We start from the raw sequence: 55,588 nt of genomic DNA on the forward strand, positions 1-55,588 counted from the left end.
GGAACCCCAGGAAATCGCGATCCTGCCGCGCGGGTTGGTGTACCGGGTGGAGGTGCTCGACGGCCCCGCGCGCGGGTTTGTCTGCGAGAACTATGGCCAGAAGTTTGAACTGCCCGGGCGCGGGCCTATTGGCGCCAACTGCATGGCCAACCCGCGTGATTTCAAAGCGCCCGTGGCGGCCTATGAGGACCGCGAGGTGCCCTCGACCATCACCATCAAATGGTGCGGGCAGTTCCATACCAGCCAGATCGCCCAAAGCCCGCTCGACGTGGTGGCCTGGCACGGCAACTACGCGCCCTACAAGTATGATCTGAAGACCTATTGCCCCGTGGGCGCGATCCTGTTCGACCACCCCGACCCGTCGATCTTCACCGTGCTGACCGCGCCGTCGGGCCAGCCGGGCACGGCGAACATCGACTTCGTGCTGTTCCGCGAGCGCTGGATGGTGGCCGAAGATACCTTCCGCCCGCCGTGGTATCACAAGAACATCATGTCCGAGCTGATGGGCAACATCTATGGCCAGTACGACGCGAAACCCAAGGGCTTCATCCCCGGCGGCATCTCGCTGCACAACATGATGATCCCCCACGGGCCGGATCAGCAGGCCTTTGAAGGCGCCTCCAATGCGGACCTCGGGCCCGAGAAGCTGGACAACACGATGTCGTTCATGTTCGAGACCCGGTTCCCCCAACACCTGACGCCCTTCGCGGCGAACGAAGCCCCGCTGCAGGACGACTACATCGACTGCTGGGAGACGCTGGAGAAGAAGTTCGACGGAACGCCGGGGAAGAAATGATGGGCCTGGGGCTTGGTGGCGTCGCGATCGTTGCGGGGGGGCTCGCCATTGCGCGCGCGGGGATGGCGCACAGGTCCATGACGGCGGACGGGACCGACCCATGACGCTGTTTGCCTGGATCCTGACAGGTCTCGTGATCACGGCCTCCATCGCCTTTCCGGTGGCGCTCGTCGCGATTGCACGACACATGGGCACGCGCCCGGTGGACCGGGCCCCGGCCCCGGTTCCCCCAACATCAGACCGATGAAACCGATCGCTTGGGAGGGCGAGACATGGCTTATGTAGATGGATTTGTGATACCGGTGAAAGCCGACCAAAAGGACGCCTATGTGGACGCCGCGCGCCAGATCATCGCGCTTTACCGCGAACACGGGGCGCAACGCTGCGTCGAGACCTGGGCCGAGGGCATGGATCCCGGCGCGCAGACGTCGTTTCCCCGCGCCGTTCAGGCCGGTGAAGGCGACGCGGTGGTCTTCTCCTGGATGGAGTTTCCCGACAAAGCCGCCAGCGACGCGGCACACCAGGCCGTCTGGTCCGATCCCCGGGCCGAAGCGGTGATGGCCAGCGGCCTCGTCGATGGAAAGCGGATGATCATGGGTGGGTTTGACGTGCTGCTCGATATCTCATGATCCTCTATTCCTACTGGCGCTCCACCACCTCGTACCGCGTGCGCGCGGCCCTGAACCTCAAGGGCCTCGCCTATGAGACGCGCGCCGTTGACCTTGTGGCGGGCGATCAGCGTGCCGCTAGCTACACCGCGCTGAACCCCGGACGGGGCGTGCCGACGCTGGTGCTGGACCCCGATGACAATGGCGACGCGGTGCTAACCCAAAGCCTCGCGATCATCGACTACCTCGATACCGTCTATCCCGAACCGGCCCTTCTGCCGTCTCAGCCCCTCCTCCGCTCCCGCGTCCTCGCAGCTGCCCATTGTGTGGCGATGGACATCCACCCGGTGAACAACCTGCGCGTGATAGGCCACCTGAAGGCCCGCCACGCCGCCTCGCCCGAGGATGCCACCGAGTGGATGTGCCACTGGATGGCAGAGGGGTTCACCGCCCTGGAAGCCCTGCTGCCCGAGCGCGAGACCTTCGCCTTCACCGATACGCCGAGCCTCGCCGATCTCTGCATCGTGGCACAGGTCTATAACGCCCGCCGCTGGGGCCTGTCGCTGGACCCCTTCCCCAAGATCGCCCGTGTCGAGGCCGCCTGCCGTGCCACCCCTGAAATTGCCGCCGCCGCCCCCGAAAACCAACCCGACGCGCCATAGCGCCCTCCCTTTCATCTTGCCCAAAAAACTCCCCCCGGAGGGCCGATCCCCCTCCAGAACCACGAAAGCCCTTCATGTCCGACCTGATCCAAAGCTGGCTCACCTCCGCCAATTCAGCCACCACCGACTTCCCCCTGAACAACCTGCCCTACGGCGTCTTTTCCGTGGATGACGGCGACCTGCGCTGTGGCGTGGCGATCGGCGACCGCATCGTGGACGCCACGGGGCTGGAGGCCGCGGGTATCCTGCGCGCCGATCCCGAGGCAGAGGTCCTCGACGCCCCGTTCTGGAACGATTTCATGGAGTTGGGCCCCAAAGCCTGGTCCAGCTACCGCGCCGCCCTGACCGCCATGCTGGCCGCAGACGCCTCGGACGACGCCCAGGATGCGATCACCACCTACTCCGTCCCGATGGCCGAGGCGACGCTGCACATGCCGTTCCGCGTCGCGGAATACACCGACTTCTACGCCGGCCGCCACCACGCCACCAACGTCGGCACCATGTTTCGCGGCGCCGAAAACGCCCTGCCGCCCAACTGGCTGCACATGCCCATCGGCTACAATGGCCGCGCCTCATCCGTCGTGGTATCCGGCACCGACATCCGCCGCCCCTGGGGCCAGCTGAAAGCCCCCGATGCCGACGCGCCGATCTTCGCGCCGTCCAAACGCTTCGACATCGAGCTGGAATTGGGCGCCGTGGTCGGCACGCCCTCGGATGGTCCGCTCACCGTCGATCAGGCCAACGCCAATATCTTCGGCTATGTGCTGCTGAACGATTGGTCCGCGCGGGACATCCAGGCCTGGGAATACCAGCCCCTTGGACCGTTCCAAGCCAAGGCCACCGCCACGACCATCAGCCCCTGGATCGTTCCAGCCGAGGCGCTGGCCCCTTTCCGCACCGCCACGCCGCCGCGCGAACGCGCCCTCCTGCCCCACCTCACGGACACCACGCCGATGAACCACGACATCGCCCTGTCCGTGACCCTGAACGGCGAAGAGATCGCCCACACCAACGCCAACGAGCTCTATTATTCCGCCGCCCAGCAACTGGCCCACCACGCCACCGCGGGCTCACCCATGCGCGCCGGTGACCTTCTGGGCTCCGGCACGATCTCAGGCCCTGAAAAGGAAAACCGCGGCTCGCTCCTGGAGCTTTCCTGGGGCGGCAAGGAACCGATTGAAACCACCTCCGGCCCCCGCACCTTCATCGAAGACGGCGACACCCTGGCCCTCCACGGCGCCTCAAAAGGCAACGGCTACCAAATCGGCTTCGGCCCCTGCGTCGGCACAATCCTGCCCGCCGCCAAAGACCCTTTCGCAACCTGACCCTTTCCCCGTTCTTCAAATATCACTGCCGGAGGCTCCCGAAATCAGCCACGGCCCCCACCGTAGGATACCTGCCCCATGGCCAAAGCTTTTGCCTCCCAAGGCGACATGACCGAGAAAACCATCACCTTCGACGAGATCGGCGAAGGCCTCTATGCCTTCACCGCGGAAGGCGACCCAAATTCCGGCGTCATCATCGGCGACGATTCCGTGATGATCGTGGAGGCTCAGGCCACGCCGCGTCTTGCGCAAAAGGTCATCGACTGCGTGCGCACCGTGACCGACAAGCCGATCTCCCACCTCGTGCTGACCCATTATCACGCCGTCCGCGTCCTTGGCGCCTCGGCCTACAACGCGGATCAAATCATCATGTCCGACACCGCCCGCGGCATGGTGATGGAGCGGGGGCAAGAGGATTGGGACAGCGAATTTCAACGCTTCCCGCGCCTTTTTGAGGGGCATGAAAGCATCCCCGGCCTGACCTACCCCACCACCACCTTTTCCGACGCGATGACCGTCTACCTTGGCTCGCGCCGCGTCGATATCTCTCACATCGGCCGTGCCCATACGGCGGGCGACGCCGTCATCCATGTGCCCGACGCCAACGTGCTTTTTACCGGTGATATCGTCGAAGACCACTCCGCCTGCTACTGCGGCGACGGCCACTTCGCCGACTGGGGCAGCACGCTCGACAACATCGCCGCGTTTCAGCCCGACGCGATCGCACCGGGCCGGGGCGCGGCCCTGATCGGCGAGGGCCCCGTCGCCCGCGCCATCGCCTCCACCCGCGATTTCGTGAATTCCACCTATGCCCCCGCCGCCCGCGTTGCGGCCAAAAACGGCACCCTGAAAGACGCCTGGGACGCCGTCCGCGCGGCCTGCGACCCGAAATTTTCCGACTACGCGATCTATGAACACTGCCTGCCCTTCAACGTCGCCCGCGCCTATGACGAAGCGCGCGGCATCGCCCACCCCCGCATCTGGACTGACAAGCGCGACATCGAAATGTGGGAAGAACTCCAAGGCTAATCCCTCTAAGCTGCGAGGACGGGCGGCGCTCCGGCAGGAGCGTCCGCCTGGAGGAGCGGCAGGACCGTCTGCCCGCAGGAGCGCCCCCCGAAGCCCCAAAACAACCGCCAAAGGCCCCCATGACCCTTTCCCTTTTCTCCCGCATGGCCCGCAACAACGCCTATGCCAACGACGCGCTCCTCTCGGCGACCGCCACCCTGTCGGATGCCGAGTTCAACGCGCCGCGAACCGGCTTCTTCCCCTCCCTGCGCCTGACGCTCGGTCATATCTACCTCGTGGACCTGTTCTACCTCGATGCCCTGACCCTCGGCGGACGCGGTCGCGCGATTTTTTCGGAAGAGGCCGAACCCGCCACGGCGACAGAGCTCAAATCGCTGCAGGCCGCGGCCGACGCCCGCCTCATCGCCTTTTGCGACGCCGGTATTTTGCCCACGGCCATGACCACCGTCGATTGGACAGGCGGGCCCGCCACAGAGCCCACCGAGTCGATCCTCCTGCACCTGTTCCAGCACCAGATCCACCACCGGGGCCAGGCCCACGGGATGCTGTCGGGCACCGATGTGGCGCCGCCCCAACTCGACGAATTCTTCCCGGTCTTCGACCGCGCCCCGTCCGCACAACGTTTTTGGGAGGTCTAACCATGGTCGGCGCCACCTACGCCCTTGCCCACGAGCTCTACCCCTATGCGCCGGTCCCCGACCAGGACCGCGTCGCGCATCATCCCGTCATCATCATCGGGGGCGGTCCCATCGGTGTGGCGACTGGCATTGACCTCGCCCAGAAAGGCACGCCCGCCCTGATCCTGGATGACCACGACGGTATCGGCCAGGGCTCCCGCGCGATCTGCTTTGCCAAACGCACCCTGGAGATCGCCGACCGCCTCGGCGCGGGCGCGCCCATGCGCGACAAGGGCGTGGTGTGGAACGTGGGCCGGGTGTTTCACGGCGACGATGAGGTCTTCAACTTCAATCTTCTACCAGAAGATGGCCACCGCAACCCCGCTTTCATCAACCTGCAACAGCCCTACTTCGAGAAGTTCCTCGTCGACCAGCTTCGCACCCTGGAGGCGACGGGCAAGCCGATCGAAATCCGGGGCCGCAACGTTGTCACGGCGCTGGAACAGGACGCCGAGAAGGTCACGCTCACCGTGGATACGCCGGACGGTCCCTACCAGATGACGGCGGATTACGTCGTGGCCTGCGACGGCGCGCGCTCGCCCACGCGCGACATGATGGGCCTCAGCTTCGATGGCCGCGTGTTCGAGGATAACTTCCTGATCGCAGACGTTAAAATGACCGCCCCCTTCCCGACCGAGCGGTGGTTCTGGTTCGAGCCGCCGCTGTCAAACGCGCCACAATCGGCGCTGCTTCACAAGCAGCCCGATGACGTCTGGCGCATCGACTTCCAGCTGGGGTGGGACATCGACCGGGCCGCCGAGCTGTCGGAAGGTAAAATCCGGAACCGCATCGATGAATTCCTGCCCGAAGGCACGGAGTATGAGCTGGTCTGGACCTCGATCTACACCTTCCAATGCCGCCGGATGACGCGTTTCCGCCACGACCGGGTGATCTTTGCGGGCGACGCGGCGCATCAGGTCTCGCCCTTCGGGGCGCGCGGCGCGAACTCCGGCATGCAGGATGCCGATAACCTGGCCTGGAAACTGGATCTCGTCCTCAAAGGCCACGCGCCCGATAGCCTGCTGGAAACCTACCACGACGAGCGCGCCCATGGCGCCGATGAGAACATCCTCAACTCCACCCGCGCCACGGATTTCCTGACGCCGAAATCGGACATCTCCAAGATCTTCCGAAACGCGGTTCTTACCCTGGCCAAGGACCAGGCCTTCGCGCGGCCCCTGGTCAACTCGGGCCGCCTGTCGGTGCCCTGCACCTACGACGGCCTGCCGCTCAACACCGAAGACGGTTTGCCAGATGGCCCCGCGCGCACGCGCCCCGGGTCCCCCTGCCCCGACGCGCCGGTGGGCGACGGCTTTCTGCTCGATCATCTGCCGGGCCAGTTCACCGTTTTGGCCCTCAACACCGAGGCGTCCGAGGTGCTCCACGCGCTGCCCGTCAACGCCGTGACCCTGTCCGATCCCTCGCCCGCGCTGCGCGCGCGCTACCTTGGTGACGCGGCAAGCGCGCTCTACCTGATCCGGCCCGACCAACACGTCGCCGCGCGGTGGGACAAAGCCACGCCCGCCCAGATCCTCGACGCCCTCAACACTGCCACAGGCCAGCCATGACCCTGAATTCCGAGCCCAACATCCCCGACCCGGACGGTTTTTATGATGAGCTTCTTGCCGCCCATGCGGGCCTCAGCAAGGAACAATCCGATGCGCTGAACGCACGCCTGATCCTGATCCTCGCCAACCACATCGGAGACCGCGCAACCCTGCGCGAGGCCCTCATGGCCGCAAAAACACCGTGACTTGAACCGCCCCGCTTCATCTTGCCAGAAAAACTCTCCCCGAAGGGTCGGACAGCCCCAAGCGCCTACAAATCGCAGAAGAAATGCAACTGGTGGCCCGCCAGATCGGTCACCGTGAACTGGCGCAAACCCCAGGGCGTGTCCGCCAGGGGCCCGGTGATCTCGGCACCGCGTTCGGCCAAATCGCCATGAACGGCGTCCACATCCCTGCAGAAGATCCACAGCACGTTGGACTGAATATCCCCATCCACCTCCCGCAGGAAAATAGCCGCCTCACCGTGGGCCACGCCGCCAATGCGCCCGCCCTCGTGGTGCCACTTCACCTCGAACCCCAAGGTATCGCGGTAATACGCCTGTGCCTCCTGCACAGAGCGGACGGGCAGCGCGACTGTCGGTTGAGCAATTTGCACCATGGGGGCATCCTAGCACGGTCGCCCAAATTCCTTGCAAGGAATTTGCCAGAGCCTTGCAAGGCTCTGGGCGCCTACATCAGATGTTGGAAATCAGGATGGGCCGCGAAGCGCCATTTGCGCAGCGGGCCTGCCATGACGTTGAGGTAATACATCTCCACCCCGTAGGGCGCGCCGCAGGGATGGTGCCCGCGCGGCACCAGCACTACGTCTCCGTCGCCCACCGCCATCGTCTCGTCCAGGGACCCGTCCTCGGTGAATACCCGCTGGATGCCGAACCCGGAAGCCGGGTTAAGCCTATGATAATACGTCTCTTCGAGGTGGGTGATCCTTGGGAAATCATCCTCGTCATGGCGGTGCGGCGGGTAGCTGGACCAATGGCCTGCGGGGGTGAAAACCTCTGTCACCAGCAGGCTGTCGGCCACGTCGCGGCCCTCCATGGCGATGTTGTGGATGTGGCGCAGGTTGGTGCCTTCGCCCCGGTCCTCCATCGCGATCCCCTCGGGCCCCAGCACCTGCGCCGGGCGCGCGCCATCTCCGGGGGCAGAGCAGACGGCGACGGTGCAATCCGTCACCGCCTCCACGCGCCAGGGGGCGCCGCCGGGCACGTAAACGCAGGCCGGGGGCGTCTTCTCGAACACGGACATCCGGTCGCCGATCTCTCCGAAATCCACACCGCCGCCCGAGGCCGCCACGCGCCCCTCCACCACCACCAGGATGACCTCGCGGCCATCGACGCCGCCCTCGGCCACGCCCCCGGGGGCGAGGTGCCAGAGGTCGAAGCCCACATAGCGCCAGCCCGCGGATTTGGGCGTGATCGCATGGACCTGGCCGCTGGTGCCGGTGGGTTTGCGCAACAGATCGCTCATGATTTGCCCCTTTGACGCGCCGCCTGCGCATCGAGCGCGGCGTTGAAATCCTCCGCCGTCATACCCTCTTGCAGCGCGCGGTGGAACAGCTGCGCCATGGTTTCGGGCGCCAGACCGCCCACGGGCGGGTCTGTGTCCAGGCTGGTCGGAAACGCATAACCCTCTGCCGTGCAGGCAATCGCCGCCGTGGTGCGCGCGTCGGGCCCGCGCCCGCGCAGGACCGGGAACAGCGCCTTGCACATGGCGCGCCGGTCCACGGTTTCCATCGCGCGCCCGAAGGCGGAGGAGACCTGCAACAGGTTCGCCATCCGGTGAATATCGCCCGAGGTATTGGCCCCCGCGCCGTGGAACAGCGCCGGGTTGAAGAACAGCGCGTCGCCTTTGTGCAGCGGCACCTGCACGTAATGCGCCTCGAAAAACGCGGCCACCTCGGGCCTGCGGTAGGCCATGTAGCCGGCCCCGAAAAGCTGTGAGAATGGCAAAAGCTTCGTCGGCCCGCTTTCCACCGGCATATCGCAATGGGCGATGCCGCCCTGCAGGGTCATCGCCTGGCTGAGGTGATGGACATGGGCGGGGAACGCCGCCGCCCCCGCTGCGGTCTCGAAGCCCAGATGGTAGTCACGGTGGGCGGTCTGCGCCTGCCCGCCGGGGCGGACCACGTTGACCTGCGCGGTCATCTGGAAGGCGGGGCCCAGCCAGGCCTCGGACGCGGCCTCGATCCCGGGCGCGCCATAGTAGCGGGCGTAGTTTTCGGGATCGATCAGGCAGTGCTTTTCCAACACGTTCCAGATCCGCGAATTGGCGCCCGCCGTGGCGAAGTGATCCGCCTTGGTGCCGGTGTCGGCCTCTGCGGCGATGATCTGATTGAAGATCTCCGTCGCGCGGTCGATGGCGTCGTGGTCGGCCTGCGCCTGACGCAGGACAATGGCGCCGGAGGCCTGGCCCAACACCCAGGCCCACTCGGCCATCAGTGCATTGCGATGGCGCGGGTCGTCCAACATGTCCGCCAGGGCGGGCATGTCGTAGATCGGGACATTGCCTTCGGGCGCGGTGGCGTTGGGCACCTCGGCGGGCGCCAAGGCGCGCCCGCAGATCTCCGCCAACTCCTCCAGCGTGCCGCTGTCCTCGTCGTAATAGCCCGCAGCGCTCATACGGTGCCGCCGAGCGAGCCCTCCAGCTGCGCCATCTCCTGGCCACCGGCCATGAGGTCTTGCAGCTCTTCCGGCGTGATCTCTCCGCGTGCCGCGGTGCCGAGCGTCTTGCCCCGGTTCAGCACCGTGAACCGGTCCCCCACGGCCAGCGCGTGGCGCACGTTGTGAGTGATGAACACCACCCCGATGCCCGCCTTGCGGACCCGGTCGACCGTGGCCAGCACGTTGGAGGTCTGGCGCACGCCGAGCGCCGAGGTCGGCTCGTCCAGGATCAGCACCTTGGCCCCGAAATAGACCGCACGCGCAATGGCGACGGTCTGGCGTTCCCCGCCCGAAAGCGTGCCGACCGCCTGATCGGGGGAGCGCAGGTTGATCCCCATCTTCTTCATCTCGGCCATGGTGGTGGAATTGGCCTTCTCGAAATCGATCATCCCGAAGCGCTTCACGGGCTCGCGCCCCATCCAGAAGTTGCGGGTGACGGACATCAGCGGGATCATCGCAAGGTCTTGATACACCGTGGCAATCCCCGCCTCCATGCTGTCGCGGGGGGAGGCGAAGTTCATCTCCTTCCCCTCGAACAGGATCGTCCCGTCGGTGGGCTTGTGGACGCCCGACATGGTCTTGATGAAGGTCGATTTGCCCGCGCCGTTGTCGCCCAGAAGGCAGTGGCACTCGCCCGCCTTCACGTCGAAGGACACGCCGTTGAGCGCAATCACCGGGCCGAAGTGCTTCTTGATATCGACCATCTGAACGATGGGCTCTGCGCCCATCTCGGCGTCGTGGTGGAAGGTAGACATCAGCGCTCTCCCGTGATGATGCGGCGGACGTAGGTGTTCAGGATCACCGCGAAGAGAAGGATCATGCCGAGAAACACGCGGAACAGAGAGTTCTCGACCCCGGCGAAGAAAAGGCCCTGCTGCACGACCCCGAAGATCACCGCCCCCAGCGCCGCGCCCACGACGGAACCATATCCCCCCGTCAACAACGCGCCGCCGATGACCACCGCGATGATCGCCTCAAACTCCTTCAGGATGCCCCGGTCGGCGGCGGCGGTGCCGAACTCGAACACCTGGCAGCAGGCAAAAACGGTGGAGCAGAACGCCGTCGTCATGAACATCATGATCTTCACCCGGTCCACGGGCACACCCACATAGCGTGCGGCCTGGGCGTCGCCGCCGGCGGCAAAGATCCAGTTGCCAAAGCGCGTGCGGGTCAGGATCGTGTGGCCGATGATCACCAGAACGATGGCCCAGACGATCAGCATCGGGATGCCGGTCACCACGGGCTCTCCGGCACGGGTCCCGCGTTGGAAGGTGTCGACGAGGCCGATGTCAGCCAGCCAGACAAACAGCCACTGCATGATGTCGACGTAGAAAATCGACGCCAGCCAATCGCCCTGGGCTGCATCCTCGATGCCGCCAATAATCGTCCGGCTCTCGACCGTTTGCGGGATGAAGATCGTGAAGCCCCGCAGGATGAACAGGAAGGCCAGCGTCACGATGAACGACGGCAGGCCGGTGCGCACCACGATCAACCCGTTGATCGCGCCGATGCCGATGCAGATCGCGAAGGTGATCAGGATCGCCATCCACATTGGCAGGCCCCAGACCACGCCGAACATGGCAATCGAGATGCCCGCAAAGCCGATCATCGAGCCGACGGACAGGTCGAACTCTCCGGCGACCATCAACATGCAGGCGCCCACAGCGATGATCATGAACTGCGCCGAGACCTGGCTCCAGTTCAGGATGCCTTGCGCGTTGAACATGCCGCTGTCGCCCGCCAACAGGCCAAAGAAGACGAACACCACGATGACGCCGACGATCCCGCCCAGCTCGGGCCGGATCAGCCATTTCCGCAGGCCCCCCTGGCTTTTGATGCGTTCGTCCGGCCCACCGGCCGGCCCATTCGGCGTGTCGGGCCCGCCCGCCGCGACTGGTTCCGTGTCACTCATTGCCCCGTCTCCCCGGTCATGTCGTGTTTGATTGCGTGTCTTTGGATGGAAAAAGGGCAGGCAACGTTGCCGCCGCCTGCCCCTAAAGATCGCTATAGGATCAAGCGTTCAGCGGAATTCACCGGCCAGCGCTTCCACCAGCTCCAGGCCGTCTGCGGTGATGAAACCGGGGCCGGAGTTGATGTTGTTGCCCGGCAGCACGCCGTACCGGTGATAGTTGGTCAGCACGACAACCGGCAGGTAGGCCTGCAGGAAGGGCTGCTGGTCGATGCCCCACTCGATCACGCCGTCGCGGATGCCCGCCACGATGTTCTCGCCCAAGTCAAACGTGCCGAAGTAGATGTCGCCCGCAAGGCCCATCTCTTCCAGCGCCAGGATCGTCGGGTCAGCCGAGGTCGGGCCGAGGGTCAGGATGCCGTCGGTCTCGGGGTTGGCCGTCAGATAGGCGATCACCCGGTTCTGGATCTCGGCCGGGTCCTGGCCCGCGTCGATCATGCTGTCGCCCAGATCCACACCCAGACCGTCGGCAAAGCCCGAGCACCGCTCGGCCACGACGGGGTTGGAGATCACGTGGTTCACGCAGAGGAAGCTGGTCACACCGTCGCCTGCCGCGCGCTGACCGGCGGCGAAGCCCGCATCATACTCGGGCTGACCCACGTACATCAAAGCGCCCACTTCGCGGGCCTGCTCGGGCGTGCCGGAGTTCATGATGATCACGTCGATGCCTGCGTCCACGGCAGCCTGGATGCTGTCGGACAGAACGGCAGGGTCGGCCAGCGTGGTGATGATGCCGTTGGGGCCGGAGGCCGCCGCCTGCTCGATCAGACGCGCCATGTCGGCGATGTCACCGGTGGGCGGGTTGCGATACTCGACTTCCACATCCATCTGCTCACCGGCCAGCGCCAGAGCGTTGCGGATCGTGTTCCACCAGCTGTCACTGTCGGGCGCGTGGCTGACCAGCACATAGCGCTCGCCACCGATGTGGCCGTCGGCGTTCACCGCCGTGGCGCCCATCAGAGCGACGGCGGAGACGGCCAATGTTTTGAAAAATGCGTTCATAGTTTCCTCCCAAAAGGTCTTGGGCGAGTCGTATGGCACGAAACCACGCTCGCCTTGGCCAAAACCGTAGCCGCGATTCGACTCTTTTGCAACCGGTTGCAAAAATTGCAACGGGACCTCAGGATGGCCCTTGGCTTACAAGCGATGTATCACCCGGGCAGCAAGGAAAGACGGTTGAAATGGCAGTTACCCTGAAGGATGTGGCGACGCGCGCGGGCGTCTCGACCTCTGCGGTATCGCGGACATTTACCGAAGGCGCCTCTGTCTCGCCGAAGACCCGCGCCAAGGTGGAACGGGCCGCCGACGACCTGGGCTATTCGCCCAACGCGCTGGCCTCGTCCCTGACGACCGGGCGCACGAAACTGATCGGCCTCGTCTCCAACAACTTCCATAACCCCTTGTTTCTAGAGGTGTTTGACCGTTTCACCCGCGGCCTTCAGGACCGCGGCCTGCGCCCCCTTCTGGTCAACCTCAGCGACGAAACAGATCCGATCGGCTCGGTCCGGATGATGCGCCAATACTCCGTCGATGGCGCCATTGTCGCCTCCTCCACCCTGCCCCCCAGCTTCGCCGAGGCCTACCGCGCGGCGGGCATTCCCGTCGTCCATTCCTTTGGCCGCTACACCACCGCCCCGCAGGTCCACGTCGTGGGCATCGACAACGTCGCCTGTGGCCGAATGGCCGGAGAGGCCCTGATATCAAGGGGTTACAAGCGCGTCGCCTTCCTGGGCGGGCCGGAAAACGCCACCTCCACCCAGGACCGCGCCCTTGGCTTCCTCGGCGCGTTGCACGAACACCCCGAGGTCGAGGTCTCCGTCAGCTACGCCTCCGCCTATTCCTTCGATGCAGGCCGGGTCGAGATGACCAAACGCCTGATGGAGGACCCAGCAGAGGCGTATTTCTGCGGCGATGACGTCCTGTCCGTCGGCGCCCTATCCGCCGTGCAAGAGGCCGGGCTGTCGGTGCCGGGCGACATCGGGATCATCGGGCTGAACGACATGCAGATGTCGGCGTGGCAGAACATCAACCTGACCACAATCCGCCAGCCCGTCGCCGAGATCATCGGCGCCTCCATCGACCTGGTGATTGGCACGGTCGAAGACCCGGCCCGCCACCCCGAGACGCGGCTTTTCCCGTGCCGGGTGATCGAGCGGGGCACGCTGCGCGCGCTGCCCGAGTAAACGCACAGAACGAACGGCTTCGCCTGCGTTCTGTGCGCACATTGCGTATGTACAGGTTGTGTACACCCCAGTGTACGGGTTGTGTACAGCCCCTATCGGAACATTGGGGGCCGCGCGTCGACCCATTTTCCGCGCTCTTTCGCCGAGGCGACAGCCGCATAAACCGCCGCCATCGACCGCACCCCATCCGCCGCTTTCGGCAGGTTGTCCGAGGACCCGCCCCGGATCGCAGCGGCCAGATCCACGTAGATATTGGCAACCGCCAGCGGGAAGCCCTCAGGGTGTGCAATCGCGACCCGCGACAGGCGCGTGGCCTCATCGGAAAGGCCCGCTTCGCCCTTCTCCATGATCTGCGTGCGCCCGCCCACGGGCGTGTAGAAAACCTGGTTCGGCTGCTCGCTCGCCCAGCGGAATCCGCCAGTCTCTCCAAACACTTGGATGTCAAACCCGTGCTGACGGCCGATCGCCACAGAGGACGTCCAAAGCCGCCCCACGGTGCCGTTTTCCATGCGGAAATTAACCATGGCGTCGTCTTCAAGCACGCGGCTGTCGATAGCGCTGGCGAAGTCAGCGGAGAGTTCCCGCACCTCGTCGCCCGCAATGAAACTCGCCATATGCAGCGCGTGGATCCCGCAATCCGCGAACTGCCCGGAAACCCCAGCCATTTCAGGGTCATAGCGCCAGCGGACCCGCGGATTATCCGCATCAGCCGCGTCCCCGTGGTGCCCATGAGAGAAGTTCGTGACCACCAACCGCACCTTCCCAATGTCACCCGCCGCCACCATATGGCGCATCTCTCGCACCATCGGATAGGCCGAGTAGCAATAGTTAACGGCGCAGATTTTCCCTGCCTTTTCCGCGACTTGGACGATCTCTTCCCCCTGCTCTACGGTCATCGTCATGGGCTTTTCGCAGAGCACATGGAAGCCCGCCTCAAGGAAGGCTTTGGTGATCTCAAAGTGCGTGGAATTCGGCGTCGCCACCGTCACCAGATCCACGCGGTCCTCCCGCGCGCTTTCCGCCGCCAGCATCTCGCGCCAGTCGCCATAGGCGCGATCCGGCGAAACACCCAACGATTCCGCATACTTACGGCCCCGCTCCGCATCGTGATCCAAGGCCCCAGCCGCCAGCACGAAGTTCCCATCCGCCTGCGCCCCCAACCGGTGCGCCGGCCCGATCTGAGAGCCCTCGCCGCCCCCAATCATGCCCCATTTCAGCTTCGTCATCGCGTCACGCCTTCAATTAAAGCCAATAGATTCAAGGTATTCACGGTTCGCTCTCGCGTCGTCGAGCGGGCGAACATCCAAAAGCGGATCACAATCCTGCTCCACCGTGCACCAGCCTTCAAATCCGGCGTCCAAAAGGACCTGCCGCACGGCGGTGAAATCAACGTTGCCCTGCCCCAGGTTACAGAAAATCCCTTGCCCGCAGGCTGTGTAGAAGTCTGTGGATTTCTCGATCACATCAGCTTTAACGACCGGGTCGATGTCTTTGAAATGCATGTAGGAAATGCGATCCATGTGCCGCTTCATGAAGGCTACGGGGTCGAAGCCAGCATAGGAATGATGGCCCGTGTCGAAGCAGATTTTAAGAATATCTTCAGACACTTCCTCTAGAAGACGTTCTAACTCAGGCTCAAAGTCCATGAACCCCGCCGCATGGGCGTGAATCCCGACGGTCAGGCCATATTCCTCTGCGCCCATCTTTGCGATGGCCGCGATCCGGTCGCGGTAGGCGGACCACTCCGCTTGACCCATTTGCTCCGCTGCGGCAGCGCGTCCCGCCGTAGGCGCCCGACGAGGGGAAATAGAGTCAATTAAAACAAGATGTTGCGCCCCATGCGATGTCAGCGCTTTGCACGTCCGCACCGCCCCATCCATGACGTCATCCCACGCGTCCCGGTCATGGAATGGGCGAAACACGACACCGCCGATCAGCTCCAGATCATGGGCGCTTAACGCATCACCCAGAAGCGCTGGATCTTCTGGCATGAAACCCACGGGTCCAAGCTCGATGCCCTTATAACCCGCAGCCGCGCAGTCGGCCAAAACCGATTGCCACGTCGGATTTCGCGGATCGTCCGCGAATTCCACTCCCCAGGAGCAGGGCGCGTTGCCGATACGAATTGTCATGAAATTCCCTTTCAATCCAGAGGGATAGAAGTCCAGCCGCCGGTGTCGGCGGCAGTGAAGGCGGTATCGATGATGCAGCTTACCTCAAGCCCCTCACGGAACGTCGGCCAGACGGGCTTTCCGTTTTCAATGGCGCGCAGAAAGTCGCGCGCCTCGATGATGATCTGGTCCTGGTAACCCGTGCCGTGACCCGGTCCCTGGCAGAACGGCAGGTAATCCGGATGCTCGGGCCCAGTCAGAATCCTGGTAAACCCACGTGTGGCCTCCGGCCCTTCAGCGCGGTAGAGGTGGACGGCGTTCTGATCCTCTTGATCGAACCGGATCGCGCCTTTTGTGCCATGTATTTCATAGGCATAGCCCATTTTCCGCCCGGTCGCCGTGCGGCTGAAATAGAGGTGTCCCAAGGCGCCATTCGCGAAGCGCACCATCATTTGGGCGTGGTCATCGTTGTCCACGGCCACGCCGCCGCGGGTTTTATGAACCGTCTCGATCGACGCTGAAATCTCTGCCATGGGGCCCATCAAAGCCAACGCGCAGTTGATCATATGCGGCGCGAGATCGCCCATGCAGCCATTCGCCCGACCCGTCGTCCGCCAATTGGCAGGTTCATCCGGGTCGGCCAGAAAGTCTTCTGTGTGCTCGCCGCGGAACCACGTCACATCGCCAATCGCGCCTTCCGCCAGCAGCTGTCGAACGAACTGAGTCGCCGGCGTGCGCACGTAATTAAACCCGATCATATTGGCCAGGCCCGAGGCCTCGGCCGCCGCAACCATTGCCTGCGCGTCTTCCAGAGACGCCCCAAGGGGTTTCTCGCAAAACACTGGCTTTCCGGCAGAAAATGCGGCTTCCGCAATGGCGCGGTGGGTCGTTTGTGGTGAAGCGATCACCACAGCCTCCACCCTCGGGTCCGCGACCAAAGCGCGCCAATCGCCGGTGGCTCGCGCGAATCCGTAGGCGGCGCGATAGCGTTCTGCCGAGGCGTCGCTGGACGCCGCCACCATCTCAAGCCGAGGGCGCAGGGCGGTGTCGAACACCGCGCCGACGGCCGCCATGGCGACCGCGTGGGCCTTGCCCATATAGCCGCCGCCGACCAGACCAATGCCGATCTCTGTCATGGCAAACCCTCCCTTGCTCAATCATGTTGCAACCGGTTGCAAAACACGTATCCTGAGGGCGACTGCTTCGCAATATCCAATCTGAGCGGCGCCAGATCTGCGCCGCACCGGGGAATGACCATGACCGAACCGAATGCCACCCTCCGGCTGACCGTGGCCCAGGCCATTGTGCGCTACCTGATGAACCAGTTCATCGAGATTGACGGCATCGAGACGCGCATTTGCGGCGGGGGTTTCGGGATTTTCGGGCACGGGAACGTGCCGTGCCTGGGCGAGGCACTCTATCCAGTGCAGGATGATTTGCCACTTTATCGCGGACAAAATGAGCAAAGCATGGGGTTCGCCGCCGCGGCCTATGCCAAGTATCACCTGCGCCGCCGCTTCATGTTTTGCACCGCCTCTGCCGGGCCAGGCACGGCGAACCTGCTGACCGCTTCGGCCCTCGCCCATGCCAACCGGTTACCGATGTTGATGCTCTGCGGCGACACCTTTCTAACCCGCCTGCCCGACCCGGTTCTGCAACAGCTGGAGCATTTCGGAAACCCGACCCTGGGCGTTAACGATGCGTTCAAATCGGTCACGCGCTATTGGGATCGGATCACGCATCCCGCTCAAATCATTCAGTCTTTACCCGCCGCCTTGGCTACCATGCTGGACCCCGCCGACTGCGGTCCTACCTTCCTTGGGTTGCCGCAGGACGTGCAAGGGTGGGCCTACGATTACCCCGAAAGCTTCTTTACCCGCCGTGTCCATCGCATCAGGCGGCAGGCGCCGGACCTCGCCGAAATCACCGAGGCCGCGGCTCTTTTGTCGTCGGCGAAGCGCCCGATAATCATTGCGGGCGGTGGCGTACAGTACGCGGGCGCCGTGGCGGAGCTGACCCAACTCGCGCAGGCACACAATATACCTGTCGTCGAAACCATCGCCGGGCGCGCGAACATGCTGGCCGATGAGGCGCTCAACATCGGGCCACTCGGGGTCACGGGGTCGGACTCGGCCAACACCATTGCCGCGGAAGCTGACGTCATTCTAGCAGTGGGAACACGTCTGCAGGATTTCACTACCGGGTCTTGGACTGCTTTCGCCAAAGACGCGCGGATCATCGGGATGAACGTGGGCCGCCACGACGCGGCCAAGCACCATTCAATGCCCGTCGTCGGTTGCGCGAAACTGAGCCTCCCGGCGCTTTCAGAGGCAATGGAAGGGTACAAAGCGCCCGCAGTCTGGACAGCAAAGGCGCAAGAAGAGCGCTCCAAGTGGGACGCCTATGTCGCCGGTAACGTGGCCGTCGGGAATCGGCCAAATTCCTACGCTCAGGCAATTGGCGTCGTGAACGCCTTGTGTGGCAAACGCGACCGGATTGTGACCGCCGCCGGTGGCCTTCCCGCCGAGGTGACGGCCAACTGGCGGACGTTGGACGTGGGCACCGTGGACGTGGAGTTCGGCTTCTCCTGCATGGGCTATGAGATCGCCGGGGGATGGGGCGCGCGGATTGCACAATCCGAACGTGAGCCCACAGAGGATACCATCGTTTTTGTGGGAGACGGCAGTTACCTCTTGATGAATTCCGATATCTATTCAAGCGTGCTGACGCAGAAGAAACTGATCGTTCTGGTCCTGGACAACGGCGGTTTCGCGGTCATCAACAAGCTGCAAAACAACACCGGAAACGAGAGTTTCAACAACCTGATCGCCGATTGCCCCACGGTGCCCGAGCCGTTCACCGTAGATTTTGAGGCCCATGCCCGCGCCATGGGCGCGGCGGTGGAAACAGTTTCTAACGCCACCGATCTCGCCGACGCATTCAAGCGCGCCAAGGCCGCGGCCAAAACCTCGGTGATCGTGATGAAAGTCGACCCCTATGAGGGATGGACGACCGAGGGACATACCTGGTGGGAGGTCGGCACGGCAGAGGTGTCGGACAACGCGAATGTCCGCGAAAAACATGCGGAGTGGGAAGCGGACCGGGTCAAGCAGCGGCAGGGCGTGTGATGCACTTCAGCGGCAAGAACTTCCTGATCATCGGGCGCGCCGGGATGGACATGTATCCCGATCCGCCGGGCACGAAAACCGAGGACGCGGCGCAGTTTTTCACCTGCCTCGGCGGGTCGTCCGCCAATATCGGCGTTGCGATCACCAAGCTGGGGGGGCAGGCGGCGTTGGTGACCCGAGTCGCCGACGATGCGATTGGGCGGTTTTGTTGTAACCAGCTCGACCACTATGGCATCGACCGGACCCATGTTCACGCCGAGGGCGGCGAGGCGCGGAACTCGCTCGCCGTTGTTGAGACCCGGATCGAAGACCACCAATCGGTCATCTACCGCAACGGCGCCGCCGATTTCGAGATGACTATCGCGGACGTCGAGGCCGTGGACTATTCAGCGTTCGACGCCTTGATCACCACCGGCACGGTCTTCGCGGCGGAGCCGTCACGCAGCGCGGCGTTTCGGGCCTTCGAGCTGGCCAAAGCCGCAGGATTGCCGTTGATCTTCGACGTGGATTATCGCCCCTACTCCTGGCCCTCTGCCGAGGTTGCGGCCGACGTCTATTCGCGCGCGGGCGGGTTGTGTGACGTCATCGTCGGCAACGATGTGGAGTTCGGGTTTATGGCGGGCGACTATGATCAAGGCCTTGAAAAAGCGCGCGATTTGATTGCCAACGGTGCAACGATTGCGGTCTATAAAATGGGCGAAGAGGGCGCCGTCACGATCACCGCCGATGCAGAAGTGCGCACCGGGATCTACCGGACGGATGCCCTGAAACCGACGGGCGCAGGCGATAGCTTCATGGGCGGATTCGTCTCTGGCCTGGCCGATGGGTTGTCTGTCTCGGACGCTGTGCTGCAGGGCTCGGCCGCTGCCGCGATGGTCGTGGCGCGCGTTGGCTGCGCCCCCGCGATGCCAACCCGGACCGAGCTTGACACCTTCATGAACGACCACCCCGGGCCGACCGCCCCCAGCGCGCTGGCCTGAAAGGACGACACCACCATGCATATCCCCCCCTTTGACAACCAGAACAAAGCCATTGTGGACGTGGGGGATGCGCATGTCCCCCTCACGTACTTCAATATCGTAAAACTGAAAGCGGGCGAGAGTTTTGACTATCGCTTGCGGGGCTATGAAACCTGCATCGTGCCTGCGACTGGCACCGTCACGGTTGAGGTCGGAGGAGAGACCTTTGCCGACATCGGCAACCGGGGGGCAGACGTCTGGGACGGCGACCCGGAAGGGGTTTACGTGCCGACAAATACAGGCGCGCGCATGACGGCGCGGACAGATGCCGAGGTCTTCGTCGCGGGGGCGCAGTTCGCCGAAACGCTGACCCCTTTCGCGGTCCGTTCGGCCGACCTGGACCTGGTACAATACGGGTCTGACGATACGAAAACCCATCGCAAGATCAAACACATCCTGGGTGCCGGCCACCACGACCGCGTAGGCCGCCTGCTGGTAAGCGAGTTGTTTACCGTCGGTGCCGGCGGCTGGTCTGGCTTCCCCTCACACAAGCATGACACGGACCGTTTGCCGGATGAGACCCGCCACGATGAATGCTACAACTTCCGGTTCAAGCCGGACTATGGATCCGGCCTGCAGATGCTGCAGCGCGTGGATAATGAGCCCGGGGATGCCTACCATATCGTGAATGGTTCTACAGTGCTGATCGACAAGGGATACCACCCCTGCTGTGCTCTGCCGGGGTACGAAATGTACTACTTTACGATCCTCGGGGGGCTGTCACAGCGCAGTCTGAAACAATACTTCCAACCCACCCATGCTGAGCAGTTGCACACGATCCCGGGCATCATGGACATGGTGGCGAAGTTCAAATGACGCTCGCCACACTTGCGGACGTGCTGCGCCCGGCGATGGCGGGCGGATATGCCGTACCAGGCCTCGTTTGTCTGGGATGGGAAGACATGCGGGCCTTCGCCATGGCGGCGGAGGCCGAAGGCGCGCCGGTTATTCTGCAGGCAGGGCCTTCGTGCCGCGAACATACGCCGCTGCCGATTTTGGGTAAGATGTTCAGACACTTGGCCGATAGCGTCTCGGTTCCCGTCGTGGCCCATCTGGACCATGGCTACACAATGGACGAGTGCAAGGCCGCGCTCGATTCGGGGTTCACGTCCTTGATGTTCGACGGCTCCCGGCTGCCGCTGGACGACAATATTGCGCAGACCCGCGCGGTCGTGGAATTGGCCCATGGCGCCGGGATCTCGGCGGAGGGCGAGATCGGCTTTGTCGGATACTCCGGCGGCGAAGATAGTGCGGGCACGGACCCAGCAGATGCCGCGCGCTTCGCGCAAGAAACCGGCGTCGATGCCATGGCGATCAGCGTCGGCAATGTGCATCTGCAACAGGATCACGAGGGCGGTCTGGACGAGGCGCGCATTCGCGCGATCGAGGCCGTTACCGATGTGCCGCTGGTCATCCACGGCGGGTCAGGCGTGCCGCTGGCACAGCGCATGGCCCTGGCGACGGGCTCGAATATCTGCAAGTTCAACATCGGGACGGAGCTGCGCATGGCATTTGGAACGGCGCTACGCGAGGCGGTGAACGCTGATGCGGCGCGGTTTGACCGGGTGCAGATATTGCGGGACACACATGAGCCGGTGCTCAAGGCCGCCCGCACGGTGTTTCGCGGGATGAATGCGCAAGGCAAAGGGGTGAGTGATGCTTAGGATTGGGCTTCTGGGGTGCGGGCGGATCGGACAAGTCCACGCCCGCACCGTCAAAGGGTTGGACAACGCCAAGATCGTTGCCGTTTCCGATGCGATGCCCGCCGCCGCAGAGGCCTTGGCAGCCCGCCTGGGCGCGGAGTTGCGGGACACGGACGCGATCCTTTCAGCGCCCGACATCGATGCCGTTGTCATTGGCACGCCGACCTCAACGCATTTCGACCAAATCCAAGCGGCGGCAAAGGGTTCCAAGGCGATCTTCTGTGAAAAACCTGTGGATATGTCTGTGGATAACATCCGGGCGTTGATGGACGTGACGGCGAAGGCAGAGGTTCCTTTTTTCACCGCCTTCAACCGCCGGTTTGATCCCAACTTCGCCGCCCTTCAGGCACGTCTTCGCGCAGGCGAAATCGGCGCGGTGGAACTGATCCAGATCACATCGCGAGACCCCTCTCCACCGCCGATTGGCTATATCAAGACCTCGGGCGGGTTGTTCCGGGACATGATGATCCACGACTTTGACATGGCGCGGTTTCTGATGGGGGAGGAATTCACCACTTTGAGCGCGGTCGGGTCGTGCCTTGTCGACCCAGAGATCGGCGCGGCGGGCGATGTGGATACTGCTGCCGTCACACTGACGACCGCCTCGGGGCGCATTTGCCAGATCTCCAATTCGCGCCGATCAACCTACGGCTATGACCAGCGGATCGAGGTTCACGGGTCCCAAGGCATGCTGCGCGCGGAGAACATCTTGGAGACTTCCGTTGAGGTGGCCACTGCCGATGGCTTCCGCCGGGCGCCCACGCTGAACTTCTTTCTGGAGCGCTATGAAGCTGCTTATGCCGCTGAAATGAAGGCGTTTATCGACTTCGTGTCATCGGGCATGCCGCCAAACCCATCAATCGAAGATGGGCTTCAAGCGCAAATCATGGCGGATGCCGCGGCATTGTCGCAAGAGACAGGCCAGCCGGTGAGCCTTTAGTCCTTCTTGGGCCATTTGATGATCAGGTTCCACGCCAGGAAGCCGCCGATGCCCGCCGAAAGGTAGGCCCAGATGGTGTTGTCGTAAGACATCTCCACAAACGCCCAGGCAAAGGGCACCGCGACCAGAAGCACGCGCCGCCAGAGCGGTTGGAAAAACGGGTGGTCCGGATCGATCAGTTGCATGACCTCTCCCTGCCTCAAGCCGCGGGCGGTCGCAAGCGGTAGAGGCGCGCCATGATCAAGGGGGTCAGGTACATCGGCAGTTGGTAGCAGCCGATGAAGGGCAGCAGCCGGTCGGTGAGGTCCGGCGGCAGGGCGAGCAGGAACAGGGCGACGTTGCGATTGCCCGCAATCAGGCTGAAGGGCGCGGCGCGCGGGCCATTTGGGACCAGCGCATAGGCGAGGATTTGAAGGCCAAAATTCGCCGCGAAAACAAGGACCAACCAGCCGGCCAAGACCAGCGGGGATTGCGTGAAGACCGGGCCGATGCCTGCCATCAAGCCCACGACGATGACGGCCAAAGCGATGACCCCTGCCCCGTCGAGGCTCTGGATTTGGGCGGGTGTCGCCTTTGGCAACAGCCACGCGCGGGCCAGGAACCCCAGGCCCGTGGCCGCGAAGATGATCACGATGAGGCGCAGGCTTGTGGCCAGGACGCCGCTGGTGTCGCCAAACGAGGGGCCAAGCAGGAACAGAACCGGCAGGATGGTGAGCGGGAACAACGCCATGCCCAGGACCATGATCTGCATCGCGGGCGCCGGATCGTGGCCCACGAGGACCGAGAAGTTGGGCGAGCCGCTGATTGAGGGGGCCGAAAGCATCAGCACAATCGCCAAGGCGGCGGTGGTGGCAGAGAGGCCGAAGGCGAAGACCACGGCAAGGCCTACTAACGGCAGGACCAATTGCAGCACCAGCACCTCGGCCAGCACGCGCGGCGCGGCGCTGAGCTGCCCAACCGATCCGCGATATCCGACACGGAAGGCGGTGATGAACAGGAGCCCCGCCACCATATGCGGCAGCCAGGGGCGCATCGCTTGGGCAAGCCCCGGTAGGGCGAGCCCCGCGATCAACCCAACCACCAGCCCCCAACGCCCGTGACGGGCGCAGAAGGCAAGCACGCTCATCCGATCCCCCTATTATCCACCGGGACTGGCGCGCATCGTCTCGGGCAGCCACATGGCGAGGTCGGGGATCCAGATAAGCACAAAGCACATCAGAACCATGATCATGAACATCGGCAGGGCGGCTTTGGCGATGTAGCCCATCTCGTGCCCCGTCATGCCTTGTAGCACGAAGAGGTTGAAGCCGATGGGTGGTGTGATCTGGGCCATTTCGACGACGACGATGACGAAAATGCCGAACCAGATCAGGTCGATACCGGCCTCAACGACCATCGGTTCGACCACCGCCATGGTGAGGACAACCGAGGAAATCCCGTCGAGGAACATGCCAAGGATGATGTAGAAGACCAGGAGCATCATCAGCAATTCGAACCGCGACAGCTCCAGCGCGCCAATGCCATCGGCCAAAGCGCGCGGCAGGCCGGTGAAGCCCATGGACAGCTTCAGGAAGGCGGCACCTGCGAGGATCAGCATGATCATCGCCGACGTCCGTGTGGCACCCATGAGGCTTTCGCGGAAGCTCGTCCAGTTCAGCGAACCTTGCGAGGCCGCCAAGAGAAGCGAGCCGATGACGCCGATGGCCGCGGCTTCGGTGGCGGTCGCCGTGCCGGTGTACATGGAACCGATGACGACCATGATCAGCAGGATCACGGGGATCAGGAAGCGGGAGTTTGTCAGCTTTTCACCGAAGCTCATCGCCGTCTCCAGCGTCGGTTGCCAGCCCTTGGAGATCACGGAGTAAGCCGCGACATAGCCCATGAACATGAGCGCCAAGACGAGGCCGGGGAAGACGCCTGCAAAGAAGAGTTCCGTGATGGATTGGTTCACCGCCACGCCGTAGACGATCAGCGCCAGCGAGGGCGGGATCATCAGGCCGAGGGTGGCGGCGCCTGCCAGGGTGCCGATGACGATATGCTCGGGGTATTTGCGGGCGCGCAGTTCGGGGATGGACATCTTGCCAACGGTCGTCAGCGTGGCGGCGGAGGAGCCTGAGACAGCGGCAAAGACGGTACAACCGACGATATTGGTGTGGACGAGGCCGCCGGGCAGGCGGGCCAGCCAGGGTGAGAGGCCCCGGAACATGTCTTCGGACAGGCGGGTGCGGTAGAGGATCTCTCCCATCCAGATAAACAGTGGCAGCGCTGTGAGGGTCCAGGAGGATGACGTGGCCCAGATCGTGGTGATCATCGTGTCGCCGACGGGGCGCGTGGTGAACAACTCCATCCCCACCCAAGCCACGCCCATCAGCGCCACGCCGACCCAGACGCCGGTGCCCAGAAGGAAGAAGAGAACGAACAAAAACAAGATGATGGCATAGACTTCGGTCATCAGATCATTCCCCGAAGCTTTGATCGACGGTGTTATCGCCGATGCGGTGGTTGCCCTTGAGAAGGACGGAAATCAGGTTGTCGAGGAAGGCGATGAACAAGACGCCGCCGCCGATGACCATGACCGATTGCGGGATCCATAGGGGCGTTGCGTCTTGCGCCTGGGAGACCTCGTTGAAGCGCCAGGACCAGTAGACGAACCAGTAGGCGTAGTAGACGAAGTAGGCGATGGTGGCCGAGGCGATGGCGAAGCACCAGACTTCCAGCGCCCATTTGATGCGCGGCGGCACCGCGTTCAGCAGGATCGACACGCGGATATGGGCGCCGCCGTTCAGGGCCGCCGCGAAGGCGAGGAAGCTGGCGGCGGCCATCATGTAGCCCGCGTAGTTGGGGGCACCCGGGAAGATATCACCGGTCCAGCGGGCCACCATTTGGGCGACGATCAGCAAGAGGATCGCGATCAGGCACAGGGCGGCGGCCACACCGCAAGCGGTGTAGAGCGCGTCGAGACACTTGCGCAGGAAACCTCGGGGCTCGGATGGGGAGGACATGATGGGGCACCACCTTGCATCGCAGGGAAAGGCCGGGGCGCGGTTTGCGCGCGCGCCCCGGAGAGATCGCTTATTCAGCAGCTGCCGCCGCTTCGCGGAAGGCGTCGATGATGGCCTGGCCTTCTTCGCCTGCGGCTTCCAGCCATTCGGCCGTCATCGTCTCGCCAATGGCGCGCAGCTCGTCCATCAGCGCGTCGCCTGCGGGCTGCACGGTCATGCCACCGGCGGCGAGGCCCGCCAGCGTGAAGCCCGTGTATTCCCGCGCGCGCCAGGTGCCAGCGTATTCGGCCAGCTCAGCACAGGCGTTGATGACGTTCTGGTTGGCCTCGGACGTGGCGGCCCAGGTGTCGCCATTCACCATGATGTAGTTGCGGGGCAGCCAGGCATCGACCTCGTAGAAATGGCTGAGGCTTTCCCAGACGCGGCGGTCGTAGCCGGTGGCGCCCGAGGAGACCATGGAGGACGCCACGCCCGTGGCGAAGGCTTGGGAGATTTCCGCCGCTTCAATCGTCACCGGCAACATGCCCGTCAGCTCGGCCAGACGGTTCGTCGCGTTGTTGTAGGAGCGGAAGCGGATGCCTTCCATGTCGGCGACCGAGTTCACTTCCTGGTTGAAGTAGAGGCCTTGGGGCGGCCACGGCACGGAATAGAGAAGGTGCAGGTTCTGGCCTTCCAGAAGCTCCCGGATCGGGCCTTCTGCGGCCTGCCAGAGCATGTCGTGCTCATCGAAGGAGCCGACGAGGAAGGGGATCGAGTCAAAGCCAAACAGCGCGTCTTCGTTCTGGTGACCAGACAGCAGACGCTCCCCGATCTGGACCTGACCGGTCTGGATCGCACGCTTGATGTCTGCGCCCGCGAAGAGGGACCCGCCCGGGTGGGTCGTGATCTCAATCTCGCCGCCGGTGCCGGTGGTCACGCATTGGGCGAACTCCGCGCCCGTGACGGAATGGAAGTTGGAGCCGGAGTATGCCATCGGCATGTCCCAGGTTTCAGCAGCGGCTGGGAAGGCGACCGTTGCGGCGGCCACGCAGACCGCGATGTGAGTAAATTTCATTTGTCTTTCTCCTTGTTTCATTGGGTTTTTATTGTTCTTGCCAGCAGGTTTCATGATGCAAACCTTGCCGGATCATAAGGGGACATGTCCATGTTGGGACGCTGCCCCGTCATCAGCTGAGCGATCAGGCGGCCCGTTTTGGGGCCGCCCGTCAGGCCGATGTGATGGTGGCCGAAGCCCACGTAGACGCCCGTATTGCGGACCTGTCCGATCAGCGGCAGGCTATCGGAAGGCGCCGGACGATGGCCCTGCCATTCGACTTCTTCGCTGGCCTGCAAGTTGGGAAAAGCCTGTTTGACCTGTCGGCGCAGCAGGGCAAGGGGTGCCTTCGACGGACCGGCCTCCAGCCCGCCGAATTCGACCACGCCGGCGCACCGCAGACCCTCGGCCATCGGCGTGGCGACGAATTTGCCGGACGCGACCATGATTGGCATCTTGGGGGCGTTCTCGGCGTTCTTGTAGACGATGTGATAGCCGCGCTCTGTCTCAAGCGGGATGGTCAAGCCGAGCCGCTTCATCAGCGGCTTGGACCAAACGCCGGTTGCCAGAACGACGTCGTCGCAGGCGATCGAATCGCCTGATGTCTCGATCGCCGTGACCTTGTCGCCGGAGTAGGTGAAATCCTTCACATCCGCCTGGTGCCAATGCCCGCCGAGGGCCAGGAATTCTTCGGCGAGGGCCGCCACATAGCCGCCGGGATCGCGGATGAACCCGTGGTCTTTCATCACGGCAAGGCAACGGATGTCTGGCCCGAGGTTCGGCTCATAGTCGGCAACATCCGCGCCGTCGATCAGTTCCGGTGCGAACCCGGCCTCGCGGCGCAGGTCCCAGACGTAGCTGTCGCCCTCAAAGGCGGCGCGGTCCGAATAGCCAAAGGTGTAATCGCTTTGAGCAATCCAATCCTTCGCCCTGGTATTCGTTGCCAACGCGACGTGCTGTTCCACGCCGTCGCCCACGATATCCGTGAGCCCGCGCGCGATGCGGCGGGTGTCCGTGTCGTTTGCATGGCCGAGGTATTTCACCAACCACGGCAGCAGCTTGGGCATGTAGGACCACCGGACGAACAGCGGGAAGTTGGGGTCGAGCGACAGTTTCGGCCCCTTGCGGATCAGCCCCGGCGTCGTTACCGGCACCACCGAGCAATTCGCGATCACGCCCGCGTTGCCATAGGACGTCCCCTGCCCCGGCGCGCCGCGATCAATCAACGTCACTGCGCGCCCGGCGCGTTTGAGCCAGATCGCCGTCGAGACGCCGACAATCCCCGCGCCGATCACCACGGTCGGATGCCCGGCACTCATGCCGCCCTCCCCCGTGATCCGTCGCGTCGCACCAATGCGCTTCCTCCTGAAATCTGCCTCATCCTTGACGGTGAAAAACAATTCGTCAACAATTTGTTGACATTTTGTTGTTGAGCATGCGGACTGGACCCATGACTGAAACTGACCTCACCCATGTCGTCTCGTCCGCACATCTTGCCGACAGCGGCTTTCCCGAGCTTTCGGAATTCGAGTTCGGCCTGACGCTTTCCAACCACGCCTTCCACCGCTGGATGATGCGGGCGATGGCCCTGGCCGGGCACCCGGATATGTCGGCGCTGGATGTGCTGGTGCTGCACTCGACCCATCACCGCGGGCGGCCCAAGACACTCGCTGACATCTGCCTTGTGCTCAATGTCGAGGATACGCACACGGTCAACTACTCCGTGAAAAAGCTGCGCAAAGCGGGGCTGGTGACGGAAGGGCGCTTGGGAAAAGAGAAGACGGTGACCACAACAGACGCGGGCGCGGAGGTTTGCGCGCGGTACCGCGAGATCCGCAATACGCTGCTGCTGGAGGCCCTGGATGAGTTGGGGATCGAGCGGGATCAGGTCAGCCGGTTGAGCCGCCTGTTGCGCCTGATGGCCGGGCAATACGATCAGGCGGCGCGCGCAGCCGCGACGTATTAGGCGGGTCATGGCGCCACCTCGAAACGCGCCAGAGCGTCGTCGTTCAGATCTACACCGAGACCGGGTCCGTCGGGCAAAACGACATGTCCATCTTCCACGGGAAACGGCGTGGCCAGGATGTCTTCGGACAGGAAATAGGTGGCCTGATAGAACTCGCACCCCAGCGTGATCTCGGGCGTGGCCGCGATCATATGGGCGCCTGCCAGATGCGCCAACCCGGCCTCGAACATATCGCCCCCATAGGCCGACATGCCCCGCGCCGCTGCCATGCACGCGACGGTTTGGGCGCGGGTCAGGCCCCCGGATTTCATGATTTTGATCGACACCCCATCGGCAATGCCCGGATGCTCGGCCATATCTTCAGGGCCAAAAATGCTTTCATCGGCCAGCAGCGGCACGTCAACGGCATCGCGAATGCGCGCCATCAGGGCCCGCAGATGCGCCTTCACGGGTTGTTCAATGAACGTTGGCTTGAACGTCGCCACATCCTTGACCCGCGCCAGGGCAGTGTCGTGATGCAGGCCCTGGTTGAAGTCGACGCGGATGTCGAACTCCGGGAAATCGGCACGCAACCGTTCGAGCCGCATCATGTCAAAGGCATGATCCTTAAAGCCCGTCTTCAGCTTGATGATCCGTACGCCGTCATCGCGGAGGCGTTCCATCAGTCTGAGGTCCTTGTCAAAATCCGGGTCCGCGATCGAACAGCTGAGCGGGATCTTGTCGCGGCACTTGCCGCCCAGAAGGGCCCAAACCGGCACGCCCGCGATCCGGGCCCGCAGGTCAAAAAGCGCCGTGTCCAAGGCGGCCTTAGCCTCGGTGCAATGGGCGACAGCCGCGCGCGCGTCTTCCATGATCGCGGCGTGATCGCCCACACGCCGTCCGACAACCAGGGGCCGCAGGTAACGGTCCAAGGCGGCGTAGGTCGCCTCGACAGATCCGGTGAAAACCACCCAGGGCGAGGCTTCCCCAAACCCTTGCGTCCCACCCTCGGCCTCCAGTCGCAGCACCACGATCTCAACCGCGCCCGCGACCGAACCGATGCCGTGGTCCCGCCGCGCGTTCACAGGCAGCGACAAGTGCCGCAGCGTGAACCCGGTGATGATCTGGTCTTGGTCAGACATTCTGCTCCCCCAAAGCGTGTGTAGGGTGGCTGGGATCAGACATCATTTCAAATACGCATTCTTTGCCTACGCATCACCAAAAGTGATATACCTCGCCCATGTCGATCCGATTCCGCCAGCTGCAAGCCTTCCACGCCACCTACGAGACCGGGACTGTGACCGGGGCGGCGGCGCTTTTGGGCATCTCACAGCCCGGGGTCTCAAACCTTCTGGCGCAACTGGAGCGGGAGACGCGGTTCAAGCTGTTCGAGCGCGTGAAGGGCCGGTTGATCCCCACGCCGGAGGCGGGCGTTCTTTATCAAGAGGTCGATACCGTCGTGCGCGGGTTGGACCATGTGGGCCAGGCCGTCACGGATCTGCAAAACAAGCAGGGTGGGCAGCTACAAGTCGCCTCGCAACACGCGATGTCGTTTGGGTTCATGCCCAAACTGATCGCTCGATTTGCCCGGTCGCGGCCCGATATGTCGATCTCGTTCCAGTCGCAGTATTCGAGCAAAGTGCAGGAATGGGTGATGTCCGGCCTTTTTGAGATCGGCGTGTGCGAGGCGCCGCAGCTATATGATGCCCTTGAAACCCATCCCTTCCGGGTGGAGATGGAGTTGGCGCTGCACCCCGAAAACCCGCTGACGCGCCACGACGCTCTGACGCCAGAGCTCTGTGGATCAGAGCCCTTCATCGTGATGGGTCCCGACCACATGACCCACCGCCGCACGCGAGAGGCTTTCGACAGCGCGGGCGTGCCGTGGAACGCGCGCGTTCATACGCATCTGTTCAAAAACATGCTCAGTTTCGTGCAGGAGGGCATGGGCGTGGCGGTGCTCGATCCTTTCCTGTTGAACCACGACGAAAGCGGCAGTTTCGTCACCCGGCCCTTCGCCCCGGCGATCCACATGGACATGATGGTGATCACCTCGGGCACACGGCCCTTGTCGGCCCTGGCCCGTGATTTCTTGGCCCTTTTACTAGCCGAGATCGCGCAGGAGCGCGTTACCCCATCCAGCGACGCACCGGGGCGGCGGCTTCCTCCAACGGCTGCGCAATGATGTCCACCAGGGTCGGGCCATCGTGGGCGATGGCTTCCTTCAGCGTGGCCTCCAAACGTGCGGGGTCCTCCACCCGCCACGCCTTGACGCCGTAGGCGCTGGCGACCGCCGCGTGGTCCACGCGGTTGAAGTCCACATTGTAGTACCGCGAGCCCTTGTCGGCCATTTGGCTCGCCTTGATCCAGCCGAAGTTGGAATTGGAGAAGACGATGAACGTGATGTTGGCGCCCGCCCGCGTTACTGTCTCCAGCTCTCCACAGGTGAACCCGAACGAGCCGTCCCCCATGAGCGCAACGGTCTTCGAGGCGGGCCGTCCGTACCAGGCGCCGAGAGACGCGGAGAGCGAGTAGCCAAGCGCGCCATGGGCGCGGTTGGTGATGAAGAAGCGGCCGGCCTGTGCCTGTTGATAGTAGGCCGAGAAATAGGGGCAGGAGGTGCCGGGGTCCGAGACAATTGTGGCGTCGTCGGGCAGGATCCGGTTGAGGGTTGCAACTATGCGTTCGGGGCGGATCGGAGCCTCATCACTGGTCGCCAACGCGTTGAAACGCTCGAATTTGCGGGCCTTGATGTCGGCCACCGCTTTGGCACCGCCAAAGGTTTCCGCGCCCTGCCCGCGTGCGTCGAGCACATCGTTAACCGCCTGCAAGGAGAGCTTCAGGTCCCCCACGACGCCCACTTCCGTGGGGTAATTCGCGCCGATGACCATGGGGTCACTGTCAAAATGCACGATGCGAGCGCCGGGTTTGGGGGCCTCCCACCGTGCCGTGGTGGTTGAGCCTGCCCGCGCGCCCATGAAGATCACCAGATCGGCGGCCTCCATCGCTTCCCACGTCTCGTCCGTGCCGCCGTTGGAGCCGACGACTCCGAGCGACATCGGGTCCGTGTCGGCCAGACTGCCCTGTCCGCTGATCGACGTTGCCACGGGAATGTCGAGGCGGTTCGCCAGCCGCGCCAGTTCCGCCATCGCGCCCGCGATGACCACACCGCCGCCGCAAACGATCAGCGGCTGTTTGGCCGATAGGATCGCGTCAACCGCCGCCTCCGCCGCGCCGGGCTCGGGCCCTTGAGGATAGGCCGGGTAACTCGCGTGTTTGGGGTCGGCCCAGATGTCTGATGGGTCCACGGGGTCGTATTGGATGTCATAAGGCAGGCCCAAATGCGCCGCGCCCGCGCGCCCCGTCGTCATGGCGCGGAATGCCATGCGGACCATGCGGGGAATGTGGGCGGCCTGTACGATGACGCTGTTCCACTTGGTCAGGGGCGCCATCAGGGCGTTCTGGTCCACCTCCGTCAGGGGGTATTTTCCGTAGCTGCCCACGCTGATGTCGGTGGTGATGCCAAGGACGGCGTAGGAGGATTCTGAGGCCTCGATCAGCCCGGGAAGGATGTAGGTCGCCCCCCCGCCCGAGGGTCCCTCCGCCACGCCGGGGCGGCCTGTGACACGGGAGTAGCCGTCGGCCATATAGGTGGCAGAGCGTTCATCGCGGGTCAGCACATGAGTGATGTCCCCGCCGTGGGACCGCATGGAATCGTAGAATGGAAGGCTGGTGTCGCCACAAAGCCCAAAGATGTGCCGCACGCCATGGGCCTTGAGCATGCCGACCAGCGCGTCAGCCCCGTTCATCTGGTTGTCCATCTGCGACTCCCCCCTGCATTTCATACTGTATACAGATCAATATACCTTGCAAAACTCAAGCGGTGATTTCATGGTCGCGCCCATGGATAGCAACGTTGACCGCCTCACCGCCCAACTCCGCCGCATGGCGGCGGACTTCGAGATCAAGCCCGAAGAACGGATCGTCGAGGGAGAGATGGCCAAGCGTTTGAACGTCAGCCGCACGCCCCTGCGGGAGGCACTTAACCGTTTGGTGTCAGAGGGTTATCTGACAAATACAGGGGGTCGCGGGTTCTTTTGCCGCGCGTTGACGCCGGAGCGGATCCTGGACCTTTACGAGGCCCGCGCCGCGTTGGAATGCGAGGCGATGCGCCTGGCACTGACCCGCGCGACGGATGCGGAGATCGACGCGCTGGTTGCCAGCCTGACGACGAATGAACCTGCTGGACGCCTTGAGTTGCTGGAAATGGACGAGGCGTTTCACATCGCCCTCACGCAGCTTTCGGGCAATGCCGAGCTGGAACAAATGCTCGCCAACATCAATGGCCGCATCCGCTATGTGCGGATGATCGGGCTGAATGCGGGCGGCGGCGTGGACGCGCAGATCGCGGCGCATCGTGAGATTGCGCAGGCGCTGCGGGCGCGTGACGGCGACGCGGCGCTTACCTCCCTGCGTGCCCATATCGAGCTGCGCAAAGAGGATGCGACGCAGGCCGTCCGTGATGCCTTCTCGGAGATTTACGTGAGGGCGTCATGACAGCGCGCGCTCCCAAGGCAAGGGGCGGCAAGACGGTCTTCGGGGCCAGCGTCGGCATCCTGATGCTAGAGACGCAGTTCCCCCGCATCCCCGGCGATATCGGCAACGCCCTGACCTGGCCGTTTCCGGTGCACTACAAGGTCGTGCCCGGGGCCACACCGGACAACATCGTGCGCGGCGATCCGTGGGAGCGGGCGCAAAATTTTATCAAAGCGGGGCGCGAGTTGGTCGCCATGGGCTGCGACGGGATTGCCACCAACTGCGGGTTTCTGGCGCTGTTGCAGGACGAGATGAAGGCGGCTTTGGGCGTGCCGGTCGCCACCTCGTCCCTGATCCAGGCCCCGATGATCGCGGCGACGCTGCCGCCTGGCAAGCATATGAGCGTGCTGACAATTTCGGCGGAAACATTGACCAAGGCGCATCTGGAGGCCGCGGGCGTGCCGGACGGCACGCCGGTCATGGGCACTGATGGGGGACGGGAGTTCACGCGAGCGGTTCTGGGCGATGAGATCGAGATCGACTTTGGCTCCGCCCGCGCCGATATGCTGGACGCGGCGGAGGCGCTTGTGACAGCGCACCCGGACACCGGCGCAATCTTGTTGGAATGCACCAACATGGTGCCCTATGCCGCTGATATTCGGCGCAAAACCGGGCTGTCGGTGTTTTCAGTCTACAGCCTGTTGACCTGGTTTCAGGCGGGGCTTGTGCCACGCCGGTTTCCTAGTGAGCTGGATGATCCGCGCTGATCACATCGGCCAATTGGTTGTGCCCCAGCGAGGTTGCGCCGATTTGGGCCAGCGTGATGCTGGTCTCGTCCTTCAATACGTTCCAAAGGGCCTGAAGCCCCTCTTCTCCGCCCGCCGCGATGGCAAATTGCAGGACCCGACCCAGGAAGGCGAAGTTCGCGCCCTGGGCGTAGGCCTTCACGACGTCCTCTCCGCCCCGCAGGCCGGTATCGAAGAACAGGGGGAACTCGGGGCCGACGGCGGCGCGGATCGCGGGCAGGACGCTGATCGGGACAGGTGCGCTTTCCAACTGGCGCGCGCCGTGGCTGGAGACCTGGATGGCGTCCACGCCCGCCGCCTTCAATAGACGCGCGTCCTCGGGGTCAAGCACCCCTTTGACCACCAGTTTGCCCGGCCACATCGCTCGGAGTTTCTCCAACGTGCTGAAATCCGCCTTCGCGCGGGAGGCTTTGCGGTCAAACTCAAACCCCGCCATCTGGAAGTTCGCCATGTCCGGTTTGCCCGCAAGCAGCGACGATATGGACCAACGCGGATGCAGGGCGAAGTCGATGAACTGCTTCGGGCCGATCTTGAACGGCATGGTGAAGCCGTGGCGTAATTCTCGGGGTCTCCGGCCTACTTCGGGGACATCTACGGTGAGGATAAGCGTCTGATATCCAGCGGCTTTCGCGCGTTCGACGAGCTTGAAGGTGCCGCTTCCGTCGCCGGTGAAGTAGAGCTGGAACCAGGCGTTGCCCTCGGCCTCCTCGATCAGCGGCTCCATGGCGGTGGAGGCGACTGTGGAGACGCCAAGCGGCACCTGTTCGCGGGCGGCAAGGCGGGCCAGCATCATGTCCGCGCCGGGGCCAGAGAGGTTGCACATCCCCATGGGGCTGATGCCGAAGGGGGCCTTGGTGGTGTGACCGAAGACCTGCGCGCCCAGATCGCGCTCGCTCACATCGCGCAGGATCCGAGGCCGGAGCACAAGATCGTCGAAGGCCGCACGTCCCCGCGCGGCCCCCGTCTCGGCGCCTGCGGCGCCGTCGATATAGTCGAAGACCATCCAGGGCAGACGCCGCTTCGCCAGGCGTTGGGCATCTGCGCTGGAATGGATCATCCTTAGCTCGCCACCGCATCCATGAAGCGAGCGCGGATCACCACCGGGTCCATCGTGATGACCGGCAGCTTGATGTTGCCGCTGTCGCACTTGGAGACGATGATCGTCATCTGCTTGCTGTCGATGGCCGCTTGCAACGTCGCACCGGTGTCCTTGTCCTCACAGACCACGACATTCTCACACCCGCAGGCGCGGGCCACGTTTTCCAGCTTCGTCAACTTACCCGCATAAGTGGGCTGGTCGCCGGTGGAGCCATAAGAGCCGTTGTCGATGATCAGCAGGATGAAGTTGTCGGCCACGTTGTTGGCGATGGTCGGCAGCGTGCCGAGGTTCGTCAGAACCGACCCGTCGCCGTCAATGGAGATCACCGTCTTGTCTTGCGCCAGCGCAAGGCCAAGACCGATGGAGGACGACAGGCCCATGGTGCCGAGCATGTAGAAGTTAAGCTCATTGTCGTCGATCATGTGCAACTCCTGCGACGGCAGGCCGATGTTGCAGACAACGAGGTGCGGGTTCAGGATGGGCGCGATTTCGCGCAGGATTTCAGAACGGATCATTGGTCGCCGTAGCCTCCCCAGAAGGACGCATCGGTCAAGATGGCCACAGGTTTGTTGCACATGAAAGTGTATTTCAGGATCGCATCCAGCTCATCCGCATCCGCTTCCTTGTGAAAGTGGTAGGTGGGGATGTTCATCTGGTTCAGAAGCGCCTTGGTGTGGACGGCCATTTCAACCTGACAGGCCACGGGCTCGCGCAACTCACCGCGGTACGAGATCAGCATCGGCAGGGGCATGCGGTAGTATTGCGTCAGCGTGGCCAGCGTGTTGATCGTCACCCCGATCGCCGTGTTCTGCATGATGATAGCCGGGCGCTTGCCGCCCATGAAGGCGCCTGCACACAGGCCCATGCCCTCATCTTCCTTGTTGGAGGGGATGTGGAAAATCTCTGGCCGGGCCTCGACCTCGTCAATGACGCCGGCCAACTGCTTGCAGGGCACGGTGGTGATGAAGGACACGTCGTTGGCGACGAAATCGTCAACGATCTTCTTGGAAATACTCACGGCTTTGACAAGCTCCTGTGCTGAGTGGCCCGTGGGGGCGCGGGATATGATTTAGGTGGCGTCGCGCAGAACATGCACGGCGCAGGGGGCGTGGCGGACGACCCGCGCGGCGGTCGAGCCGAGCAGATAGTCGATGAGATCGGGTTTGTGAGATCCCATCACGATGCAATCCGCTGCATTGTCGGTGGCATAATCGATGATCGTGCGGCCCGAGTGACCTTTGACGAGAACGCCCGTGACATTGGACACCCCGGCAAGGCGCGCGGTCAGTTTGGCCTTTGCATCGGCAACCGCTTTATCGACCGTGCCTTCGTCGAGATACGCATTGGTGCTGCCGGTTGGCTCCTCGTAGACGTGCAGCGCGGTGATCTTGCCGCCGTCATTCAACAGCTTCGTGGCCAGGGCCAAGGCGGTGTCACCGAAGCCGTGGTCGAGGGCCAGGGGAACCAGAATATGATCATACATGGTCGCGTTCCTTCTGTGAGGGATCAATCATTGGGGCGCAGCACGATCTTGGGGGCTGCGGTCTTGCCTGCCCGGATGTCCGCAAAGGCGCTGGCCCCGGCAGACAGGGGTCGCTGCTCCGTCCAGTCGAGCGGGCCGAGGCGGCCATCGAAGATGGCGGCGGCGGTGTCGCGGAAATCCTGGGCGGTATAGGTATAGGTGCCGAAAAAGGTGATTTCCTGCAGGGTCATGCGACGAATATCGAGCCCGCCGGTGGCTTCGCCAAGGCCGATATGCGCGATCACACCGCCGGGACGCGCATGGGCAGAGGCCGTCGCGCGGGTGGCGGCATAGCCGACGCCGTCGATGATCACGTCGAACATGGCGTCGGCGGGCAGGTCGTCGGGCGAAATGGCAACCTGCTGGCAGGGACCGTTGAGCACGTCGCGCCGCATGGCATTCGGCTCCAGAATTGTCACTTCGGTGATGCCTTGCGCGGACAACGACAGGGCCGCGCCCAGGCCGATGGCACCGCCGCCGATGACCAGCGCCCTGCGCGCCTCGGGCAATGTCTGCTTCGCCAGGCGCACGGCGTGCCAACCGCAGGCGATGGGCTCCGCCAGAGACGCCGCATCCAGCGAGATATGATCGGGCACGCTCACCAGGTTTTCGTCGCGCATCGCGACCATCTGCGCGAAAGCCCCTTCGCGGGGCGGCATGGAGATGATCAACCGCTCGGCACACAGGTTATCGTGGCCGCTGGTGCAGGCGGCGCAGGTCCCGCAGGTGACCAGTGGGTTCAAGGTGACGCGTTCGCCTGCGCGGGGTCCGCCGATGATCTCTCCGGCAGCTTCATGGCCAAGGATCAGGGGCGCGGGACGACGCTCATCATGGCCCAGATAGGCGTGCATGTCTGACCCGCAGACGCCCACGGACATCACCTTGATCAGCTGCTGGCCTGGGCCTGCAACGGCATCGGGGACATCGCGAAACCCAAGGGCCTCCGGGCCGTCATACACAAGCGCTTTCATTTCGCCGTATATCCTCCGTCCACCATCAAGACCTGCCCAGTCACAAAGGACGACGCGTCCGAGCACAGGAACAGGAGCGGGCCGTCGATGTCTTCCACCGCGCCATTGCGCCCCACGCAGGTCTGCGCGGCGTTACGCGCCGCGCGATCCGGATCTGCAAAGACGGGCCCGGTCAGCTCGGTCGGGAAGAAGCCCGGCCCGATGGCGTTGGCGTTGATGCCGTCGCGCGACCAGGCCTCGGCCATGGCGCGGGTCAACTGGCCGATCCCGGATTTGGAGGCACCATAGGCCACGCCGCCCGGGAAAGCTCGGGTCGTTTGCAACGAAGCGAAATTGACCACCCTGCCCCAGGCTTTGGCCTTCATCGCGGGCACGAGGGCCTGGGTCAGAAAGAACGGCGCCGCCAGGTTGAGGTTCATCGTGACGTCCCAGCCCTCGGGCGTGACGTCGTCGGCGGTTTCGCGGGTGTTGATGCCAGCGGCATGAACAATGATATCCGGCGCACCAAAGGGCACGCAGACGTCTGCCGCGATCTGCGAGATCGCGTTTCTGTCCGATAGATCGGCTACCACGGTTGCGGCGGGTTTGCCGATGCGATGCGCCCATTCTGCCAGCGCGTCGGCCCGGCGTGCGACGCCGACGACACGGGCGCCGGCATCTGCCAGCACCTCGGCAGCGCGCTGCCCCAGACCTGCGGAGGCTCCGGTGACGCAGGCCACCCGGCCCCGCAGGTCAAATAGGGCGCCCGCATCAACCATCGGCGGACAAATCGAAATTCTCGCCGGGGAAGTACTTGGCCAAACGCACGTCGGCGGCCCGCGCATGCCCTTCCATCCCTTCCAGGCGAGAGATCCGCGCCGTCGCTTCCGCCACTCGCTTCGAACCTTCGCGGGTCGCCTGCTGCCAGGTCACGATCTTCATGTACTTATGAACCGACAGACCGCCGGTGTAGGACGCCGCGCCAGAGGTCGGCAGAACGTGGTTTGTCCCGGTTGCCTTGTCGCCGTAGGACACCGTTGTCTCTTCCCCCACGAAGAGCGAGCCGTAACAAGTGAGCGTGTCTTTCCACCACTCCAGATCTTCCGCTTGCACGGTCAAATGCTCAGGCGCGTATTCGTCGGAGCAGGCGGCCATGTCTTCGCGGTCGGCGCAGACGATGACCTCGGCGTAGTCGCGCCAGGCTGCTTTGGCGTTGTCGCGGTTGGTGTCGGGCAGATCCTCGATCAGGCCCGGGACCAAATCCATGACCTTTTCAGCCAGGGTGCGGTCATCCGTGACCAGCCAAACCGGAGAGTTATAGCCATGCTCGGCCTGGCTGACGAGGTCGGTGGCCACGATATGTGCGTCAGCCGTCTTGTCGGCGAGCACCAGGCTATCGGTCGGACCCGCGATCATGTCGATGCCGACACGGCCAAAGAGGATGCGCTTGGCTTCGGCCACGAACTGGTTGCCGGGGCCCACAAGAATGTTCGCCTTCGGCAGGCCAAACAGCCCAAAGCTCATCGCGGCAACGCCCTGTACACCGCCAAGCGCGAGGATCGTATCGGCGCCGCAGATGTGCGCCGCGTAGACAATGGCGGGGGCAACGCCGACACCGGGCCGCGGCGGCGAGGTGGCGATGATGTGCTTGCAACCGGCGACCTTCGCCGTCGTGACCGTCATGATCGCCGAGGCGATGTGGCTGTAGCGCCCGCCGGGCACGTAGCAGCCCGCCGTGCTGACCGGAATTGCCTTTTGACCTGCGACAAAGCCGGGAACAATCTCAACCTCGACATCATTCAGCGTCGCTTTTTGGGCCTCCGCAAAGCGTTTCACGTTGTCATGGGCAAAACGGATGTCGGCCTTCAGCTTTTCGGGAACCAGGGCGGCGGCGGCCTCGATCTCTTCCGCCGTGAGGATGATGTTGCCCTCGTACTTGTCGAACTTGGCGGCGTATTCGAGCGCCTTCTCATCCCCGCCCGCTTCGATATCCGCCAGGATCGAGCGCACTGTCTCTTGCACGTCCGACGCATCGGAAGCGGAGGTCAGCGGCGCTTTCTTGAGGTATTCTCTGGTCATCTTGGGCGGTCCTATCGGTGGGTCATAGTGGCGGAAGCTTGGCGCAGGGCTCAACGAATGGAGGCTCCCCGGGCGATTCCATTTGACTGCTTGTAAGCGCTTACATTATGCCAATGCAAGCCATTACATTTAACCGAACCAAAATAGGCGCCTAAAGGACCGCTCGTGCGATGAACTCGACCCGCCCTGCCCCCACGCTCAACGATGTCGCGAAACGCTCAGGCTTTTCGACGGCAACGGTATCGCGTTGCCTGAACTTTCCCGGCCAGGTCTCGGACAACACCCGAGAGACGGTGATGGCGGCGATTGCGGACCTGGGTTATTCGCCCAACTTCGGCGCCCGCGCGATGGCCGCGCAGCGCACCAACACCATCGGCGCGATCATTCCGACCATGGAAAACGCGATCTTCGCCCGTGGCATCCAGGCGTTTCAGGAAGAACTGAACGATCACGGCTACAACCTGATGGTGGCCAGTTCTTCCTACCGAATGGATCTGGAGGAACGTCAGATCCGGTCTCTCGTGGCCCGAGGCGCCGATGCGCTCCTACTGGTGGGCCACCAACGCGACCCGGCGATCTATCAGTTCCTGGATGCGCAGAATGTGCCCGCTTTGGTCACTTGGGCGTACGATCCAGGTGCCTTGCGTCCCTCCATCGGGTTCGACAACCGCGCCTCGATGCAAAAGATGGCGCGAGAGGTCTTGCGGTTTGGGCACCGCCGCTTGGCAATGATCTCGGCAGAGCTAGAGGGCAACGACCGGGCGACGGCGCGTCTCCACGGCATCCGAGACGCAATGCGCGAGGCAGGGCTGCAAGACGACGACTTGCAGGTCGTGGAAACTCCCTACGGCATCGACACGGGTGCCGAAGCCTTTGCGGCCCTGATGCAAACCGGCACCCCTCCAACTGCGGTTCTTTGCGGCAATGACGTGTTGGCCGTGGGTGCCCTTGGCCGCGCCCGAGAGTTGGGGCTGGACGTGCCGGGTGACGTTTCGATCGTGGGGTTTGACAACATCGAGTTGGCCCAGGTGGCCTACCCGAAGCTTTCAACCGTTCATGTTCCGCACCGGGAAATGGGGCGCAAAGCGGCCTTGGCGTTGATCGGCTTCTTGCAGAGCCGCACGGACATCGTGACCGAAGAACTAACGGCAGAGGTTTACTTGCGCGACAGCCTGGGCCCCGCGCCGCGTTAGGCGCTTGCCTGGACCAGCCGCGCGGTGCCGACGGCAGCCTCACTATGCTGCGCAGGCGCGAGCGGCATGCCAAGGACCCGCTCCCGGATCGCGGTCCATGTGGGGTTCGACGCGCCGCCGCCAGCCGTAAACACGGCATCGGGCCAGGTCGCGCCGCGCGCCACCATCGCGTCGTAACACTGCCGCTCGATCCGGGCGATGCCTTCCAGAAGGCCGTGAAGATAAGCGGCGTCATCGGCAGGACGCGGGGTCATCCGAGGCGGCTGGGACGGATCATTGATCGGAAAACGCTCGCCGGGTTTGGAGAGAGGGTAGTAATCGAGCGGGGTCTCCGTAGCCGGGTCGATCCGCTCGGAAAGCTCTGCCAATTGGCTGGCGTCAAAATCCTGCAGCAGAACGCCGCCGCCGGTGTTGGAGGCACCCCCCACCAGCCATCCGTCCCCGAGCCGATGGGAGTAAAGCCCAATCTCCGGCGCATCGATGCGATGCGGGCTGAGGAGTTTGATCGCCAGCGTTGTGCCCAGGGATGTCACGGCCATTCCCAACCGCAAGGGCGCGGCCGCGAGGAACGCCGCGATGCTGTCCGTGGTGCCAACGTGGATGATGGCGTCGGACGGCAGCCCGAACCGCGCCGCCACTTCCGCTGATATCGGCCGCGCGGGCGCACCGGCGGGCGGAACGTTCGGCAGAAGATCCTGCCGCAGGCCGAGGGCACCGTACCACTCAGGCCATGCGTCAAGCGCCGGATCGTACCCGGTTTTCAGGGCATTGTTGTGGTCAGAAAACCCGCCTTGCCCCATCAGTTTCGCCGCAATGAAATCGGCCTGGTGCAGCAGGTGCCTCGCTTCGCGTCTGGTATCCTCGGCCTGCAGCCGCAGCGCGCGTGCGAGGGCGGACGAGGTGCCTCGGGTAATGTGCGGATCGGGGGCCAGGGCGGCGATCCGGGCCGCCTCTTGCTCAAAACCGCCGGAGTTGTACATCAACGCCCGGGTCACGGGCCGCAAGTCCGCCGCCGTCAACACCATGCTGCCGGACGTCCCGTCGAGCCCGATCCGCTTGATCCGCGTCGGCGCAATGCCCTCGGTGCGCAGCGCGGCAATCTGGTTGGTCAGACACTTCTCAACCCCCGTCCACCAGAGGTTGGCATCCACAGCATCGGGGTTCTGCACGCCGTAACTTCCCCGTGCCATCGACACGACCTTGCCCGCCCGGTCGATCACAGCCGAACGGATGCCCGATGTTCCCAGATCGATGCCAAGCGACAGGTCACTCATGCGCGCGCCGCCAATGCCTGGCGGTATTTCTCGGCGTCCCAGTTCAGCAACTCGGCCTCCGCCGCCGCGCCGATGGATTCCAGCGTCCATGCTTCAGGGAGACGGGACAACAGGTCCGACAGGCACCGCAGCATGGCCTTTTGCGAAGACGTCGCCCCATCGCGCAACAAGACACCGACGCCCTCCTGAACGATCGCCGGCGGCGCGCCGTCATGATCCACCCGAGGCAAGGCTGGCCCCAGGAACACCACGTGATCCGGGTAATACGACCCGGTCAAGACGCGCTCTGCGACAGAGGGATCACAGGCAAGCCAGCTTTCTTCTGCCCAGAAAAACCCTTCAGGCGCGGCTTCTTGAGGTGGCGTTTCGCTCGGGCGCAGGCGCGGCATGGCAAGGCGCGCTTCCACATCCGCCATGATCTCTGCCACCGCCTCGACGGTCTCACCGCCACAGATCAAGCCGTGGTTCTCCAGCACCACCACCCGCGTGTCGGGCGTTGTCTTGGACAGAATCTGCCGCGTCAAAGGGAGCCCCGGCTTGGCATAGGGCACGAAAGCCACGGGAAGGCCATCCAGCTTGCGTGCGGCCTCTACCCGCCCCTCGGGCGAGACGCCGTGAACCAAAGTGGCAATGGAATGGGTGTGCGCGACAACGGCCCAATCAAGCGCCGCATGGAAGGTCGTTTCAATCGATGGGCGCAGGGTAATCGCAGGGTCCAGCACGGTGGTCTTACAACTGCCATCCCCGTCGCCGTAGGCTTCGGCCTTCGCAGCTTCGCGGTCCACGGCCACGAAGATGTCTTTGTCCTCGGCGTCTGCCAGTTCGGTGCCCGAGGCTTTGATCCACATGACGCCATCTTGCTTGATTGACGTGTTCCCACCCGGCCCCTGCACCTGCATCGGGTCTTTTCCCAGACGCGCGGAAAGCGCGCGGAAGGCGGCAAAAGTGGTCGGATCGATCATGGGATTATCCTAGTTGGTCAAGGGTATAGGTCGGCATCGGCGCGCCCTCGGCGTCCGCAAGGCGCGTGATTGTCTGCAAGATGTCCGCGCCGTGGGAAAACGCGCTGGCGTGCAGGCCGCCGCGCACGAACACCGTCGACCATCCGGCAGCATCGCCGCCCGCGATATCATGCTCCAAACTGTCGCCAACCATCAGCAAACGCTCTGGCGGCACATCGAGAGAGGCCGCAACGACCGCAAACACCGCAGCGTGGGGCTTGCCGTAGAAATGCACCTCCCCGCCGTCCTTGGCATAGGCGTGGGCCAGCGCGCCGGGGGAAACGACGGTCTTGCCCCCTGCCCTGGGAGACGCGCGGTCAGGGTTGGTGCACAGGACCGGAATGCCAGCGGCGCGCGCGATCGCCAGTGTGTCCTGCGCAACATCTGCGCCGTGATCGGGTAGGCCCATCAGGAGCACGGCATCTGACGTCGCAGCATCGGGGGTCAACGTCACATCGAGGCCCTTGGCCCAAGCTGCGGCGTCGCCCGGCCCGCGCGTGATCGGGCAGAGACGCCGGTGCGCGACGCGGCCCGCCTCAATGTCCTGCCAAAGCGCTTCGCCAGAGGTCATAACCAGCTCAAACAACTCTGCCGGGAACCCCATATCGGCAATTCGGGCCGCGTTGGGGGCGGACCGTTTGCCAGAGTTCGACAGGACTGCCAGCCGCTTGTTCAGCGCACCGAGGGCGTCAATCGCGCCGGGATAAGGCGTGGTGCCATCGTGCAGCACGCCCCATTGGTCCAGAACAATTGCGTCGAAACGCTCCGCGACTTCAGACAGACTTTCAATGACTTGCGTCATGTTTTCTTAGTCCGGCGTGGGCGGCACGAGGTTGGCGAGATAGTCCTTCGCCTCCTCCGGGGACAGGGCCGGGGCGGCCTTTTCCGTGGCGCCCGCGGGCATGTCGCCAAAGTAGAACTTGAAGCCAGGGATATGCTGGCGACGCTTGCGAAGCTGCATGCCGTCGTAGGGGAATACGTCAGATCGCGCGTTAGCCACCTTGTCGTGGCACGCCAAGATGTAATCCGCGCGCTTGTCGAGTTCCTCCACCGACTTCCAGCCCTCATACGAATTCACAAACCGCGCAGGCACCCAGTAGCGCCAGCCTTCGGCCTCATTCGGCTCCATGTTGCGTTCCTGGAAGATCGCGTCACCGGCGACGACGATATCGCCAGCACTTGTGGCGACTGTAACGGCCATATGGCCGACGGAGTGACCGGGGGTGTGGAACATGGTGATACCAGGCAGGACCTCGCATTCATCTTCGACCGCCTCGAAGACACAGCCCGAGTAAGCTGGCTCGATCCCCAGGTAGCCGCTTTCATAGGTGCGGTAGTAAAGGGGCAGCGGGTTGAACGCCATTTCGATCTCGGCCTTGGGCGCGATGTAACGGGCGTTCTTGAATTCCTTCATGTTTTGCACGTGATCCCAGTGGAGGTGCGTGAAGACGATGGCGTCGATCTCATCAGGATGCACCCCGAGCTTCTGCTCAAGATGCTCATGGACCTGCAGGCAGCCGCGCTTGTCGCATTTGTGGTGGTACTTGGTGGCGCGCTCCTCATCACAAAGGCCAGTGTCGATCAGGATTTTGTGGGTGCCGGTGTCGACATAATGGCAATAGACCGGGTTCCAGATCTTCTTACCCGCTGGGCCTTTCCAAAAGATGTACGTGCCAAGATCGGCCTCAAGCCAACCGGTGTTGATGGGATAAATCTTGGTCTCTTGTACGCCCATGGGGTCTTCCTTCGCTAAACGAGTCACGTTTGTATACAAAGTGACAGTCTTGCGTGCGAATGCAACCCGAAATTTGGAAAGCGGCCTAGTTCGCCGCCAGCGTCGCGCGAAAACTCTGGGCCATATGGGCCCGCATCCCATCGGATGCCGCATCCGAATCCTCCGAGAAAATCAGCGAAATCAGATCGGCGTGGCTGTGGGCGGATGCCAAAAGATCTTCGTGGGACGCGAACTTCTTCGCGCGCGCGGCGCCAGTACGGTTGCGGAATTCTGAGGCAATCTCGGCCATGTAGGGATTGCCTGTGGCGCGGTAGATGGTGAGGTGAAATTTCTCGTTCGCTTTGAGGTATGCGCCTCGATCCCCGGCCTCTGCCGCGGCCATGCATTCTGCCTGTGCGCCCTCAATCTCGACACGTGCCAGAAGCGTCAGGCGTTGCGCCGCAACGCGGGCACACGCAGCCTCAATTTCATGCATTGCTTCAAATATTTGCGCCAATTGCTCTCGCGTATATTCTGCGACGCGCACCCCGCGTTTTTGACCTGGAATCAAGATCCCCTGAGCGACCAATCGCGACAATGCCTCACGCACGGGGGTCCGCGACACGCCAAAGCGTTCTGTCAGCTTGACCTCATCGATCCGCTCACCCGGTGGAAGCTCTCCTGCCGAAATCGCTTCGGTCAGGGCCGACTCGATTCGCGCCACCGTCGAGCCTCGCACGTTAGAGACGGATTGTGCTGACACTTTCGACATGGAGGCCTCGCATGAAAACAATGTGTTCCCCTCCGTCCTACTCCACCAAAGAAGAAAATGCAATTTTGGATATTTACAAACTACTTTGCATACAGAATGCTGCAAACAGGACGGAATGAGGGAATCGATGCCAAACATCCATCTCGAAAAGCTGGTGAAGCGCTACGGCGCGGTTGAGGTTCTTCACGGGATCGACCTCGACATGGCGGAGCACGAGTTCACCGTGCTTGTCGGTCCCTCTGGCTGTGGCAAATCCACGACCCTTCGCATGCTCGCGGGTCTGGAGACGGTCTCGGACGGCGAAATCTATATGAACGACCGCCCGATCAGCGCGCTCGACCCCAAAGACCGCGACATCGCCATGGTGTTCCAGGACTACGCCCTTTACCCGCACATGAACGTCGCCAAGAACATGTCGTTCTCCCTCAGGCTACAAAAACGTCCGCAAGGCGAGATTGACAAGAAGGTGGGCGAAGTCGCTGAAATGCTGGGGCTTTCGCCGTTTCTGGGCCGCAAACCCGGAGAGCTTTCGGGTGGTCAGCGGCAACGCGTTGCCATGGGCCGGGCCCTGTGCCGCGATGCAGGGACGTTCCTGTTTGATGAGCCTCTCAGCAACCTGGACGCAAAGCTGCGCGGCCAGATGCGGGCGGAACTCGCGCTGATGCGCCAGAACGTCAAAAAGAACATGGTCTATGTCACCCACGATCAGATCGAAGCGATGACGCTGGCAGACCGGATCGTGGTGATGAACGGTGGCTACATCCAGCAGCAAGGCACGCCCGCCGAGCTGTTCAAGAACCCCGCCAACAAGTTCGTGGCGGGCTTCTTGGGCTCTCCGCCGATGAACTTCCTTGATGCCGAACTGGTCGACGCAAATGACGCCTTGCATGCAAAAGGCGACGGCTTCGACGTCCGCCTGCCGGAAGAGCTTGCGACGCGCGTTCGAAACAAGTCGGTCCACAAGGCCACGCTGGGATTGCGCCCGTCAGACCTGGTGTTCGACGCCGATGCCCCGACCGAGCAATCCATCGATCTGAACGTTGTCGTGTCCGAATATGTCGGTGCGCAATCGGTCCTGATCTGCGCCTGCGGCAACGCCAAGGTTACAGTCGAATTGAAATCCGAGACGCCCATCGCGCTCGGGGAGACGTTGCGGTTCAAAGTGCGCCCCGAGGGGCTGCATCTCTTTGACCCAAAGACGGAAGCGGCGCTCTAGGCGCGGCGGATAATCAGCAACTTGGGAGGAATAGGTATGCTGAAGACCTTAATGACATCCACAATGATCGCAGGGGTTGCCTTTACCGGCGCTGCCCTTGCGGACGGGCACGGGGGCCCCTACGCGCCCTACGCGGGGGAGACATTGATCGTGAACTTCCCGGCGCACCCGCATTACAACGCCGTGCTGGAGGTTCTGCCCCAGTTCACCGCCGAGACCGGGATTGAAGTCGAAGTCGACATGCTGCCCTACCTCGACATGCGCGAGCGTCAGACGCTGGAGCTGTCGCTCGACGAGGGCGCCTATGACTTGATCGCCTATGTGGTCTTCTCCAAGGCCGACTACGTCTATGCCGACCAGATCTACAACCTGGCGCCGTTCTTCATGAACCCGCGTCTGGCCGATCCGAACTATGACGCCGAAGACCTGATCGACGGCTACGTGCAGAACATCGGCGTCGCCGGTGGTGAGCGTGGCTATCTGCCCGGTCCCACGGGCTCGCTCTACGGTTTGCCGTTCGGGTCCGAGACATCGGTGATGTACTACCGCACCGATGTCTTTGAAGAGCTGGGTCTTGAGCCCGCAGCCGATTACGACACCCTGCTGGATCAGGCCTGCGCCATTCCCGAAGCTATGCCCGGTATGGGCGGTGTCGCGTCGCGTGCCGCGTCTGGCCACCAGGCGTCCCATGCCTTCCTTCTTCACCTCGCGCCGCTCGGCGGTCGCGTGTTTGGCGACGGGTGGGAGCCGACCATCAACTCTCCCGAAGGTTTGGCCGCCGCAGAGGCGCTGCGTACCATCGTGGAATGTGGCCCCGAGGGCTCCAGCGCGTTTGGCCCAAGCGAGGCTGCAAACGCCTTCGCCCAAGGTCAGGCCGCGATGTTCATCGACTCGATTGCCTTCGCACGGACGTTCGAGGATGAAAGCCGCTCGACCGTGGCAGGCAACGTCGGATGGGCCCCCCATCCCGCAGGCGTCCGCGCCGCCAGCCAGACCGGTGGGTTCGGCCTTGCGATCCCGCGCAATGGCGCCAACCCAGAGGCGGCGTTCCTGCTGATGCAGTGGCTGACATCGCGCGAAGGCGACCTTGCCGTGGCCATGGCCGGCGGCAACCCCTCACGCTTCTCCACCTACGCAGATCCGGGCTTGAACGAGCTCTACCCCTGGTCCGCAACCTTTGGTGAAGCCCTGGCCGATGCCGACCCGGACTGGCGTCCGATCATCCCGCCATGGGGCCGGATCAACGCCGATATCGGCACCACGATGTCTCAGGTCCTGACCGAGGGTCTCGACCCCCAGGAAGCGCTGGACGGCATCGCAGAGCGCACCCGCGCACTGATGGAAGAAGAAGGCTACTACACCTGGCAGTGATGTCATGATCAGGTTTGCGAGGGTCTAGGCCTTTGCAAACCGCCTCCCTGGCCCCCGTGCGGATCACCTGCTCGGGGGCTTGGCCCCTCCCCCAATTCTGTCTGACAAAGGCTGTTTGACCCGTGAACCGCGCCACCCCCTACATGTTCATAGCCCCGGCCGCGCTGATTATGATCCTCGCGCTGTTCTACCCGATTGGCTACATGATCTGGGGCAGTTTCCGCGAATGGGATCCCAGCCAGAACATTTCCGAGACCGAGTTCGTCGGCTTCCAGAACTATGTCCGTCTGTGGATGGACCCCAGCTTCTGGGAAAGCTTCTCCGTTACCCTGATCTTCGCCTTCGTCGTGGTCGCCGCCGAGATGATCATCGGCGTCGGGCTGGCGCTCCTGCTGGACCGCAACATTCGCGGCATGTCCGTGCTGCGCACGCTGTTTATCCTGCCGATGATGATCGCGCCCGTGGTTGTCGGCCTCGTGTGGCGATTCATGTATCACCAGACCTACGGCACCTTTAATCGGTTCCTGGAGGCAATCGGTTTGCCATCGGTGGACTGGCTCGGACAAAATCCGCTTCTGTCGGTCATCATCGCTGACATCTGGCAATGGACGCCGTTCATTTTCATCCTCTCGCTGGCGGCCCTGCAATCCCTGCCCCGCTCGGCCCTGGAGGCCGCGCGCATTGATGGCGCGACCGGCTGGCAGCAGATCATCTACATCAAGCTGCCGCTCATGGCGCCGGTCCTGATCGTCACCATGCTTCTGCGCCTGATCGATGCCTTCAAGGTGCTTGAGGTGATCTTGGTCCTCACCGGCGGCGGCCCTGGCCTCAGCACAGAAATCCTGGCCCTGCGCATCGCCCGCACGGCGCGCGAGTTCCGCGAGCTTGGCGAAGCCTCTGCCATGTCGATCTACCTGCTGATGATGCTGATGATCCTGACCCTGGGCATGTTCGCCTTCACCCGCTGGCAAGAGGCCCGCGCGCGCCGCATCAAATACGCCGCCGAGCAGGAAGAATAAGATGTCCGAGCAAACCTACGAGCGTCAGAACCCCGCCTTCTACGTGTTGATCGCGATCCTGATCTTCATGTCCATCGGCCCGGTCATCCTGCTGCTGGTCAACTCGCTGAAACTGGACGTGGATATCACCTCCGGCGCGGGTGGGCTGCTCTTCATGCCCACGATCCGCAACTACGAGACGGCGCTTTGCGATATCCTGTGGTACGAGCCTGATCATCTGCGTTTTTGCACGATCCGTTTCGGCGGGGCCTTCATCAACTCGCTGATCATCGCGCTGATCTCCACGGCTTTGACGCTGGTCTTCGGCTGTATGGCCGCCTACGCGCTGGTGCGCTTTAAGTTCATGGGCCGCGATACGGCGTCGCTTTCGACCCTTGCCGTCCGCATGATCCCCCCCGCCGTGCTATTGGTCCCCGTCTTCGCCCTTTGGAACAACGCCTTCTGCATCGACCGCGCCACCATGGTCGGCAGCTTCATCCGCGACACCTTTGGCGGGCGCGGCGATGTCTGCCTGGCGGGAACGCATTCCGGCATCATCATCGTCTACGTCGCGATGAACCTGCCCTTCGTGATCTGGATCCTGCAATCCTTCATCGTTCAGGTCCCCAAATCCCTGGAAGAAGCCGCCCGCGTCGATGGCGCCGGGCCGTTCCAGGTGTTCTTCCTAGTCGTCCTGCCCCTGATCAAGCCGGGCCTCGCCGCCGCATCGATCTTCACCTTCCGTATTGCGTGGAACGAGTACCTTTTGGCTTCGGCCCTCGCGGATCGCGACACGATGACGGTGCCGATCCTGATCGTGAATAACGCGTCCGAGTTTGACGGGCTCGGCACCATCATGGCCACGGGGATGCTCCTTGCGATCCCGCCGATCCTCTTTACGCTATTCGCATCGCGCCAGATCATCACCGGCATGACGGCGGGGGCAGTAAAGGGCTGACACGATGGCGCGCGTTCTTCTGATCGGCACGTTTGAGACCAAGCAAGCAGAACTGGGTTATTTGGCCGATGCGCTGGCCCGCAACGGGCTGGACGTGGAAGAGGTTGACGTCTCGCTCGGCTCGGGCGGTGTCGTTTGGTCCGGCGCTGAGAAGCTCGCGCGAATGGCCGAGAAGGCCGAGGCCGCCTCCGCGCGGATCGCGGCGCGCTGTGACGAATGCTTCGTGGCGCTTGGCGTCGGCGGCGGCACGGGGGGCGAGATCGTGCTGGCAGCGCTCAAGGGCCTGCCCGCCGCCTATCCCAAGCTGCTGATCACCACCCTGGCCTTTGACCCCCGCGCCGCCCTAGCGGATACGGCGATTACCCTGATCCCGACGCTTTGCGATATCGAAGGGTTGAACCCCACCCTTCGGCAGGTGTTTGAGAACACCGCCGCCGCCATCGCAGGCATCTACCGCGCGCAGGTTGCGCCGCGAAGTGACGCGCTATCGGTTGCCGTCACGACCCTCGGGGCCACCAACCGCGCCGGGGCCGAGGTGACACGCCTTCTGGCCGAAACCGGCCGGGAGGCCACGGTGTTTCACGCCAACGGCTACGGCGGCGCGGCCTTCGCGCGCTTCGTGACGGAGGGGCACGCGAAAGCCGTCATTGATCTGAACGTCCATGAGCTTGGGCGCTTGCGCCTTGCCGGTGCCCATGTGCCAATGCCCAATCGGTTCTCCTGCGCTGATGCCTTGCCCCGCGTGGTCCTGCCCGGGGCGCTGAACTTCATTGGGTTGGGCGCCATCGACACGGTAAGCGCGGCGCATCGCGCCCGCCCCCACTACCGCCATTCCAGCCAATTCACACACGTGAAGCTGACCGAGGAAGAGATGGCGGATCAAGCCCATGCCCTGGCCCAGGCCCTAAACGCGGCGCAAGCCCCCTGCCACGTCATTGCACCCATGGGCGGGTTCAGCCATGAAGACCGCCCCGGCGGCGCCATTGAGGACGCGGGCCTGAGAGGCATCGCCGCAGAGGTGCTGGAGGCCCAGGCCAAAGCCTTCGATGTCACCCGCATCCCCCACCACATCAACACGCCCGAGACCGCGACCGCGGTGATCGAGGCGCTGAATTCCGCGCTGGAGGCAGCGCCAACCCAAAGGACCGAGCATGTCTGACTTCCCCGATCTTCACGACGCGATGGACGCCCTGATCGCGACCGCAAAGCGGTGCTTCGTCGCCGGATTGCAGACCAACGCAGGCGGCAACCTGTCGGCGCGACTGGCGCGTCGTGATGCGATTGTGATCAAACCCTCCGGCGTAGGCTTCAACGAATGCACCCGCGAGAACCTGCAAGTGGTGATGCTGGACGGAACTATTCTACCCTCGGAGGTGGCGTTGAAGCCGTCCAAGGACCTCGATTTCCACCTCGATCTTTACCGCATCCGTGAGGATATCAACGCCATCGTCCATTGTCACAGTCCCTGGGCCACGGGCTACGCCAGCGCCGGGATCGAGATCCCGTGCCTGACCGTGCAGACCATCGAAAAGATCGGGCGGATGCCGCTGATCCCACTTTCCGCCAATGGTGGCCCTCAGACGGAGGTGGAGATCAGCCCGGTCTTCAAGAATCCCAACATTCGCGCCGCCGTCCTGGCCAACCACGGCACCATCGGCGCAGGACCCAGCCTGATGGCAGCGCAATACCTGGCCGAGATCATCGAGGAAACTGCACACATCGCCTACGTCCGCGATACGTTGATGGCCGCCTATGGCAAGACGGCAGCGGACCTACCGCAATACGGCACAGCTGCAGACGCGCGCGCGGCAAGTTAGCACTCAAACAAAGAAACGCCCCGAAGGGGCGCCACCGCCAGCCCCGCAGGGGCTGGCCATGGGCGGCCCGAAGGGCCGCGTGAACACGCCCGTAAGGGCGTGCGTCAGATCGCGAGATATTCCTCGCGCAACGCCTCGTTTTCCAGCACTTCCTTGGCATCGCCGTCGAAGACGACGCTGCCGGTGTCGAGGATCACGGCCCGGTCGGCCAATTTCAGCGCCGCGATTGCGTTTTGCTCCACGATGATGGTCGTGATGCCCTGCTCGCGGATCAGGTTCAGGGTTTTGGCGATTTCCTGCACGATCACGGGCGCGAGGCCTTCGTAGGGTTCGTCCAGCAGCAAGATCTTAATGTCCCGGGCCAGCGCACGGGCGATGGCAAGCATCTGCTGCTCACCACCCGACAGCGTGACGCCCTCTTGCTTTCGCCGTTCACCAAGGCGCGGGAACAGCTCATAGATGCGTTCCAGCGACCAGCCGTGGGGCGGCGCGATCTGCGCCAGCCTTAGGTTCTCTTCCACCGTCAGGCCCGGAATGATCCGGCGATCCTCGGGCACGAGCGCCACACCCGCGCCTGCAGCCTGGAAGCTCTTCATTTCGTGCAGCGGCTTGTGATCTAGCCAGATCTCGCCATGGCGGATCTCCGGCTCATCGACCCGCGCAATCGCGCGCAAGGTCGAGGTCTTGCCCGCCCCGTTGCGCCCCAAAAGAGCCAGGATTTCCCCCTCGTGGACGTTGAAGCGCACTTTCTGGACGATGTAGCTTTCACCGTAATAGGCGTCGATGTCCCAGACCGACAGGAACGCGGGCGCGTGCGAGGCATGGTTGGCGTTGGGGTCGAATTTGGGTGTCGTGTTCATGTTTGATCTCCGATCAAGCGGCCAGCCAAGGGGTTAAACCTGCGCGTCGCCCAGGTAGGCTTCGCGGACCTTCGGGTGGCCCTTGATGTTTTCGGGAATGTCTTCGACCAGCGGCGTACCCTGGGCCAGAACGGTGATCCGTTCGGCCAGGCTGAACACCACATGCATGTCATGCTCGATGATCACCATGGTGATATTGCGGGTCTTGCGGATGTCCTTGAGCAGCTCGATCGTGTTGTTGGTGTCGGCCCGCGCCATGCCCGCGGTCGGCTCATCAAGCAGAAGAAGCCGGGGGTTCTGGATAAGCGACATCGCCATCTCAAGGCGTCGTTTGTCGCCGCGGGATAGCGATCCCGCCAGCATCTCGGTCTTCTTTTCCATGCCCATTTCGCGCAGCATGTCCATCGCCTGAGCCACGATGTCCACCTCATCCCCGATGGATTCATAGGCATGCATGCGGAAGGACCCGTCGCGGCCTGCGAAGCAAGGGATCAGCACATTCTCCAGCACCGTTTGATCAGCGAAGATCTCAGGTGTTTGGAACACTCGGCTGATGCCCATCTGGTTGATCTGGTGCGGCTTGCGCCCCAGCACGTTGTTGCCATCAAACGTCACCGTCCCGCTGTCGGGGATCAGCTTGCCCACCAGCACGTTGAGCAGTGTCGACTTCCCGGCCCCGTTGGGGCCGATGATCGCGTGGCTGGCGCCTTCCTGCACGTCGAGGTTAACGTCCCCCAGCGCTTGAAGACCGCCGAAGCGTTTGTTGACGCCGTTAACTTCAAGGATACCCATAACTTGTTCTCCTATTCGCCCGGCTCTGCAGCGGTCGTGGTGTCAGAGGGCTGTTTGCTTTTGCGTCCGAACAGGCCCCGGATGCGCTTGCCTCCTTCGACGATGCCGCCGGGCAGGAAGATCACCACCAGCATGAACACAAGGCCCAACGTCAGGTGCCAGCCAGAGCCCACGAAGGGATAGATCACGGCCACAAGGAAATCAGACAAGCCTTCCGGCAGGCCGCTGAACCAATTGTACAGGACGGTTGAGCCGATGGTGGAAATGATGGATTCCAGGTAGACGATCACGCCCGCACCCAGGATTGGGCCGATCAGCGTGCCAGCTCCGCCCAGGATGGTCATCAGCACAACTTCACCCGATGCGGTCCAAAGCATCCGCTCGGATCCCGCCAAGGGGTCCATTGCAACCATCAGACCGCCCGCAAGACCGGCATACATGCCCGAGATCACGAAGGCCGCCAGCGTGTAGGGACGCGGGTTCAGGCCGGTGTAGCTCATCCGGGTCTGGTTCGATTTGATCGCCCGCAGCATCAACCCAAAGGGAGAGCGGAACAGACGGATCGCGAAGTAGAAGGCCAGCCCCATGATGACGGCTGCAAAGTAGTAGCCCGCGCTGAAAGTGAAGCTCCAGGCGCCGACGTCGATGGTTGTCGCAGCGCTCATGTCGAGCCCGAAGAGGTGCGGGACCGGGATGTTGCCGGTCTCCGTCTGGCTGACGCCCAGGATCCGGGGGTCGTCCAGCGACAGGGTCAGGCCCGTCTCACCACCCGTGATCGGTGTCAGCACCGAGTAGGCGAGGCTGTAGCACATCTGCGCAAAGGCCAGCGTCAGGATCGAGAAATAGATGCCGGACCGTCGAAGCGACACATAGCCGATAATCACCGCGAACAAGCCTGAGACCAACATCGCCACCAGCAGGGCCGGAATGACGTTCATCGTCAGCAGCTTCATCACCCAAACGCCAGAAAAAGAGCCGATGCCAAGGAAGGCCGCGTGACCGAACGACAGGTAGCCGGTAAGACCGAAGAGGATGTTGTAGCCGACCGCGAAGATGCCAAAGATCACCAGCTTCTGCATCAGGTCCGGATAGCCCGCGTTGAATTGCGCCATGCCAGAGCCCTCAGGGAAGGGGTTCAGCAGGAACGGCGCGAAGACCAGCATGCCGATGACGATCAGGTACAAACGGGCGTCCGATTTTTTGAGACCAAGCATGGCTTATTCCTCCATCACGCCTTTGCGGCCCATAAGGCCACGGGGACGGGTCAATAGAACGACGACGGCGACGAGGTAGATGATCACCTGGTTGATGCCGGGGACGATCTCGATGATCTGCGACATGGATGCGAAGCTTTGCAGGATGCCGAGCAGGAAACCCGCGGCAACAGCGCCGGGCAAAGAGCCCATGCCGCCGACCACGACGACCACGAAGCTCAGCACCAGGAACTCCATCCCGATGTGGTAGTTGGGCGACAGGATCGGCGTGTACATGACGCCCGCCAGGCCTGCCACGATGGCGGCGATGGCAAACATGATGACGAAGCGCCGGTCGATATCGATGCCCAGAAGGCCCACCGTTTCCCGGTCCGCCATGCCCGCGCGCACGACCATCCCGAAGGTGGTGAAGCGGAGGAAGGCGAAGACCGCGCCGATAATAACGGCTGAGAAGGCGAAATAGACGAGGCGCCAGTAGGGATACATGATCGAGAACGGCTCAAATCCAAGAAGAACACCGAAATCGAACGAGCCGATGAAGGCCTCGGGCGCAGGTGTGGGGATCGGGTTGGCGCCGTAGAAGGCTTTGATAATCTCTTGCAGGACGATGGCGAGGCCGAAGGTCACAAGGATCTGGTCCGCGTGGGGACGCTTGTAGAAATGCTTGATCAGGCCGCGTTCCATCACGACACCGATCAGGGCCATGATCGGAATGGCAATGATGACGGCGAGGGGGACGGACCAATCGATGATGGCGCCGCCCATTTCGGGGCCGAACCAGTATTCGACGTAGGGCGTTTGCACCGCCATCGGGTTGCCCAGAAAGTCTGTCCGGGTCTCATCGATGGTTTCAAACGACAGGTTGAAGACGCGCCGCAGGGTCACGGCGATGAACGCCCCCAGCATGAACAACGCCCCATGCGCGAAGTTGACCACGCCTAACGTGCCGAAGATCAGCGTCAGGCCCAGCGCAATCAACGCGTAGGCAGAGCCTTTGTCCAGGCCGTTGAGAACTTGCAGGATGATCGCTTCCATGGCTTTCCCCGTCCGTTTGGCAAAAG

Annotated in this window: 58 protein-coding genes (1 of these 58 only partly in view); 25 read left to right on the top strand and 33 right to left on the bottom strand. The window is 63.2% G+C overall.

Annotated features, from left to right (window positions below; genetic code table 11):
• From hmgA to AC6I9R_RS16175, 8 genes are all read left to right on the top strand, one after another.
• On the top strand, positions 1–796 hold the 3' portion of the coding sequence (gene hmgA, locus AC6I9R_RS16140) for a homogentisate 1,2-dioxygenase (RefSeq protein WP_461427458.1). Its footprint begins 560 nt before the window's first position; the window shows 796 of its 1,356 coding nt (coding positions 561–1,356); its start codon lies beyond the left edge, outside the window; its stop codon occupies positions 794–796.
• A 272-nt stretch (positions 797–1,068) separates the two neighbouring features.
• Positions 1,069–1,425: a DUF1428 domain-containing protein gene (locus tag AC6I9R_RS16145; protein WP_461427457.1), complete on the top strand. Its 357-nt coding sequence runs from the start codon at positions 1,069–1,071 to the stop codon at positions 1,423–1,425.
• Positions 1,422–2,066: a maleylacetoacetate isomerase gene (gene maiA, locus AC6I9R_RS16150; protein ID WP_461427456.1), complete on the top strand. Its 645-nt coding sequence runs from the start codon at positions 1,422–1,424 to the stop codon at positions 2,064–2,066. Before AC6I9R_RS16145 ends, maiA begins: the two co-directional genes overlap by 4 nt.
• Positions 2,067–2,140: 74 nt before the next feature.
• Entirely contained in the window at positions 2,141–3,391 is a 1,251-nt protein-coding gene (gene fahA, locus AC6I9R_RS16155; protein ID WP_461427455.1) for a fumarylacetoacetase, read from the top strand.
• Positions 3,392–3,469: 78 nt separating this feature from the next.
• Positions 3,470–4,420, top strand: a complete 951-nt coding sequence (locus AC6I9R_RS16160) for an MBL fold metallo-hydrolase (RefSeq protein WP_461427454.1) — start codon at positions 3,470–3,472, stop codon at positions 4,418–4,420.
• A 119-nt stretch (positions 4,421–4,539) separates the two neighbouring features.
• Positions 4,540–5,058, top strand: coding sequence for a DinB family protein (locus AC6I9R_RS16165; RefSeq protein ID WP_461427453.1), 519 nt, complete (start codon positions 4,540–4,542; stop codon positions 5,056–5,058).
• A gap of 2 nt (positions 5,059–5,060) precedes the next feature.
• Positions 5,061–6,665 carry an FAD-dependent oxidoreductase gene (locus tag AC6I9R_RS16170; protein WP_461427452.1) on the top strand — a complete coding sequence of 535 codons (1,605 nt, stop codon included), beginning with the start codon at positions 5,061–5,063 and terminating at the stop codon, positions 6,663–6,665.
• Positions 6,662–6,850, top strand: a complete 189-nt coding sequence (locus tag AC6I9R_RS16175; protein WP_461427451.1) for a DUF2783 domain-containing protein — start codon at positions 6,662–6,664, stop codon at positions 6,848–6,850. The genes AC6I9R_RS16170 and AC6I9R_RS16175 overlap by 4 nt, the downstream gene beginning before the upstream one ends.
• A gap of 65 nt (positions 6,851–6,915) precedes the next feature.
• On the opposite strand, the gene AC6I9R_RS16180 is transcribed toward AC6I9R_RS16175, so the two are convergent.
• From AC6I9R_RS16180 to AC6I9R_RS16205, 6 genes are all read right to left on the bottom strand, one after another.
• Positions 6,916–7,263 carry a VOC family protein gene (locus AC6I9R_RS16180; protein WP_461427450.1) on the bottom strand — a complete coding sequence of 116 codons (348 nt, stop codon included), beginning with the start codon at positions 7,261–7,263 and terminating at the stop codon, positions 6,916–6,918.
• A 71-nt stretch (positions 7,264–7,334) separates the two neighbouring features.
• Positions 7,335–8,129 (bottom strand): 5-deoxy-glucuronate isomerase, encoded by a 795-nt coding sequence (iolB, locus tag AC6I9R_RS16185; protein ID WP_461427449.1) that lies wholly within the window; start codon positions 8,127–8,129, stop codon positions 7,335–7,337.
• Positions 8,126–9,280, bottom strand: a complete 1,155-nt coding sequence (locus AC6I9R_RS16190; RefSeq protein WP_461427448.1) for a phytanoyl-CoA dioxygenase family protein — start codon at positions 9,278–9,280, stop codon at positions 8,126–8,128. Before AC6I9R_RS16190 ends, iolB begins: the two co-directional genes overlap by 4 nt.
• Positions 9,277–10,077 (bottom strand): ATP-binding cassette domain-containing protein, encoded by an 801-nt coding sequence (locus tag AC6I9R_RS16195; protein ID WP_461427447.1) that lies wholly within the window; start codon positions 10,075–10,077, stop codon positions 9,277–9,279. Before AC6I9R_RS16195 ends, AC6I9R_RS16190 begins: the two co-directional genes overlap by 4 nt.
• Complete coding sequence (locus AC6I9R_RS16200) at positions 10,077–11,234, bottom strand: ABC transporter permease (protein WP_461427446.1); 1,158 nt, start codon at positions 11,232–11,234, stop codon at positions 10,077–10,079. The genes AC6I9R_RS16195 and AC6I9R_RS16200 overlap by 1 nt, the downstream gene beginning before the upstream one ends.
• A 108-nt stretch (positions 11,235–11,342) precedes the next feature.
• On the bottom strand, positions 11,343–12,293 hold the full coding sequence (locus tag AC6I9R_RS16205; RefSeq protein ID WP_461427445.1) for a sugar ABC transporter substrate-binding protein: 951 nt from the start codon (positions 12,291–12,293) through the stop codon (positions 11,343–11,345).
• 179 nt (positions 12,294–12,472) lie between these two features.
• On the opposite strand from AC6I9R_RS16205, the gene AC6I9R_RS16210 reads away from it, so the two are divergent.
• Positions 12,473–13,474: a LacI family DNA-binding transcriptional regulator gene (locus AC6I9R_RS16210; protein ID WP_461427444.1), complete on the top strand. Its 1,002-nt coding sequence runs from the start codon at positions 12,473–12,475 to the stop codon at positions 13,472–13,474.
• A gap of 92 nt (positions 13,475–13,566) precedes the next feature.
• Here AC6I9R_RS16210 and AC6I9R_RS16215 read toward each other — a convergent pair whose 3' ends face one another.
• The 3 genes from AC6I9R_RS16215 to AC6I9R_RS16225 are packed head-to-tail and all read right to left on the bottom strand — an operon-like array spanning position 13,567 to position 16,721.
• Entirely contained in the window at positions 13,567–14,700 is a 1,134-nt protein-coding gene (locus AC6I9R_RS16215; protein WP_461427443.1) for a Gfo/Idh/MocA family protein, read from the bottom strand.
• A gap of 12 nt (positions 14,701–14,712) precedes the next feature.
• The gene (locus tag AC6I9R_RS16220; protein ID WP_461427442.1) at positions 14,713–15,606 is read right to left on the bottom strand and encodes a sugar phosphate isomerase/epimerase family protein; all 894 of its coding nucleotides are present in this window, start codon (positions 15,604–15,606) and stop codon (positions 14,713–14,715) included.
• An 11-nt stretch (positions 15,607–15,617) separates the two neighbouring features.
• On the bottom strand, positions 15,618–16,721 hold the full coding sequence (locus AC6I9R_RS16225) for a Gfo/Idh/MocA family protein (protein WP_461427441.1): 1,104 nt from the start codon (positions 16,719–16,721) through the stop codon (positions 15,618–15,620).
• A gap of 120 nt (positions 16,722–16,841) precedes the next feature.
• Between AC6I9R_RS16225 and iolD the strand changes: the two genes are divergently transcribed.
• From iolD to iolG, 5 genes are read left to right on the top strand one after another with little or no spacing between them, the layout of a single operon-like run.
• Positions 16,842–18,713, top strand: coding sequence for a 3D-(3,5/4)-trihydroxycyclohexane-1,2-dione acylhydrolase (decyclizing) (iolD, locus tag AC6I9R_RS16230; protein ID WP_461427440.1), 1,872 nt, complete (start codon positions 16,842–16,844; stop codon positions 18,711–18,713).
• Positions 18,713–19,693 carry a 5-dehydro-2-deoxygluconokinase gene (gene iolC, locus AC6I9R_RS16235; protein WP_461427439.1) on the top strand — a complete coding sequence of 327 codons (981 nt, stop codon included), beginning with the start codon at positions 18,713–18,715 and terminating at the stop codon, positions 19,691–19,693. The genes iolD and iolC overlap by 1 nt, the downstream gene beginning before the upstream one ends.
• 15 nt (positions 19,694–19,708) lie before the next feature.
• Positions 19,709–20,548 (top strand): 5-deoxy-glucuronate isomerase, encoded by an 840-nt coding sequence (locus tag AC6I9R_RS16240; RefSeq protein ID WP_461427438.1) that lies wholly within the window; start codon positions 19,709–19,711, stop codon positions 20,546–20,548.
• Positions 20,545–21,396, top strand: coding sequence for a class II fructose-bisphosphate aldolase (locus AC6I9R_RS16245; protein ID WP_461427437.1), 852 nt, complete (start codon positions 20,545–20,547; stop codon positions 21,394–21,396). Before AC6I9R_RS16240 ends, AC6I9R_RS16245 begins: the two co-directional genes overlap by 4 nt.
• The gene (gene iolG, locus AC6I9R_RS16250; protein WP_461427436.1) at positions 21,389–22,375 is read left to right on the top strand and encodes an inositol 2-dehydrogenase; all 987 of its coding nucleotides are present in this window, start codon (positions 21,389–21,391) and stop codon (positions 22,373–22,375) included. The genes AC6I9R_RS16245 and iolG overlap by 8 nt, the downstream gene beginning before the upstream one ends.
• Here iolG and AC6I9R_RS16255 read toward each other — a convergent pair.
• The 6 genes from AC6I9R_RS16255 to AC6I9R_RS16280 form a co-directional block, all read right to left on the bottom strand.
• Positions 22,372–22,560 carry a hypothetical protein gene (locus AC6I9R_RS16255; RefSeq protein ID WP_461427435.1) on the bottom strand — a complete coding sequence of 63 codons (189 nt, stop codon included), beginning with the start codon at positions 22,558–22,560 and terminating at the stop codon, positions 22,372–22,374. The genes iolG and AC6I9R_RS16255 overlap by 4 nt on opposite strands.
• Before the next feature lie 14 nt (positions 22,561–22,574).
• Positions 22,575–23,501, bottom strand: coding sequence for a hypothetical protein (locus AC6I9R_RS16260; RefSeq protein ID WP_461427434.1), 927 nt, complete (start codon positions 23,499–23,501; stop codon positions 22,575–22,577).
• A 12-nt stretch (positions 23,502–23,513) separates the two neighbouring features.
• On the bottom strand, positions 23,514–24,827 hold the full coding sequence (locus AC6I9R_RS16265) for a TRAP transporter large permease (RefSeq protein WP_461427433.1): 1,314 nt from the start codon (positions 24,825–24,827) through the stop codon (positions 23,514–23,516).
• A 4-nt stretch (positions 24,828–24,831) separates the two neighbouring features.
• A complete protein-coding gene (locus AC6I9R_RS16270) occupies positions 24,832–25,377 on the bottom strand; it encodes a TRAP transporter small permease (protein WP_461427432.1) in 546 nt (181 codons plus the stop codon).
• A gap of 70 nt (positions 25,378–25,447) precedes the next feature.
• Positions 25,448–26,431, bottom strand: a complete 984-nt coding sequence (locus AC6I9R_RS16275; protein WP_461427431.1) for a TRAP transporter substrate-binding protein — start codon at positions 26,429–26,431, stop codon at positions 25,448–25,450.
• 50 nt (positions 26,432–26,481) lie between these two features.
• Complete coding sequence (locus AC6I9R_RS16280) at positions 26,482–27,729, bottom strand: NAD(P)/FAD-dependent oxidoreductase (protein WP_461427430.1); 1,248 nt, start codon at positions 27,727–27,729, stop codon at positions 26,482–26,484.
• Positions 27,730–27,860: 131 nt separating this feature from the next.
• Between AC6I9R_RS16280 and AC6I9R_RS16285 the strand changes: the two genes are divergently transcribed.
• A complete protein-coding gene (locus AC6I9R_RS16285) occupies positions 27,861–28,376 on the top strand; it encodes a winged helix DNA-binding protein (protein ID WP_461427429.1) in 516 nt (171 codons plus the stop codon).
• 5 nt (positions 28,377–28,381) lie between these two features.
• Here the strand turns inward: AC6I9R_RS16285 and AC6I9R_RS16290 are convergent, their stop codons facing one another.
• Positions 28,382–29,497, bottom strand: a complete 1,116-nt coding sequence (locus tag AC6I9R_RS16290) for an enolase C-terminal domain-like protein (RefSeq protein ID WP_461427428.1) — start codon at positions 29,495–29,497, stop codon at positions 28,382–28,384.
• Positions 29,498–29,595: 98 nt separating this feature from the next.
• On the opposite strand from AC6I9R_RS16290, the gene AC6I9R_RS16295 reads away from it, so the two are divergent.
• Complete coding sequence (locus AC6I9R_RS16295) at positions 29,596–30,540, top strand: LysR family transcriptional regulator (RefSeq protein ID WP_461427427.1); 945 nt, start codon at positions 29,596–29,598, stop codon at positions 30,538–30,540.
• On the opposite strand, the gene AC6I9R_RS16300 is transcribed toward AC6I9R_RS16295, so the two are convergent.
• Complete coding sequence (locus tag AC6I9R_RS16300) at positions 30,485–32,176, bottom strand: thiamine pyrophosphate-binding protein (protein ID WP_461427426.1); 1,692 nt, start codon at positions 32,174–32,176, stop codon at positions 30,485–30,487. The genes AC6I9R_RS16295 and AC6I9R_RS16300 overlap by 56 nt on opposite strands.
• 82 nt (positions 32,177–32,258) lie before the next feature.
• On the opposite strand from AC6I9R_RS16300, the gene AC6I9R_RS16305 reads away from it, so the two are divergent.
• Positions 32,259–32,912, top strand: coding sequence for a GntR family transcriptional regulator (locus AC6I9R_RS16305; RefSeq protein WP_461427425.1), 654 nt, complete (start codon positions 32,259–32,261; stop codon positions 32,910–32,912).
• Positions 32,909–33,658: an aspartate/glutamate racemase family protein gene (locus AC6I9R_RS16310; RefSeq protein WP_461427424.1), complete on the top strand. Its 750-nt coding sequence runs from the start codon at positions 32,909–32,911 to the stop codon at positions 33,656–33,658. The genes AC6I9R_RS16305 and AC6I9R_RS16310 overlap by 4 nt, the downstream gene beginning before the upstream one ends.
• On the opposite strand, the gene AC6I9R_RS16315 is transcribed toward AC6I9R_RS16310, so the two are convergent.
• From AC6I9R_RS16315 to hisD, 7 genes are read right to left on the bottom strand one after another with little or no spacing between them, the layout of a single operon-like run.
• The gene (locus AC6I9R_RS16315; protein ID WP_461427423.1) at positions 33,633–34,754 is read right to left on the bottom strand and encodes an alpha-hydroxy acid oxidase; all 1,122 of its coding nucleotides are present in this window, start codon (positions 34,752–34,754) and stop codon (positions 33,633–33,635) included. The two genes, AC6I9R_RS16310 and AC6I9R_RS16315, sit on opposite strands and share 26 nt — an antisense overlap.
• A gap of 2 nt (positions 34,755–34,756) precedes the next feature.
• The gene (comE, locus tag AC6I9R_RS16320) at positions 34,757–35,311 is read right to left on the bottom strand and encodes a sulfopyruvate decarboxylase subunit beta (protein WP_461427422.1); all 555 of its coding nucleotides are present in this window, start codon (positions 35,309–35,311) and stop codon (positions 34,757–34,759) included.
• Positions 35,308–35,814 carry a sulfopyruvate decarboxylase subunit alpha gene (gene comD, locus AC6I9R_RS16325; RefSeq protein WP_055686830.1) on the bottom strand — a complete coding sequence of 169 codons (507 nt, stop codon included), beginning with the start codon at positions 35,812–35,814 and terminating at the stop codon, positions 35,308–35,310. The genes comE and comD overlap by 4 nt, the downstream gene beginning before the upstream one ends.
• Before the next feature lie 51 nt (positions 35,815–35,865).
• Complete coding sequence (locus AC6I9R_RS16330; RefSeq protein WP_461427421.1) at positions 35,866–36,279, bottom strand: universal stress protein; 414 nt, start codon at positions 36,277–36,279, stop codon at positions 35,866–35,868.
• 23 nt (positions 36,280–36,302) lie between these two features.
• On the bottom strand, positions 36,303–37,289 hold the full coding sequence (locus AC6I9R_RS16335) for a zinc-dependent alcohol dehydrogenase (RefSeq protein WP_461427420.1): 987 nt from the start codon (positions 37,287–37,289) through the stop codon (positions 36,303–36,305).
• The gene (locus AC6I9R_RS16340) at positions 37,286–38,047 is read right to left on the bottom strand and encodes an SDR family NAD(P)-dependent oxidoreductase (RefSeq protein WP_461427419.1); all 762 of its coding nucleotides are present in this window, start codon (positions 38,045–38,047) and stop codon (positions 37,286–37,288) included. The genes AC6I9R_RS16335 and AC6I9R_RS16340 overlap by 4 nt, the downstream gene beginning before the upstream one ends.
• Entirely contained in the window at positions 38,040–39,347 is a 1,308-nt protein-coding gene (hisD, locus tag AC6I9R_RS16345) for a histidinol dehydrogenase (protein WP_461427418.1), read from the bottom strand. The genes AC6I9R_RS16340 and hisD overlap by 8 nt, the downstream gene beginning before the upstream one ends.
• Before the next feature lie 170 nt (positions 39,348–39,517).
• On the opposite strand from hisD, the gene AC6I9R_RS16350 reads away from it, so the two are divergent.
• Entirely contained in the window at positions 39,518–40,540 is a 1,023-nt protein-coding gene (locus AC6I9R_RS16350; protein WP_461427417.1) for a LacI family DNA-binding transcriptional regulator, read from the top strand.
• Here AC6I9R_RS16350 and AC6I9R_RS16355 read toward each other — a convergent pair.
• The 5 genes from AC6I9R_RS16355 to AC6I9R_RS16375 all read right to left on the bottom strand — a co-directional run bounded on the left by AC6I9R_RS16355 (position 40,537) and on the right by AC6I9R_RS16375 (position 45,439).
• Entirely contained in the window at positions 40,537–41,814 is a 1,278-nt protein-coding gene (locus tag AC6I9R_RS16355) for an FGGY-family carbohydrate kinase (RefSeq protein WP_461427416.1), read from the bottom strand. The genes AC6I9R_RS16350 and AC6I9R_RS16355 overlap by 4 nt on opposite strands.
• The gene (locus tag AC6I9R_RS16360) at positions 41,811–42,776 is read right to left on the bottom strand and encodes a class II aldolase/adducin family protein (RefSeq protein ID WP_461427415.1); all 966 of its coding nucleotides are present in this window, start codon (positions 42,774–42,776) and stop codon (positions 41,811–41,813) included. Before AC6I9R_RS16360 ends, AC6I9R_RS16355 begins: the two co-directional genes overlap by 4 nt.
• A 4-nt stretch (positions 42,777–42,780) precedes the next feature.
• A complete protein-coding gene (locus AC6I9R_RS16365; protein ID WP_461427414.1) occupies positions 42,781–43,617 on the bottom strand; it encodes a TIGR01459 family HAD-type hydrolase in 837 nt (278 codons plus the stop codon).
• A gap of 6 nt (positions 43,618–43,623) precedes the next feature.
• Positions 43,624–44,550: an N-acyl homoserine lactonase family protein gene (locus AC6I9R_RS16370; protein ID WP_461427413.1), complete on the bottom strand. Its 927-nt coding sequence runs from the start codon at positions 44,548–44,550 to the stop codon at positions 43,624–43,626.
• Between the two features lie 85 nt (positions 44,551–44,635).
• Positions 44,636–45,439 (bottom strand): GntR family transcriptional regulator, encoded by an 804-nt coding sequence (locus AC6I9R_RS16375; protein ID WP_461427412.1) that lies wholly within the window; start codon positions 45,437–45,439, stop codon positions 44,636–44,638.
• On the opposite strand from AC6I9R_RS16375, the gene AC6I9R_RS16380 reads away from it, so the two are divergent.
• From AC6I9R_RS16380 to AC6I9R_RS16405, 6 genes are all read left to right on the top strand, one after another.
• Positions 45,429–46,517: an ABC transporter ATP-binding protein gene (locus AC6I9R_RS16380; protein WP_461427411.1), complete on the top strand. Its 1,089-nt coding sequence runs from the start codon at positions 45,429–45,431 to the stop codon at positions 46,515–46,517. The genes AC6I9R_RS16375 and AC6I9R_RS16380 overlap by 11 nt on opposite strands.
• A gap of 36 nt (positions 46,518–46,553) precedes the next feature.
• On the top strand, positions 46,554–47,888 hold the full coding sequence (locus tag AC6I9R_RS16385; RefSeq protein WP_461427410.1) for an extracellular solute-binding protein: 1,335 nt from the start codon (positions 46,554–46,556) through the stop codon (positions 47,886–47,888).
• Between the two features lie 122 nt (positions 47,889–48,010).
• Positions 48,011–48,907: a carbohydrate ABC transporter permease gene (locus AC6I9R_RS16390; protein WP_461427409.1), complete on the top strand. Its 897-nt coding sequence runs from the start codon at positions 48,011–48,013 to the stop codon at positions 48,905–48,907.
• A 1-nt stretch (position 48,908) separates the two neighbouring features.
• On the top strand, positions 48,909–49,844 hold the full coding sequence (locus tag AC6I9R_RS16395) for a carbohydrate ABC transporter permease (protein ID WP_461427408.1): 936 nt from the start codon (positions 48,909–48,911) through the stop codon (positions 49,842–49,844).
• Between the two features lie 4 nt (positions 49,845–49,848).
• Entirely contained in the window at positions 49,849–51,003 is a 1,155-nt protein-coding gene (locus AC6I9R_RS16400; RefSeq protein WP_461427407.1) for a Tm-1-like ATP-binding domain-containing protein, read from the top strand.
• Positions 50,996–51,661 (top strand): class II aldolase/adducin family protein, encoded by a 666-nt coding sequence (locus AC6I9R_RS16405; protein WP_461427406.1) that lies wholly within the window; start codon positions 50,996–50,998, stop codon positions 51,659–51,661. The genes AC6I9R_RS16400 and AC6I9R_RS16405 overlap by 8 nt, the downstream gene beginning before the upstream one ends.
• A 104-nt stretch (positions 51,662–51,765) precedes the next feature.
• Here the strand turns inward: AC6I9R_RS16405 and AC6I9R_RS16410 are convergent, their stop codons facing one another.
• From AC6I9R_RS16410 to AC6I9R_RS16425, 4 genes are read right to left on the bottom strand one after another with little or no spacing between them, the layout of a single operon-like run.
• Entirely contained in the window at positions 51,766–52,521 is a 756-nt protein-coding gene (locus AC6I9R_RS16410; protein WP_461427405.1) for an ABC transporter ATP-binding protein, read from the bottom strand.
• Between the two features lie 33 nt (positions 52,522–52,554).
• On the bottom strand, positions 52,555–53,313 hold the full coding sequence (locus tag AC6I9R_RS16415; protein WP_461427404.1) for an ABC transporter ATP-binding protein: 759 nt from the start codon (positions 53,311–53,313) through the stop codon (positions 52,555–52,557).
• A gap of 11 nt (positions 53,314–53,324) precedes the next feature.
• On the bottom strand, positions 53,325–54,527 hold the full coding sequence (locus AC6I9R_RS16420) for a branched-chain amino acid ABC transporter permease (RefSeq protein WP_461427403.1): 1,203 nt from the start codon (positions 54,525–54,527) through the stop codon (positions 53,325–53,327).
• A gap of 3 nt (positions 54,528–54,530) precedes the next feature.
• Positions 54,531–55,562, bottom strand: a complete 1,032-nt coding sequence (locus AC6I9R_RS16425; RefSeq protein WP_461427402.1) for a branched-chain amino acid ABC transporter permease — start codon at positions 55,560–55,562, stop codon at positions 54,531–54,533.
• Positions 55,563–55,588 lie beyond the last annotated feature (26 nt).

It is taken from the genome of Gymnodinialimonas sp., from assembly GCF_059726805.1.

Coding starts and splice junctions, on each gene's coding strand:
- AC6I9R_RS16145 (WP_461427457.1), top strand. CDS start 1,069: ATGGCTTATGTAGATGGATTTGTGATACCGGTGAAAGCCGACCAAAAG.
- maiA (WP_461427456.1), top strand. CDS start 1,422: ATGATCCTCTATTCCTACTGGCGCTCCACCACCTCGTACCGCGTGCGC.
- fahA (WP_461427455.1), top strand. CDS start 2,141: ATGTCCGACCTGATCCAAAGCTGGCTCACCTCCGCCAATTCAGCCACC.
- AC6I9R_RS16160 (WP_461427454.1), top strand. CDS start 3,470: ATGGCCAAAGCTTTTGCCTCCCAAGGCGACATGACCGAGAAAACCATC.
- AC6I9R_RS16165 (WP_461427453.1), top strand. CDS start 4,540: ATGACCCTTTCCCTTTTCTCCCGCATGGCCCGCAACAACGCCTATGCC.
- AC6I9R_RS16170 (WP_461427452.1), top strand. CDS start 5,061: ATGGTCGGCGCCACCTACGCCCTTGCCCACGAGCTCTACCCCTATGCG.
- AC6I9R_RS16175 (WP_461427451.1), top strand. CDS start 6,662: ATGACCCTGAATTCCGAGCCCAACATCCCCGACCCGGACGGTTTTTAT.
- AC6I9R_RS16180 (WP_461427450.1), bottom strand. CDS start 7,263: ATGGTGCAAATTGCTCAACCGACAGTCGCGCTGCCCGTCCGCTCTGTG.
- iolB (WP_461427449.1), bottom strand. CDS start 8,129: ATGAGCGATCTGTTGCGCAAACCCACCGGCACCAGCGGCCAGGTCCAT.
- AC6I9R_RS16190 (WP_461427448.1), bottom strand. CDS start 9,280: ATGAGCGCTGCGGGCTATTACGACGAGGACAGCGGCACGCTGGAGGAG.
- AC6I9R_RS16195 (WP_461427447.1), bottom strand. CDS start 10,077: ATGTCTACCTTCCACCACGACGCCGAGATGGGCGCAGAGCCCATCGTT.
- AC6I9R_RS16200 (WP_461427446.1), bottom strand. CDS start 11,234: ATGAGTGACACGGAACCAGTCGCGGCGGGCGGGCCCGACACGCCGAAT.
- AC6I9R_RS16205 (WP_461427445.1), bottom strand. CDS start 12,293: ATGAACGCATTTTTCAAAACATTGGCCGTCTCCGCCGTCGCTCTGATG.
- AC6I9R_RS16210 (WP_461427444.1), top strand. CDS start 12,473: ATGGCAGTTACCCTGAAGGATGTGGCGACGCGCGCGGGCGTCTCGACC.
- AC6I9R_RS16215 (WP_461427443.1), bottom strand. CDS start 14,700: ATGACGAAGCTGAAATGGGGCATGATTGGGGGCGGCGAGGGCTCTCAG.
- AC6I9R_RS16220 (WP_461427442.1), bottom strand. CDS start 15,606: ATGACAATTCGTATCGGCAACGCGCCCTGCTCCTGGGGAGTGGAATTC.
- AC6I9R_RS16225 (WP_461427441.1), bottom strand. CDS start 16,721: ATGACAGAGATCGGCATTGGTCTGGTCGGCGGCGGCTATATGGGCAAG.
- iolD (WP_461427440.1), top strand. CDS start 16,842: ATGACCGAACCGAATGCCACCCTCCGGCTGACCGTGGCCCAGGCCATT.
- iolC (WP_461427439.1), top strand. CDS start 18,713: ATGCACTTCAGCGGCAAGAACTTCCTGATCATCGGGCGCGCCGGGATG.
- AC6I9R_RS16240 (WP_461427438.1), top strand. CDS start 19,709: ATGCATATCCCCCCCTTTGACAACCAGAACAAAGCCATTGTGGACGTG.
- AC6I9R_RS16245 (WP_461427437.1), top strand. CDS start 20,545: ATGACGCTCGCCACACTTGCGGACGTGCTGCGCCCGGCGATGGCGGGC.
- iolG (WP_461427436.1), top strand. CDS start 21,389: ATGCTTAGGATTGGGCTTCTGGGGTGCGGGCGGATCGGACAAGTCCAC.
- AC6I9R_RS16255 (WP_461427435.1), bottom strand. CDS start 22,560: ATGCAACTGATCGATCCGGACCACCCGTTTTTCCAACCGCTCTGGCGG.
- AC6I9R_RS16260 (WP_461427434.1), bottom strand. CDS start 23,501: ATGAGCGTGCTTGCCTTCTGCGCCCGTCACGGGCGTTGGGGGCTGGTG.
- AC6I9R_RS16265 (WP_461427433.1), bottom strand. CDS start 24,827: ATGACCGAAGTCTATGCCATCATCTTGTTTTTGTTCGTTCTCTTCTTC.
- AC6I9R_RS16270 (WP_461427432.1), bottom strand. CDS start 25,377: ATGTCCTCCCCATCCGAGCCCCGAGGTTTCCTGCGCAAGTGTCTCGAC.
- AC6I9R_RS16275 (WP_461427431.1), bottom strand. CDS start 26,431: ATGAAATTTACTCACATCGCGGTCTGCGTGGCCGCCGCAACGGTCGCC.
- AC6I9R_RS16280 (WP_461427430.1), bottom strand. CDS start 27,729: ATGAGTGCCGGGCATCCGACCGTGGTGATCGGCGCGGGGATTGTCGGC.
- AC6I9R_RS16285 (WP_461427429.1), top strand. CDS start 27,861: ATGACTGAAACTGACCTCACCCATGTCGTCTCGTCCGCACATCTTGCC.
- AC6I9R_RS16290 (WP_461427428.1), bottom strand. CDS start 29,497: ATGTCTGACCAAGACCAGATCATCACCGGGTTCACGCTGCGGCACTTG.
- AC6I9R_RS16295 (WP_461427427.1), top strand. CDS start 29,596: ATGTCGATCCGATTCCGCCAGCTGCAAGCCTTCCACGCCACCTACGAG.
- AC6I9R_RS16300 (WP_461427426.1), bottom strand. CDS start 32,176: ATGGACAACCAGATGAACGGGGCTGACGCGCTGGTCGGCATGCTCAAG.
- AC6I9R_RS16305 (WP_461427425.1), top strand. CDS start 32,259: ATGGATAGCAACGTTGACCGCCTCACCGCCCAACTCCGCCGCATGGCG.
- AC6I9R_RS16310 (WP_461427424.1), top strand. CDS start 32,909: ATGACAGCGCGCGCTCCCAAGGCAAGGGGCGGCAAGACGGTCTTCGGG.
- AC6I9R_RS16315 (WP_461427423.1), bottom strand. CDS start 34,754: ATGATCCATTCCAGCGCAGATGCCCAACGCCTGGCGAAGCGGCGTCTG.
- comE (WP_461427422.1), bottom strand. CDS start 35,311: ATGATCCGTTCTGAAATCCTGCGCGAAATCGCGCCCATCCTGAACCCG.
- AC6I9R_RS16330 (WP_461427421.1), bottom strand. CDS start 36,279: ATGTATGATCATATTCTGGTTCCCCTGGCCCTCGACCACGGCTTCGGT.
- AC6I9R_RS16335 (WP_461427420.1), bottom strand. CDS start 37,289: ATGAAAGCGCTTGTGTATGACGGCCCGGAGGCCCTTGGGTTTCGCGAT.
- AC6I9R_RS16340 (WP_461427419.1), bottom strand. CDS start 38,047: ATGGTTGATGCGGGCGCCCTATTTGACCTGCGGGGCCGGGTGGCCTGC.
- hisD (WP_461427418.1), bottom strand. CDS start 39,347: ATGACCAGAGAATACCTCAAGAAAGCGCCGCTGACCTCCGCTTCCGAT.
- AC6I9R_RS16350 (WP_461427417.1), top strand. CDS start 39,518: ATGAACTCGACCCGCCCTGCCCCCACGCTCAACGATGTCGCGAAACGC.
- AC6I9R_RS16355 (WP_461427416.1), bottom strand. CDS start 41,814: ATGAGTGACCTGTCGCTTGGCATCGATCTGGGAACATCGGGCATCCGT.
- AC6I9R_RS16360 (WP_461427415.1), bottom strand. CDS start 42,776: ATGATCGATCCGACCACTTTTGCCGCCTTCCGCGCGCTTTCCGCGCGT.
- AC6I9R_RS16365 (WP_461427414.1), bottom strand. CDS start 43,617: ATGACGCAAGTCATTGAAAGTCTGTCTGAAGTCGCGGAGCGTTTCGAC.
- AC6I9R_RS16370 (WP_461427413.1), bottom strand. CDS start 44,550: ATGGGCGTACAAGAGACCAAGATTTATCCCATCAACACCGGTTGGCTT.
- AC6I9R_RS16380 (WP_461427411.1), top strand. CDS start 45,429: ATGCCAAACATCCATCTCGAAAAGCTGGTGAAGCGCTACGGCGCGGTT.
- AC6I9R_RS16375 (WP_461427412.1), bottom strand. CDS start 45,439: ATGTTTGGCATCGATTCCCTCATTCCGTCCTGTTTGCAGCATTCTGTA.
- AC6I9R_RS16385 (WP_461427410.1), top strand. CDS start 46,554: ATGCTGAAGACCTTAATGACATCCACAATGATCGCAGGGGTTGCCTTT.
- AC6I9R_RS16395 (WP_461427408.1), top strand. CDS start 48,909: ATGTCCGAGCAAACCTACGAGCGTCAGAACCCCGCCTTCTACGTGTTG.
- AC6I9R_RS16400 (WP_461427407.1), top strand. CDS start 49,849: ATGGCGCGCGTTCTTCTGATCGGCACGTTTGAGACCAAGCAAGCAGAA.
- AC6I9R_RS16405 (WP_461427406.1), top strand. CDS start 50,996: ATGTCTGACTTCCCCGATCTTCACGACGCGATGGACGCCCTGATCGCG.
- AC6I9R_RS16410 (WP_461427405.1), bottom strand. CDS start 52,521: ATGAACACGACACCCAAATTCGACCCCAACGCCAACCATGCCTCGCAC.
- AC6I9R_RS16415 (WP_461427404.1), bottom strand. CDS start 53,313: ATGGGTATCCTTGAAGTTAACGGCGTCAACAAACGCTTCGGCGGTCTT.
- AC6I9R_RS16420 (WP_461427403.1), bottom strand. CDS start 54,527: ATGCTTGGTCTCAAAAAATCGGACGCCCGTTTGTACCTGATCGTCATC.
- AC6I9R_RS16425 (WP_461427402.1), bottom strand. CDS start 55,562: ATGGAAGCGATCATCCTGCAAGTTCTCAACGGCCTGGACAAAGGCTCT.